The following is a 57398-nucleotide window of genomic DNA, read 5'->3' as shown; positions in this document are numbered from 1 at the left end:
GAACTGACGTCGACGAAATGGGTGGTGTGGGGAGACGGCCACACCCGCCCCGCCTGATCGTTCCCGTTCCGACGAAAGGAACCAGCGTGGATCGTGCGCTGCCCACCACCCCGCCGATCTTCGCGGACGTACAGGACGTGATCGACCGCCTGGCCGGCACCGGATATCTCGCCGACAAGGCCACCGCCACCGCGGTCTTCCTCGCCGACCGCCTCGGCAAGCCGCTGCTCGTCGAGGGGCCGGCAGGGGTCGGCAAGACCGAGCTGGCCAGGGCGGTCGCCCAGACCTCCGACGCGGAGCTGGTGCGGTTGCAGTGTTACGAAGGGGTCGACGAATCCCGCGCACTCTACGAGTGGAATCACGCCAAGCAGATTCTCCGGATCCAGTCGGCCGGGGCGAACGCCGCGGCGGGCGAGTCGTGGGATCGCACCAAGGAGGACGTCTTCTCCGAGGAGTTCCTGTTGTCGCGGCCGCTCCTGACCGCGATCCGCCGCGAGGATCCGACGGTGCTCCTCGTCGACGAGGTGGACAAGGCCGACGTCGAGATCGAGGGTCTGCTGCTCGAGGTACTCAGCGACTTCGCGGTCACGGTGCCCGAACTCGGCACGATCCGCGCGACCCGTAAGCCGTTCGCCGTACTCACCTCGAATGCGACCCGCGAGCTGTCGGAAGCGCTCAAACGCCGGTGCCTGTTCCTGCACCTGGACTTCCCGGATGCGGATCTCGAACGCCGGATCCTCGCCAGCCGGGTGCCCGAGCTCCCCGAGGCGCTCGCCGAGCAACTCGTCCGCACGGTGCGGGTACTGCGGGCCATGCAGCTCAAGAAGGTGCCGTCGGTGGCGGAGACCATCGACTGGGGCCGCACACTGCTCGCTCTCGGTCTCGACACCCTCGACGACAACGCCGTGCGCAGCACTCTCGGGGTGATCCTCAAACACCGGTCCGATCAGGATCGCGCCGCCGCCGAGCTCCGGTTGAACTGACATGACCGGAGCGCGCGTGCCCGGATCCGGGGTGCTGCCGACGCCCCACGGTCTGCCCGGCCACCTCGTCGGTTTCGTGGAAGCCCTGCGTCGTCGCGGGATCGCGGTCGGGCCGTCCGAGACGGTCGACGCCGGACGCGTGATGACGGTGCTCGACCTCCTCGACCGGGATGCCCTGCGGGAAGGGCTCGCGTGCACACTGCTCCGTCGTCCGACCCACCGCCCGACTTTCGACGCCCTGTTCGACCTGTGGTTTCCGCCCGCGATCGGACGCCGTGAGGCCGACGGGCCCGGTGTGGGCATTCCGCGCACCCCCGACGGCGAGATCGATTTCGAGGCGTTGCGCGACCTGATCGCGGAGTTGCTCTCGGACGAGTCCCCGCAGGCGCTCGAGGCGACCGAGATGCTCGTCGCCGCGATCGTGGAGGAACTCGGACAGTACGCATCGTCGAACGGTCCGTCCTTCTCGGCCTATCAGGCGCTGCGGGACGTCTCCCCGGACACCTTGCTGACGAGGATCCTCGAAGGATTGCTCGGCAACAGCACCCGGGAGGAACGCGACGACGCCGCCTACGAGAGCGAGGTCGCGCGTCGTACCGCCGCTCAGCGGATCGCGGACTTCCGGGCCATGGTCGAACGCGAGACCCGTCGGCGCACGGCGGAACAACTCGGGCGCGAGCGTGTCGAGAAGTACGGGGTGCCCAAGCTCGCCGAGGAAGTGGACTTCCTCCGGGCCTCCGACGCGGAACTCGTCGCGCTGCGCCGCACCGTCATGCCGCTCGCACGGCTGCTCGCCAGCCGTCTCGCGGCCCGCCGCCGACGTGCGCGGGCCGGCGCGATCGACCTGCGGCGCACGCTGCGCAGGTCCATGTCCACCGGCGGGGTGCCCATCGACCTGGTGAACCGCAAACCCCGGCCGGCGCGCCCCGAGCTCGTGGTGCTCTGCGACGTCTCCGGTTCCGTCGCCGGGTTCTCGCACTTCACGCTGCTGCTCGTGCACGCCCTGCGTGAGCAGTTCTCGCGAGTGCGGGTCTTCGCGTTCATCGACACCGCGGACGAGGTCACGCACTATTTCTCGGCGGGCGCGGATCTGGGCGAGGCGATGTCGAGGATGCTGCGGGAAGCCGAGTTGATCACCTACGACGGGCACTCCGACTACGGGAACGCGCTGGGCAGCTTCGCCGAGAACCACGCGCATGCCCTCACCGGCCGCAGTTCGTTGCTGATCCTCGGCGATGGGCGCACCAATTACCGCAATCCGAATCTCGAGGCCCTCGACCACCTCGTGTCCGTCGCGCGTCACGCGCACTGGCTCAACCCCGAGCCGAAGGGGCAGTGGGGGTCGGGTGATTCGGCAGCGCGGGTCTACAGCGAGCTCGTGACGATGCACGAATGCCGCTCGGCGCAGCAGCTGGCGGCGGTGGTGGCAGGTCTGCTCCCGGTATGACCCCGTAAGCTGGACAACCGTGCATCAGCCAACGGATCGGCACGCGACCCCCAGACGTCGTCTGGGGGTGATGGGTGGAACGTTCGACCCGATCCATCACGGACACCTCGTGGCGGCCAGCGAGGTCGCTGCGAGCTTCGACCTGGACGAAGTGATCTTCGTGCCCACCGGGCAGCCCTGGCAGAAGACCGGACGTGACGTCAGCCCTGCCGAGGATCGCTACCTGATGACGGTGATCGCGACCGCCTCGAACCCGCAGTTCTCGGTCAGCCGCGTCGACATCGATCGCCGCAAACCGACCTATACCGTCGACACGTTGCGGGACCTCAGCACGCAGTATCCGGATGCGGATCTGTACTTCATCACCGGTGCCGACGCCCTGGGATCCATCCTGTCCTGGCAGGACTGGCACACCCTGTTCGATCTCGCACGCTTCGTCGGGGTGTCGCGTCCCGGCTACGACCTGCACGCCGAACACCTCGCGCCGCATCTGGACGACCTGCCGGTCGAGGCGGTGAGTCTGGTCGAGATCCCCGCCCTGGCGATCTCCTCCACGGACTGTCGCAGGCGGGCCCGGGAGGGCCGCCCGGTCTGGTATCTGGTGCCCGACGGAGTCGTGCAGTACATCAGCAAGCGTCGGCTCTACCGCACCGATAGGCATCACGGCGTGGATTCCGCCGTACCGGTGCCCGACGAAAACGTTTCCACCCTCATCGAGAGAAAGAGCACGCAGTGAGCGCAACGGCAGAAGCCACGGAGATGGCCCGTATCGCGGCCCTGGCCGCCGACGAGAAACTCGCCACCGACGTCGTGGTGCTCGACGTGTCCGAGCAATTGGTGATCACCGACTGCTTCGTCATCGCGTCTGCACCCAACGAGCGTCAGGTCAACGCGATCGTCGACAACGTCGAGGAGAAGCTGCGTCTGGCGGGGCACAAGCCCGTCCGGCGCGAAGGCACCCGCGAGGGACGCTGGACCCTGCTCGACTACGTCGACGTGGTCGTGCACATCCAGCACGAGGACGAACGCAACTTCTACGCGCTCGACCGCTTGTGGAAGGACTGCCCCACGATCGAGGTGGAGGGCGTCGGCGGCCCCCGCTCGGCGCTGGATGCGGATACCGAAGGATCGGCCGTGACGTCCGGCGACTCCGCGGAGGACGTGTGAGCGACCCGGTGAGGGGGCGGGGGGAGCAGCAGGACGGTCCTCGGGTGCGGCAACTGGTGCTGCTGCGCCACGGGCAGACCGAGTACAACGCCACCCGGCGGATGCAGGGACAACTCGACACCGAACTGTCCGAACTGGGCCGGCGACAGGCGCGCGCCGTCGCCGAGGTGATCGCGCGGTTCGATCCGCTCGCGGTCGTCTCCTCCGATCTGCGACGTGCCTACGACACGGCGACGGTCCTCGGTGACCGAGCGGGCCTGTCGGTCGAGATCGACGCGCGGCTGCGCGAGACGCATCTCGGGGAGTGGCAGGGCCTGACCCACCTGGAGGTCGATGCGCTCGCGCCGGGTGCGCGCAGCGCGTGGCGTGCCGATGCGACCTGGGCGCCGCCCGGTGGTGAGAACCGGGTCGACGTCGCGCGGCGCAGCACGGCCGTCGTCGGCGAACTGCTCGACAAGCACGAGAACTGGGCGGACCGGCCCATCGTGCTGGTCGCGCACGGCGGTCTGATCGCCGCGCTCACCGCGGCACTGCTGGATCTGCCGGTGGAGCGGTGGCCCGTGCTCGGCGGGCTCGGGAACACCGGCTGGGTGCAGCTCAGCGGATACGGCGAGGTGCCGTCCTGGCGTCTCGACGTGTGGAACGCGTCGGCCACGGTGGCGCCCGATGACGTCCTCTGAGCAGCTGACCGCCGAGGACGGGCCGACTTCGCGACGGCCCGTCCTGCTGGTGATCGGCGACTCGTTGAGCTACTACGGACCGAAGGGGGGACTGCCCGCCGACCATCCGCGGATCTGGCCCAATCTGGTCGCCGCGGAACTCGGCTGGGACGTCGAGCTCGTCGCGCGCATCGGCTGGACCACGCGTGACGCCTGGTGGGCGATGACCCAGGATCCCCGGGTGTGGGCCGCGATCCCGCATGCGGGCGCGGTCGTGCTCGCGGTGGGCGGTATGGACACTCTGCCCTCGCCCCTGCCCACCGCTCTGCGGGAGGGACTGCGCTACATCCGCCCGCCCGCCCTGCGTCGCGCGGCGCGCACCGCCTACGGGTGGCTGCAGCCTCGGCTCTCGCCGCTCGGCCGCCCGGTCGCCCTGCCTCCGCGAGTGAGCGTCGAGTACCTCGAAACGATCAGGGACGCACTGGCATACATGCGGCCCGACCTTCCGGTCGTCGGGACCCTGCCGTCGGTGCACCGCAGCGAACAGTATCGATCGGTCCACCGCGGCCGGCTGCCGGCCGCGCGGGCGATCACCCGCTGGGCATCCGAGAAGTCGGTCCCTCTGGTCGATCTCGCGGACGCGGTACGGGAGAACGTCTTCTCCGACGACGCCAATCCCGACGGCATCCACTGGGGGTGGGACGGCCACCGCCGTGTCGCCGCTGCGGTGGGAGATGCGGTTCGCATGGTGCGCCGGGATGCGGAATCCCCGGTGGAGGGCCTACGGTAGGCGTCGTGCCCGTCGTCGTCGTCACAGATTCGTCGAGTTGCATCGATCCCGAACTGGTCGATCGGTACGACATCCGTGTCGTGCCGCTGCACATCATCGCCGCCGGACGCGACCTCCGCGAGGGGGTCGACGAGTTGCCGGAGGACCTGTCGACGGTGACCACCTCCGGGCCCTCACCCGCGGAGCTCACCGACGCGTACACCGAGGCCCTCGAGGCGAGTGGGGGAGACGGAGTGGTCGCCGTTCACCTCTCCCGCCTGCTGTCCGGCACGTGGGAGGCCGCACGGCACGCAGCGGAATCGCTCGGCGATCGCATCCGGCTGGTCGATTCACGCAACACCGCAATGGGTTTGGGGTTCGCTGTGCTCGAGGCGGTGCGCACCGCCCAGGCAGGAGCCGACCTGGCACAGGTCTTCGACCGAGCCGCGGAGGTCGCGGCGTCCGCGCGGACCCTGCTCGTCGTGGACCGTCTCGACCACCTGCGCCGGGGTGGGCGGATCGGGACGGCGACCGCGTTGCTCGGCACCGCGCTCGCGATGAAGCCCGTACTGCACATCTCCGAGGGCAAACTCGTCCTGCGTGAGAAGACACGCACGATGACCAAGGCGATGGCCAAGCTCGTCGACGGGGTGGTCGCGGAGGTCGGAGACCTCCCGCTCGTCGCGGTGCAGCACCGCGATGCACCGGACCGTGCGCGCAGCCTCGCCGAGCAGCTCACCTCCCGGTTACCCGAGGGCACCGAGGTGATCGTGTCCGAACTCGACGCGGTTCTCGGCGCGCATGTGGGCCCGGGTGCGGTCGGAGTCGTCGTGGCCTCGGCGGCCACCGGCCCCGGCGACCGGGAAGACTGAGCAGCTCTTACACGACGTCCGTCCCCAGGGGCGCGGTTCATCCACAGGCCGAGCCGGATCGCCGTCGGCGCAGCATTCCTCGGGTGTGGCTGTCGTTAGCCTCGCGCCATGGCCGACCACCGGGATCACTCACGTACGCGGCTCGGCGCCCTGACGCGCTCCCCGGCCGAGATGCCGGGCGATCCACCCTGGGCACACGTCGACAGCACGTGGACGGATCCGGAGCCTCACGACGACATCGAACGATCCGGTGTTCCGCGTGAGCGGTTCGTCGATCGGCTGGCCACCGCACGGTGGGACACCGGGCGACGGGGTACCGTCGCTCTCGCGCTGGTCGGAGTGTTCGCGGCCGTCCTCGCCCTCGTCGTCGTGTGGCGCGACCGTCCCGTCCCCGAGCCGGTTCCCCCGCTGCCCTCGGTCGAGGTCGTGGCCCCGGACGAACCGGCCGGGCAGAGACAGCAGGACGTATCGGAGACCGTGGTCAGCGTCGTCGGGGCGGTGGCCCGCCCGGGACTCGTGCGGCTCGAACCGGGGGCACGCGTCGCCGACGCCCTCGATGCTGCAGGCGGTGCGGCCGACGGTGCCGATCTCGTCGGCCTGAATCTCGCTCGCAGGGTGGCCGACGGCGACCAGATCGTCGTGGGAATCGTTCCACCCCAACCTGTTCCACCGTCGAGTGGCATCATGGGAGCGGGCGCGCCCGGCGGCGAGGCCGTCACCGCGGGTGGGCTGCTCGACCTCAACACCGCCGACGAGTCCGCTCTCGATGCGCTACCGGGAGTCGGGCCGGTGACGGCCGCGGCGATCGTGGCGTGGCGGACGGCGAACGGGCCGTTCACCGACGTCGAGCAGCTCGGGGAGGTCGACGGCATCGGACCCGCACGCCTGGCCCGGCTGCGCGAATCGGTGACCGTGTGAACCCCGCCGGAGACGCCTCGGCCACACCTGTTCTCGACGTGCGGCTGGTGGCGCCCGTCCTGGCCGTGTGGGCCGTGACCCTCCTCGGGTTGTACACGGGATGGCCGATCGTGACCGCGACGGTGTTCGCGGCGATCCTCTGCGGTGCACTCGCGACGTATCTCACCGCGACCGGTCGCATCCGGCGTCGCACCGTCGCGCGGGTGGTGCTCGCGGCCCTGGCGGTCGTCGCGGGATCGGGAGCCGCTGTCGGCGCTCGGATGTGGGCCGTCGATCGGCATCCGGTCGCTGCCGCGGCGGAGGAAGGATCGTGGGCCACCGTCGTTCTCGTCCCGTCCGACGATCCGCGCCGTATCCGGGCGGCGGCGTTCGACGGCACGGACCGCGTTCGCGTCCCGGCGCGTCTCGAGCATGTCACCGTCGCGGGTCTGTCGATGGACGCCGGGGGATCGGTGGTGGTGTTCGCCCCTGCGGAATCCTGGTCCGAACTCCTTCCGGGACAAGCGATCACGGCACGAGGGCGGTTGGCGACGCATACCGGTCCGGGCACCGAAGTGGCGCTGCTCCGTACGGAGAATCCGCCGGTCGCGGTCGGTCCGCCACCGGTCTGGCAGCGCTGGGCGGGTACGGTGCGAGAACGACTCGCCGAGGCCGCATCCGCGGTGCTTCCCCCGGATCGAGCCGGATTGCTGCCCGGGCTGGTGGTCGGAGACACCCGGGCGTCGACCGAGGACGTCCGCGAGGACTTCCGCGTGGCCGGTCTGGCGCATCTCACAGCCGTGTCGGGCGCCAACGTCAGCATCGTCCTGGGGGCCGTTCTGCTGCTCGTCCGTGCCGCGGGGCTCGGTCCCCGCGCCGGAACCGTTCTCGCCGCAACGGCTCTCATCGCCTTCGTCATCGTGGTCCGTCCGTCCGCGAGTGTGGTGCGTGCCGCCGCGATGGGTGCGATCGGGCTGCTGGCATTCGTGACGGGCCGAGAACGCCAGGCACTCCCCGCCCTGTGCGCGGCGGTGGGAGTACTGCTCGTGCTGATGCCGGATCTCGCCGTGGACGTGGGATTCGCGCTCTCGGTCTCCGCGACGGCCGGGTTGATCGTCGCCGCCCCACCTGTCGTGGCGCGTCTCGTCGAGTCCGGATGGCCGCGCCCCGTCGCCGAGGTCACCGCGATGTCGCTGGTCGCCTGCGCGGTCACGGCCCCGCTCGTCGCGGCGGTGAGCGGGGCGGTGAGCGTGGTGTCCGTCGTCGCCAACGTGCTCGTCGCGCCGGTGCTGGCCCCGTTGACGGTTCTCGGCTCGCTGGTCGCGGTGGCAGCCACCGTCCTTCCGTGGGCGGGAGAGGTGCTCGCTCGCGGAACCGACCCGATGCTGTGGTGGTTGATCACCGTCGCGGACCGGGCGGCGTCGTTGCCGTCGGCCGAACTGGAGGTGCCGGACGGGCCACGAGGTGCGCTGATCACGGCCGTGCTGGTCGCCGCGACGTGGTCGGTGATCCGGTATCGACGCGCGCGGGTCGTGGCGGTGGTGGTCGCGGTGGCCGTCGCGTCGGTCTGGCTGCCGGTGCGCCTCCTGCGACCCGCCTGGCCCGGCGCCGACTGGGTCTTCGTCGCGTGCGATGTCGGGCAGGGCGACGCACTGGTCCTCGCCGCCGGCAACGGGCGTGCGGTCGTCGTCGACACCGGCGCCGAGCCGGAACCGGTGGACCGGTGCCTGCGCCGGATGCGGATTCGCGAGGTCGCGCTGCTGGTGTTGTCGCATCCGCACGCCGACCACGTCGGTGGGGTCCGAGGCGTTCTCACGGGGCGTTCGGTCGGCGCAGTGGTGATCGGGGCCGGCGCGGCCTCACACGAGGCCGGTGCGGAAGCGCTGAGCCCGGCGACCGATGCCGGTGTCCCCGTCCGCGAGGTCGGTGCCGGGACCGTGCTGCGCGCGGACGAGCTGGAACTCGAGATACTCGGGCCCTCCGGACACACGGCCGGTCGCTCGGCGAACGACGCCTCGCTCGTGCTGGCGGCCGAGACGGCGGTGGGACGGATCCTGCTTCCCGGCGACGCGGAGGAATCCGCGCTCGACGCGCTCCTGCGCTCGGGCGCCGACCTGCGGGCAGAGGTGCTGAAGATGCCGCATCACGGATCCCGCACGACGCCGGAACATTTCCTGACCGCCGTGCGGCCGCGGGTCGCGGTGATCAGCGCCGGACGCGACAACATCTACGGCCACCCACATCCCGAGATCGTGTCCGTCCTGGACGAGATCGGAGCCAGGGTGCTGCGTACCGACCTGCACGGCGATGTCGCCGTGGTCCGGACCGGCTCCGGGGCGGCGGCGGTGGTGTCGGAGGTGCGTGGCACGATCGAACCGTGAGCGACGCGTCCCTGCATCTGGTCCTCGGTGAGGAAGAACTGCTCGTCGACCGCGCTGTGGCGCAGATCGTGTCCGACGTCCGAGCCCGGAGCGGGTCGCCGGCCGACCTTCCCGTGTCCCGGTTGCGCGCGGGCGACGCCGGCGTCCCCGAACTCGCCGAACTGTTGAGTCCGTCGCTGTTCGCAGAAGAACGCATCGTGATCCTCGAATCCACCGCGGACGCCGGAAAGGATGCGGCGGCACTGATTCTCGAGGTGGCGGCCGATCCGCCGCCGGGGGTGACCCTGGTCGTCCTGCACAGCGGCGGGGGCCGCACCAAGGCGATGGTGCCCGCGCTGCGCAAGTACGGAGCCGAGGAGCACGAGTGCGCGGCGCCGGCGAAAGCGGGCGAGAAGGCCGCCTGGGTGCGCACGTTCGTCCACAAGGAGTTCCAGGCTGCGGGCGTGCGAGTCTCCGGTGAGGTCGAGCAACTCGTCATCGAAGCTGTGGGATCGGATCTTCGCGAACTCGCCGCCGCGTGCAGTCAGCTCGCGGCCGACACCGGCGGCAAGATCGATGCCGCGGCGGTGCGGCGCTACTACTCGGGCAAGGCCGAGATCTCGGGCTTCGACGTGGCCGACAAGGTCATGGCCGGCGATACGGCCGGGGCGCTCGAAGCGCTGCGGTGGGCGATGCATCGCGGTGTCGCGCACGTCCTGCTCGCCGATGCCCTCGCCGACGCGGTCCACACGGTCGCGCGGGTGGGATCGGCCGGTCGCGGCGACCCGTTCGCTCTCGCCTCGTCGCTCGGGATGCCGCCCTGGAAAGTCAAGAAGGCGCAGGGGCAGGCACGCTCCTGGGCGCCGGCCTCCATCGGCACCGCGCTGACGATGGTCGCTGCGCTCAACGCGGACGTCAAGGGTGCTGCAGCCGATCCGGATTACGCACTCGAACATGCCGTGCGTGTGCTCTCGCAGTTACCGGGCTGACGTCGCACGGCCTCCGGCACGCCGCCGGGACGCGACGAAGGCCGCACCCCTGCGGGGTACGGCCTTCGGAAGCAGAGCCTGCGTCTACTACCTCGGAGCGATCAACTCAGAGCTTGTTGGCAAGCTTCGCCAGGGCAGACTTCTTGTTGGCTGCCTGGTTCGGGTGGATGACACCCTTGCTGGCTGCCTTGTCGAGCTGGCGGCTGGTGGCGACGAGGAGCTCGTTGACCTTGTCCTTGTCGCCGGCGGCCGCGGCCTCGCGGAAGGAACGGATCGCCGTGCGCAGCGACGACTTCACCGACTGATTCCGGAGTCGGTTGCGCTCGTTGGTGCGAATCCGCTTCACCTGGGACTTGATGTTGGCCACGCGTAAAATCCTGTCGTCTTGCTGGTAGCTGGTATGAAAGCTCTGGGTGCGTAAGGGCACCGACGAATAACAGTACCAAGAATCGGTCGCGAGCCCAAACCGGCGGGTGTGGACCCTCGTCCGCGGCCCGAGTGCAACCGTTTCGCTCCGAAGACCGCTCGGTCTCCGTATCGTGCCTGGGGGACAGCGCATTCCTCAGGCTCCGCCCGCGCGGAGCCGCGACGCGCAGAGGTGAATCATGGATCCCCACCGTGAAGCTCCTTCCGGCGAAACCGGTTCCGAGACGGATGTGACGCGCGAACACGGCGCCGTTCCCGCCCCGCCACCGCCGGACCGCGACGCCGAACGCGAGACCTCCCTCGAACGCAGCGAGCCCGGAGAGTTCTCCGACCTCCGGAAGTTCGCAGCCGAGGCGATCGGCACCTACGTGCTGGTGTTCTCCGCCGTGGGAACCGCGGTCTTCGCCGGCAACTATGTCGGCCAGCTCGGCGTCGCGCTGGCCTTCGGCCTGACCCTGCTGTTCCTGGTCTATACGATCGGCCCGATCTCGGGATGCCACGTCAATCCCGCCGTGACCCTCGGACGGCTCATCGTGGGCCACGTCACGCCGATACGCGCCGTCGGTTACTGGCTCGCGCAGATCGCCGGAGGCCTGCTCGCAGGTGTGACGATCTTCGCGGTCGCGTCCTCGCTGCCCGCCTACGACCGTGCCGCGGACGGACTCGGCGCGAACGGCTGGGGTGCACACAGCCCGTCGGCCGTGCGCGGCCCGCTCGGCGGCGTCCTCCAGAACGGATACGGCATCGGTGCAGCAATCGTCGTCGAGGTCCTGCTCACCGCGCTACTGGTGTTCGTCGTCCTCGCGACGACCGACCAGATCGCCGACGTCCTCATCGCGGGCATCGCGATCGGCTTCACGCTGGCGGTGATCCACCTGATCTCGATTCCGATCGACAACACGTCCGTCAACCCCGCCCGCAGCCTGGCCGTGGCCTTCTATCAGAACGGAGCGCTCGGTCAGCTGTGGTTGTTCATCGTCTTCCCGCTCCTGGGCGGTGTGCTGGGGGCGCTGGTCTACAGCTTCCTCTTCGGACGGCGGTACGGCCTCCGGCCCTCGTGACCCCTCGTCGCCGGGTCAGCTCCAGCCGAATTCGGCGCGCAGCCGGGCGGCGACCCGATCGAAGCGGTCGCGGGGAAGGATCGCGCCCTCGCGGCGGATGCCGTCCTCGGGGACGTCGAGCACCCGGTCGAGCCGCACCCAGCTCGGGCGGTTCTCCGCGTCCCACCGGCCCGAGCCGATCCCCAGCCAGTCGCGGTGGCCGTCCCGGTCGGTGTTCGACGAGAGCATGAGCCCGAGCAGCGTCGAATCGTCACGCCCCACGACGAGTACCGGACGGTCCTTGCCCTGGGTCGGGTCGTCCTCGTAGGCGACCCAGGTCCACACGATCTCGCCCGGATCGGCGCGACCGTCCAGGTCGGGGGAGTATTCGAGTCGGCGGGCGCGCTGCGCGGTGGGCGTCGTGCGCGACGCCACCGGCCGGCCGGGAGCCGGAGGTTTCGCCCCGGACGGGCGCGGCGCCGTGCGGTCCCGGCGGTCGTCCGCCGGGCGGTTCGCGGTAGTCGCCTGCCCGGCTCCGTTCAACGCCGCGCGCGCTTTGTCGAGAGCCCCGGACTGCTGCAACTGCTGGTAGATCTTCGGGCCCTGCTCGACGGCGAGACGCCCCAGCTGCCTGCCCAACTTCTTCCATGTACCGGCCACGGGAACCGAGCTTAACCGGATGAGGTGCGGGTGAAATCCCGCCCGCCGCCGCACTTGGATATTCTGCAGGGTGACCGCGGTCTGCGAGGCCGCTGCCAGTCCGAGTCAGGAGCACGACATCAGCACCTTCGCCGACACCACGTTCACGGACCCCCGGAAGATCCGGAACTTCTGCATCATCGCGCACATCGACCACGGCAAGTCGACGCTCGCGGACCGCATGCTGCAGCTGACCGGGGTGGTCGAGGAGCGGCAGATGCGCGCCCAGTATCTCGACCGCATGGACATCGAGCGCGAGCGCGGCATCACGATCAAGGCGCAGAACGTGCGCCTGCCGTGGCAACTCGACGGCGAAGACTACGTGATGCACCTGATCGACACGCCGGGTCACGTCGACTTCACCTACGAGGTGTCGCGAGCACTCGAGGCCTGCGAGGGTGCGGTGCTGCTCGTCGACGCCGCGCAGGGAATCGAGGCGCAGACCCTCGCGAACCTGTACCTCGCGCTCGACAAGGACCTCACGATCATCCCGGTCCTCAACAAGATCGATCTGCCCGCCGCCGATCCGGACCGCTACGCGAGCGAGATCGCCAACATCATCGGCTGCGAGCCGAGCGAGGTGCTGCGCGTGTCGGGCAAGACCGGTGTCGGTGTGGCCGAACTCCTCGACGAGGTCGTGCGGCAGATCCCGGCGCCCGTGGGCGAACCGGACGCTCCGGCCCGCGCGATGATCTTCGACTCGGTCTACGACACCTACCGCGGCGTCGTGACCTACGTGCGCGTCGTCGACGGCCGGATCGTGCCGCGCGAGAAGATCAAGATGATGTCCACGGGTGCGACCCACGAACTGCTCGAGGTAGGCATCGTCTCGCCCGAACCCAAGCCCACGGCCGGGCTCGGCGTGGGTGAGGTGGGCTATCTCATCACCGGTGTGAAGGACGTGCGTCAGTCGAAGGTGGGCGACACCGTGACGACGGCACGCGGCGGAGCGGAGGAACCGCTCACCGGCTACCGCGAGCCGCGCCCCATGGTGTACTCGGGCCTGTACCCGGTGGACGGCTCGGACTACCCGGTCCTGCGCGACGCCCTCGACAAGTTGCAGCTCAACGACGCCGCGCTCACCTACGAGCCGGAGACCTCGGTGGCGCTCGGCTTCGGCTTCCGCTGCGGCTTCCTGGGCCTGCTGCACATGGAGATCACCCGGGAACGGCTCGAACGCGAGTTCGGCCTCGACCTGATCTCCACCGCTCCCAACGTCGTCTACCGGGTGGTGCTCGAAGGCGGCCAGGAGCACATCGTCACCAATCCGTCCGATTGGCCGGAGGGCAAGGCGCGCGAGATCTACGAACCGATCGTCAAGTGCACCATCATCGCGCCCAGCGAGTTCATCGGTTCGATCATGGAGCTGTGCCAGTCGCGTCGCGGCGAGCTCGGGGGCATGGACTATCTGTCCGAGACCCGCGTCGAGCTGCGCTACACCCTCCCGATGGCCGAGATCATCTTCGACTTCTTCGACTCGCTGAAGTCGCGTACCCGCGGCTACGCGTCGATGGACTACGAGGAGGCCGGCGAGCAGGAGGCGGCGCTGGTCAAGGTCGACATCCTGCTGCAGGGCGAGGCGGTGGACGCGTTCAGCGCGATCGTCCACAAGGACGCCGCGGCCGCCTACGGCAACAAGATGACCACCAAGCTCAAGGAACTCATCCCGCGCCAGCAGTTCGAGGTCCCGGTGCAGGCCGCGATCGGCTCGAAGATCATCGCCCGCGAGAACATCCGGGCGATCCGCAAGGACGTGCTCGCCAAGTGCTACGGCGGTGACATCAGCCGTAAGCGCAAGCTGCTCGAGAAGCAGAAGGAGGGCAAGAAGCGGATGAAGACGATCGGCCGCGTGGACGTTCCGCAGGAAGCGTTCGTCGCCGCACTGTCGTCCGAGGCATCCTCGGACAAGCCCAAGAAGTAGCGACTCGCGCGCCGTCGTCCGGGAAAGGATGCAAGTGCCGGCCACCTGGCTCACCCGTGAACTCGACATCTCCGTTCCGATCGTGGGTGCGCCCATGGGGGGACGGGCCGGAGGGCGTCTCGCCGGGGAGGTGACCCGGGCCGGAGGGATCGGTCTCATCGGTGCGGCCCGCTACAACTCCGCGGAGTGGATCGACGGCGAGGTCCGTCTCGCCCGGGAGATCGGCGGCGGCCCGCTCGGGTTCGGGTTGATGACCTGGTCGCTCGCCGAGGACGACTCTCTGCTGACGGCCGTGCTGGCACACCGCCCGCAGGTGGTGGTGCTCTCGTTCGGTGACCCGGCCCCGTACGTCGACCGGGTGCACGAGGCGGGTGCGCTGGTGCTCTCACAGATCAACACGATCGACGACCTGCGGGTCGTCGAGGCGGCGGGTGTCGACGCCGTCGTTGCGCAGGGACACGAGGCGGGCGGTCACACCGGCCGGATCGGGACGCTGCCCCTCGTGCAGGAGGTGCTCGAGTCGACCTCCCTGCCCGTTCTGGCCGCGGGCGGGATCGCGTCCGGGCGGGGGCTGGCCGCGGTGCTCGCCGCCGGGGCGGAAGGTGCCTTCGTGGGCACCGCGCTGCTGGCCAGCCCGGAGACCGTGGGGCCCGAGTACGCCCGTACCCGCCTCGTGGAAGCCGCGAGTGCCGACACCGTCTACACCGACGTCTTCGACAAGGCGCGGCATCAGCCGTGGCCGGCCCGATGGGGTGGGCGCGCCCTGCGGAACTCGTTCACCGACGAGTGGCACGGGCGGGATGCCGACGAGGACACCCTCGCCCGTGCCTACACGGCGGACGACCCGGACATCGGTGTCGTCTACGCGGGTGAGGCGGCGGGCCTGGTGCGTGCCGAACGGCCCGCCGGCGAGATCGTCCGCGAGATGGCCGTCCAGGCCGAGGCACTGCTCGGCCGGTTCCGCTGAGGAGCCGGGGACCGGTTCACGGTCCGTGATGGGCCGGCTGGAATCCTCCCGCCGACGCGTCGCGTTCGGCCCGGATGACGTGCACGACCGCGTTGATGAGCGCGAGATGGGTGAAGGCCTGCGGGAAGTTCCCCAGATGCCGCCCGGTCTCGGGATCGATCTCCTCGGCGTACAGTTTCAGCGGGCTCGCGTAGTCCAGAAGACGCTGGCACAGCGCCGTGGCCCGCGCGACCTCGCCGATCTCGACGAGTGCGGAGACGAGCCAGAACGAGCAGATGGTGAACGAGCCCTCCCGGCCGGACAGTCCGTCGTCGGTGGTCTCGACGCGGTAGCGCAGCACCAGACCGTCCTCGGTCAGCTCGTCCGCGATCGCCAGCACCGTGGCCCGTACGCGGGGATCGTCCGCCGGCAGGAACCGCAGGAGCGGGATCAGCAGTGCCGAGGCGTCGAGTGAGGAATGCCCGTAGCGCTGGGTGAAGACACCGCGCTCGTCGACACCGTGCTCGAGAATGTCGGCCTTGATCTCGTCGGCGACGGCCGCCCACCGGCGCGCGTAGTCCGGACGCCCCTGCAGGGCCGCCAGCTTCGCGCCGCGATCGATGGCCACCCAGCACATGACCTTCGACGACACGAAATGCTGGGGTTCGCCACGTACCTCCCAGATGCCTCGATCGGGTTCACGCCAGTGCGTCACCGCCTCCTCCACCTGCCGGCGCAGCGTGTGCAGCAAGGTCTGGGGGAAATGGCCACGCGATTTCACGTGCAGATACACCGAATCGAGCAGTGTCCCCCAGATATCGTGCTGCCGCTGGTAGTACGCGTCGTTCCCGATCCGCACGGGCGTCGCTCCGTCGTGCCCGCTCAGATGATCGAGAGTCTGCTCGGGTAGCTCACGTTCCCCGCCGACCCCGTACATGACCTGCAGCGGATGTCTGACACCGTCGGCGCTGCGCGAGACGTCGAGGATGAACGAGAAGAAGTCGTCGGCCTCGCGATCGAACCCCAGGGTGTACAGACCCCACAGGGCGAAGGTGGAGTCGCGCACCCAGGCATAGCGGTAGTCCCAGTTCCGTTCACCGCCGGGAGTTTCCGGCAGCGAGGTGGTCGGCGCCGCCAGCAGCGCCCCGGTGGGGCTGTAGGTCAGTCCCTTGAGGGTGAGGGCGCTGCTCTGCAGATAGGTACGCCACGGGTGATCGGGGAAACGCCCGGTGGTGATCCACTCGCGCCAGTAGTCCTGGGTGGCGGTCATCTTGGCGACCGCCTCCTCGAAGGTGTGCGGCATGGGCCGGTCCGACCACGACAGCGCGACGAACGCCGTGTCGCCCTTGTTCAACCTCCGCCGAGCGCGGACCTCCCGGTCCTCGATCCCGAGGCGCAGGTCGGTCGTCATGCGCAACGCGGGATGCTGCTCCGGCGCGTTCCGGCAGTAGGCCGTGGCCTCCTCGTAGACCTTGCCGGTGTACCGCCACTCCGTCCGGCCCCGGTGGTAGTCGAAGGCGGGTTCGCAGCTCACGTAGAGGTCCACCGTGCCGTTCACGCACCGCACCGTCCGCAGCAGTATGTGCTCGGCCTTCCAGTCGGAGGGGGTGCGCCGATGGGTGGCGGAGCGTTCGTCGACGTCGTACCAGGGCGCCATGACCAGTGCATCGCGCACGATCATCCATCCGGTGTCCGTCTGCCAGGTGGTCTCGAGGACCAGGCCGCCCGGCAGATAGCGCCGCGCGGCGGGAACCGTGCGATCGTGCGGCGCCAGCCGGAAGTGCCCCGCACTGCGGTCGAGCAGCGCTCCGAACACGCTGGGCGAGTCCGGTCGCGGCACGCACATCCATTCGACGGTGCCGTCACGGGCGATCAGGCAGGTGCTCTCGCAGTCCGAGAGGAATGCGTAGTCGTCGATGGGCGGGAACGCACTCCGCCGGAGCGGATTGTTCGGCAGCGGCGATGACGGATGATCCATCTCTCCATGATCGCCTCGTCCCGGGCGGATCGCAGCGCGGTTCGCCGAGCCGTTAGGCTGGGACCGGTGGAGCGGGTTGCGTCGTGGTGGGACGGTTTCGAGCTGTGGCTCGCGGGCCTGTCCTTCGTGCCTCAGGTGACGCTGGTGCTGGTGGTGCTGTTGCCCCTGTGCGCCGGGATCGCGTGGTTGCTCGACCGGGCGATGGCCACCGCATTCGCGCTGGTAGGGCGGGGCGAGTCCGATGCCCCCGCCCAGAGTACGGAGGACTGCTGACATGCCGCGTTCGCGCGTGACCCTGGCGCTCGTCGCGCTGCTGCTCATCGTCGTCGTCGCCTGGATCCTCACCGTGTGACAGGGGGCGGTCCCGTCCGTCCCGTCCGGAGGGGAAGGCATGCACCTGCCGCCTCCCGATCTCGCGATTCAGTCCGCCCGGTGACCTCTGCTATTGTCTGGCGCGTGTCCGCGACCACATTGCCCCGAGCCCGCCATGAACTGGCGCTGATCGCTGTGGGTATGCCGTCGGTCGCCGATATCGACTGTTGTCGCTGAATCCTCCGACACCGCGGTCCCCCGCGACGACGCGTCGTCGTGCCCGGTACACCGCATTCTCGCGAACTCCGGTCCTGCATCCCCGCCACCGCTGGGCGTCCACACGGGCCGTGTTCGTCTCCATCCCTGACAGCCCCGCAGGAGGCTCGTGTCATGACATCACGTTCCCGATTTCTCGTCGCCGCACTCGCCGCGTCCGCCCTCACGGCCCTGACCGCGTGCGCGGGCGGCTCGAGCGACGTCGCCGGAGCGGACAACGCCGTCGACGGTTCCGGTGGCACCGTGAACCTGTATGCGTACGCCGTGCCGAAGGCCGGTTTCGATGCGCTCATCCCCGCCTTCCAGGCCACCGAGGCGGGCGAGGGCGTCGCATTCCTGCCCTCCTACGGCCCGTCCGGGGATCAGTCCCGCAAGGTGCGTGACGGGGCAGAGGCCGATTTCGTGAACTTCTCGGTCGAGCCCGACATCACCCGTCTCGTCGACGCCGGATTGGTGGACGAGGCGTGGAACGACAATGCCTACAACGGTATTCCGTTCGGATCGGTCGTCACGATGGTCGTTCGAGAGGGCAACCCGAAGAACATCCGTGACTGGGACGATCTGCTGCGCCCGGACGTCGAGGTGGTGACACCGAATCCGTTCAGCTCGGGCTCGGCGAAGTGGAACCTGCTCGCCCCCTATGCCGCCGAGAGCAACGGCGGTGCCGACCCGCAGGCCGGTATCGACTACATCACCGAACTCGTCACCGAACATGTGAAGGTGCAACCGAAATCGGGCCGGGAGGCCACCGAGACCTTCCTGCAGGGGACGGGCGACGTCCTGCTGAGTTACGAGAACGAGGCGTTGTTCGCCGAACGCAACGGTGAGGCGGTCGAGCACGTCACTCCTCCGGTGACCTTCAAGATCGAAAATCCCGCTGCGGTACTGAAGAACGCCGCCGATGTCGACGCCGCCCGGGCGTTCGAGGATTTCCTGTACACCCCCGAGGCGCAGCGCCTGTGGGCCGAGGCGGGTTTCCGGCCTGTCGATCCGGCGGTCGCCGAGGAATTCGCTGCGGAGTTCCCCGCGCCCGAGAAATTGTGGACCATCGACGATCTCGGCGGCTGGGAGACGGTCGACGCGGAGCTGTTCGCGGACGGTACCGGCACCATCGCGGTGATCTACGACAACGCCACGAAATAGGGCAGGAGCGTGACCATCTCGGAACACACCGCCGGAACGGGAGATTCGTCTCCCGCTCCGGGCCGCGGCGCCGGTACTCCACCCTCGCGCCGGCCCCGCCGCCGGCTGTTCTCCGGTGCCGTCGGGCCGCTCGGCATCGGTGTCGCCACCCTGTGGCTGAGTCTGATCGTCCTACTGCCCCTCGCGGCGCTGGCCGTGCATTCCGTGTCGGACGGCTTCGGCACCTTCTGGAGCGCGATCACGGCCCCCGCCGCGGTGGCGACCCTGCGTATCACCGTCGGGGTCTCGCTCGTGGTGGCCGCGATCAACGCCGTGATGGGCACTCTCATCGCCTGGGTCCTCGTTCGCGACGAGTTCCGGGGCAAGAAGTTCGTCAACGCCCTCATCGATCTGCCGTTCGCCTTGCCCACGATCGTCGCGAGCATCGTGCTGCTCTCGCTGTACGGTCCGCAGAGCCCGATCGGGCTGCAGCTCAACGCCACTCAACCGGGGTTGGTGGTTGCCCTCGCGTTCGTCACGTTGCCCTTCGTGGTACGTGCCGTCCAGCCGGTCCTCCTCGAGACCGATCGGGAGGTCGAGGAAGCCGCCGCCTCCCTCGGCGCGGGCAACTTCACGATCTTCCGCAGAGTGGTCCTGCCGGCCCTGGCTCCGGCGATTCTCAGCGGCACCGGTCTGGCCTTCGCCCGGGCGATCGGTGAATACGGTTCGATCGTTCTCATCGGAGGCAACATCCCCTACGAGACGCAGGTCGCCTCGCAGTACATCCAGCAGCAGATCGAGATCGACAGGCCGGCCAACGCCGCCGCCGTCTCCGTCGTGTTGCTGCTGATCGCCTTCCTCGTCCTGTTCGTGCTGCGCGCGGTGGCGAATCGGGGAGTGCGGAGACAGGAGGAGGACCGATGAGGACGTCCCGCGCCTCGCGGTGGACGCTGCGTTCGGTCGCACTGGCCTATCTGTTCGTGCTGCTGCTCGTTCCGATCGGGGTGATCCTCTACCGCACCTTCGAGAACGGGGTCATGGCGTTCGTCGAGTCCATCAGCACTCCCGCCGCCATCTCCGCGTTGAACCTGTCGCTGCTGATCGTCGCGATCGTCGTGCCCGTCAACGTCGTCTTCGGCATAGTGGTGGCGCTCGCGCTCGTGCGGGGCCGGTTCCCGGGACGCGGTCTGTTGCAGGCCGTCGTCGACCTTCCGTTCGCGGTGTCGCCGATCGTCGTCGGTGTCGCACTGATCATGCTCTGGGGGGCGAACGGCTGGTTCGGTGCGATCGAATCACTCGGCTTCAAGGTGATCTTCGGCCTTCCGGGCATGGTCCTCGCGACCGTATTCGTCACGCTTCCGTTCGTCGTACGGGAGGTCGAACCGGTGCTCCGCGAGATCGGGGAGGAGCAGGAACAGGCGGCGGCGACACTCGGCGCGAACAACTGGCAGACGTTCTGGCGCATCACCTTGCCGGCGATCCGCTGGGGGCTGACCTACGGCATCGTCCTGACCGTCGCGCGGGCACTGGGCGAGTTCGGCGCGGTGATCATGGTGTCCTCCGGTTTCCCCGGTGTCTCGCAGACCCTGACCCTGCTCGTCCACGCCCGGTACATCGACGACCACAACACCTTCGGCGCCTCCCGCGCCGCGACCCTGCTCATGGCCATCGCGGTGATCGTGCTGCTGCTGATGACCCTGCTCGACCGGAAGAGGAGCACCGAATGATCACCGTCACCGGGGCGCGCAAGAACTACGGAGATTTCGCCGCGCTCGACGACGTCGACCTCGAGATTCCCTCCGGGTCGCTCACCGCGCTGCTCGGGCCGTCCGGCTCGGGGAAATCGACGCTGCTGCGGTCGATCGCGGGACTCGAGAGCCTCGACGGGGGCGCCGTGCACATCGCCGGACAGGACGTCACCGACGTCTCCCCGCAGAAACGCGACATCGGCTTCGTCTTCCAGCACTACGCGGCGTTCAAGCACATGACCGTGCGCGAGAACGTGGCCTTCGGCCTGAAGATCCGCAAGCGGCCCAAATCCGAGATCGACAAGCGGGTCGACGAACTCCTCGAGATCGTCGGTCTCGCCGGTTTCCGGGGCCGCTATCCGGCGCAGCTGTCCGGTGGTCAGCGACAGCGAATGGCTCTCGCGCGGGCCCTGGCCGTCGATCCCCGGGTCCTGCTGCTCGACGAACCCTTCGGCGCCCTCGACGCGAAAGTACGATCCGATCTGCGTACCTGGCTGCGTCGCCTGCACGACGAGGTTCACGTCACCACCGTCCTCGTCACGCACGACCAGGAGGAAGCCCTCGACGTCGCGGACCGGATCGCGGTGATGAACGAGGGCCGTATCGAACAGGTGGGGACCCCGGAGGAGCTCTACGACCACCCCGCGAACCCCTTCGTGATGTCCTTCCTCGGCACGGTCTCCAAACTCGGTGACATACTCGTGCGACCGCACGACATCCGTCTCACCCGACCCGACGATCCCGCGGCCGGGACCGGCACGGCAGGAGCTGTCCCGGCCACGGTCGAGCGAGTGGTACGTCTGGGCTTCGAGGTTCGGATCGAGTTGCGCGACGAGCACGGCGAGCATTTCACCACCCAGATGACACGAGGCGAAGCGCAGCATCTGGAACTGTCCGCCGGGGACCGGGTGTACGCGCACGCGGCGGGCGCGGTCCCGGCGGGCCTGGCGTCCGACCGGCTCTAGGCTCCGGTCAGGTGGTGGCCGTGGGAGCGCGCCCGGCAGATCATCACCGGGCAACTGCTGTGGTGCATCAATCCCTGGCTGGTGGAACCGAGCACCGCGGCGGCTGCGGCGCTGCGTCCGTGGCTGCCGACGACGACGAGCTGAGCGGTGGGTGATTCGTCGATCAGATGGATGTCGGGCCTGCCGTGCTCGATCCGTTGTGAGACCTCGACGTCGGGGTAACGCTCCGCGAAGCGACCCAGCCGATCGGTCATATGGGCCTTCATACGGTCGATATAGGCCGTCCAGTCGGTGAACCGCGACGCTTCGCCGTAGGTGAAGGTCGATTCCTCACTCCAGGTGTGGATCGCGACCAGCGGCGCGCCGAGTGCGGCCGCCACGGCGTAGGCGTGCTCGACGGCCGCGATACTGAGGTCGGTACCGTCCATCCCGACGAGGATCGGCCGGTCGTCCGGAGGGTGGAATCCGTCGAGGCTCCGCCAGGTCACCACCGGGCACACGGCGTGATTGGAGACGGAGACGACATCGGAGTGCTGCACCATCGACTCCCACTCGGTCGTCGTGGTGTGCCCGAGGACGATCATGCGTGCCGACGCCGACAGGTCGATCAGCAATCGGTCCGGTTCGCCGTCGCTGCTGATCGGCTCGATGCCGATGTCGTCGGCGACCTCCCGGACGGCGGATGTCGCGGCCGCGAGCATCGCGCCGGACTCTTCGGCCCCCTGCTCACGCTCACGTTCGCGGTCCCGCTCGTGCTCGTGCCGGTGTTCGCGCCTGAGCTCGTGCACGTGGACCAGCCGGAGCGGTTCGCCGATCCGCTGTGCGAGACAACCGGCCCAGCGGGCCGCGTTCAAGGCACTGTCGGAGCCGTCGATGCCGACCACGATGCCGTTTCCGGAAGGTGTGTCCATATTCGCTCCTCCCTACCTCCACTCAGTGTGGTCTGAACCACACTCTCTTGTCATGCGGCTCGCGATCTTCGCCGGAGGGCGGGAGGGAGGAGTCAGTCGCCGACCGCGTCCTTGCCCCGTTGGACGATCTTCGGATCGGCCGGGAAGACGATCTGAGGGTCCTTGCCCTCGTAGTCGAACCGGTTCAGGAAATAGCGCATCGCGTTGATGCGTGCCCGCTTCTTGTCGTTCGATTTGATCGTCATCCAGGGCGCGTACTCGGTATCCGTGCGCCGGAACATCTCCTCCTTGGCCTCGGTGTACAGATCCCATTTGTCGAGGGATTCGAGATCCATCTCCGAGAGCTTCCACCGCCGAACCGGATCGAGCTGCCGGATCGCGAAACGTGTGCGTTGTTCGTTCCGTGTCACCGAGAACCAGAATTTGGTGAGGGAGATGCCGGCCTCGACGACGAGCTGCTCGAACAAGGGTGTGTCCGTCATGAAACGCTCGTACTCGTCGTCGGTGCAGAAGCCCATGACCCGTTCGACGCCGGCGCGGTTGTACCAGGAGCGGTCGAACATCACGAGTTCACCGGCGGTGGGGAAGTGCTGGATGTAACGCTGCATGTACCACTGGCCCTGCTCGCGGTCGGAGGGCTTGCTCAGCGCGACGGTCCGCGCGTGCCGGACGTTGATGTACTCCTGGAATCGCTTGATGGTGCCGCCCTTACCGGCTGCGTCGCGCCCCTCGAACACGATGATGTGCTTGGAACCGTTGTCCTTCGCCCACGACTGGAACTTGAGCAGTTCGATCTGCAGCAGATACTTCTCGACCTCGTAGGTCGCCCGGTCCATCCGCGCGTCGTACGGATAGTTCTCCCGCCAGGTATCGACGGCGCGGCCCTCGATGTCGATCAGATCGGGGTCCTCCCCGTGGTCGTCGCGAACCGAATAGCCCTCCGTACGGAGCCGGTCGATGTAGCGGCGGAGTTCGTTCTGCACGAGGTGTCCTCCCGGATCACGGATGTCGAGCGACGGTTGTGGTTCCGTTCTAGCGGAGGAAGGTGAACGCGCGCAGTCCCGAGCCCGCGACCGAGGTGACGATGTGACCTTCGTCAGGCCACACGCAGTACATGTACCCGGTGCACGGCATCGGTGTAACGCTCGGCGATCACCCGGGCGACGGCGCGGTGGGACGTGAGAGTCGCTGCGATCCGTACGTGCGGCGCGGATTCGGCAATCGCGCACGCACGATCCCACAGCAACCCCGGCGCGAGAATCCACGGGGCAAGGACCAGGGTGCGCGCACCGCTGTGTGACAGTGACCCGAGTGCCGAGGTCACCGACGGATCCGCGGAGGTGGCGAAGCACGCCGAGGTTTTCGTCCAGGCCGTGCCGGCGACGATGCGGGGGACGAGGAGACCGGTGGTCCTGTTCGCCTCCGGGCGCCGCGACCCCACCGCGCACACCGCGATCCCCACGGACGGATCATCCACCGACACACCGGTATCCGTGATCAGTTCGCGCGCCGCGTCGACCAGCAGGTCGTCGTCGCCCAGGATGCGCGAGCACAGCACCTCGAGAGACGGATGGCGGAAACGTGCCTCGCGCAGCAGGGCGGGGAGGTCGACGCGCGCATGGAAAGCGCTCCCGAGGAGCAGGGGGATCACCGCGACCTGCCGATGTCCGTCCGCCGCAATCGCATCGAGCACCTGGCCGACCGAAGGGGTGTTCAGATCCAGGAAGGCCAGCCGGATGTCGAGCCCCGGATGCTCGGCGCGCAGGGTGTCGAGTACGGCAGCCACGGCCCGCGCGGACCGCGGGTCGCGACTGCCGTGCGCGACGGCGACGAGGGGCGTCATGCCGGGACGCGGTTCCCGAGTTCGATCTCGGCGAGTCCGTCGCCCACCAGGCCGGCGGCGAGCGTGTTGCCACCCGCCGGATCGATCAGCAGGAAGCTGCCGCTGCGACGGTTGACCCGATAGTCGTCCGCGGCGATCGGCTCGGCCACCCGCACCGTGATGCGCGCGATCTCGTTGAGTTCGATGCTCGCCGGGTCGGGGACGGACGAGAGGTTCTGTTCGTCGAACCGCTCCACGATCGTCCCGACGATGGCCTGGGTGGTCCGGGTGCCGTGCTTGAGCAGAAGCCGGGCGCCGGGACGCAGCGGCTTCTCGGCCAGCCAGCACACGGTGGCCTCGAATTCGGACAGCGGTTCCGGAGCCTCCTGAGGGGCTGCGATGACGTCGCCGCGGGAGACGTCGACGTCGTCGGCGAGTACGAGGGTCACCGACCGGCCGGCATGCGCGACGTCGAACGAGCCGTCGGCACTGTCGATGCGCTCGACGGTCGTGCGGACACCGGACGGCAGCACGACGACCTCGTCGCCGGGGCGCACGGAGCCCGCCGCGATCTGGCCCGCATAGCCGCGGTAGTCGGGAAACTCTGCCGTGCGGGGACGGATGACGTACTGCACCGGGAAGCGCAGTCCCGTCTCGTGCCGACCGTGCACATCCGCGTCGACGGGCACGGACTCGAGATACTCGATGAGAGTGGGACCGTCGTAATAGGGAGTGTTCTCGCTGCGCACGGCCACGTTGTCGCCGTGCAGGGCGGAGACCGGAATCTCCTGCACGTCCTCGGGTGCCCAGCCGAGCGAACCGGTGAGCTCACCGAATTCTGCCGAGATCCGTGCGAACACCGCCGCCGGATCCTCGACGAGATCGATCTTGTTGACGGCGAGGACCAGCTTCGGCACACCGAGCAGGGCCAGCACCGCGGCGTGCTTGCGGGTCTGGGAGACCACGCCCTTGCGGGCGTCGACCAGCAGGACGACGAGCTGGGCGGTGGACGCGCCCGAGACGGTGTTGCGGGTGTACTGCACGTGTCCCGGGGTGTCCGCCAGGACGAAGCTCCGCTTCGGCGTCGCGAAGTAGCGGTAGGCCACGTCGATGGTGATGCCCTGCTCCCGCTCGGCGCGCAGGCCGTCGACGAGCAGGGACAGGTCGGGGGTATCGAGGCCACGATCGACCGATGCCCGGGTGACGGCGTCGATCTGGTCGGCGAGCACGGACTTGGTGTCGTACAGCAGTCGTCCCACCAGGGTGGACTTGCCGTCGTCGACCGAACCGGCGGTGGCCAGGCGCAGAAGCTGCGTGTCGCTCTGCACGCTCCGCTCGTGAACGTCGCTCATGATCAGAAGTAGCCCTCTCGTTTGCGGTCTTCCATGGCCGCTTCGGACACTCGGTCGTCACCGCGGGTCGCGCCGCGCTCGGTCAGTCGTGAGGCCGCGACCTCGGCGAGGATCTCCTCGTTCGTGGCGGCCGTGGACAGGATCGCGCCGGTGGTCGAACCGTCGCCGACGGTGCGGTACCGCACCGGACGGACCTCGAGTTCTTCGCCTTCGGCCGGTCCGCCCCACACGCCCGACGTCATCCACATGCCGTCACGGCGGTAGACGGGACGCTCGTGCGTGTAGTAGATGCTCGCCAGCTCCACGTCCTCGCGTGCGATGTACCGCCAGATGTCGAGTTCGGTGAAGTTGCTGAGCGGGAAGACGCGCACGTGCTCACCGGGTGCGTGCCGCCCGTTGTACAGATTCCACAGCTCGGGGCGCTGGCGCTTGGGATCCCACTGGCCGAAGGCGTTGCGCAGGGAGAAGATCCGCTCCTTGGCGCGGGAGCGCTCCTCGTCGCGGCGCCCGCCACCGAAGACGGCGTCGAACCGGTTCTCCGAGATCGCGTCGAGCAGGGGAACCGTCTGCAGCGGATTGCGGATGCCGTCGGGACGCTCGGTGAGCCGTCCGTCGGCGAGATAGTCCTCGACGCTCGCGACGTGCAGGCGCAGGTTGTACTTCGAGACCACGAGGTCGCGGAACTCGAGAACCTCGGGGAGGTTGTGGCCGGTGTCGACGTGCAGCAACGCGAAGGGCAACGGTGCCGGCCAGAAGGCCTTGATCGCCAGGTGCAGCAGGACGGTGGAGTCCTTGCCTCCGGAGAACAGGATCACGGGTCGTTCGAACTCGCCCGCGACCTCGCGGAAGACGTGGATCGCCTCGGACTCGAGCGCGTCCAGTGTGTCGAACCTGTTGCCGTCCAGGATCTTCCGGGATCCGGTGGGATTCGTGTCGGTGAGTGTCATGAGGCGTGCAACCCGCATTCGGTCTTGGCTCGGCCGGCCCAGCGTCCGCTACGCGGATCGGACCCGGGAAGTGGTTTGATGGTGCACGGGGCGCACCCGATCGACGGGTAGCCCTCGTCGACGAGGGGATTGACGAGGATCCCGTGCTCGTCGATGTAGTTCTGCATGTCCTCGTCGGACCATGCCGCGATCGGATTGATCTTCACCAGTCCGAACGCCTCGTCGAAGGAGACGAGCGGAGCGTTCGCACGTGTGGGTGCCTCGACCCGCCGGATTCCCGTCACCCAGGCCCGGTAACCCTGCAGGCTCTCCTTCAGTGGCACCACCTTGCGCAAGCGGCAGCATTCGTTCGGATCACGGGCGAACAGATCCTTGCCGAGCAGGTCGTCCTGCTCGGCGACGGAGTGCCGGGCCTGCGCGGTGACGATGTTCACGCCGTAGACCTGCGCCACCGCGTCGCGCGTGCCGAGAGTCTCGGCGAAGTGGTAACCGGTGTCGAGGAACAGCACGTCCACGCCGGGACGCTGCTGCGCGGCGAGGTGCACCAGGACCCCGTCCTGCATGTTCGACGCGACGATGTAGCCGCTGCGTCCGTGTTCGGTGGGCGCACCGAACGTCTCGTCCGTCCACCGCAGGAGTTCCTGCGCCGACGCCCCCTCGAGGTCTGCCGCCCCCTGCGCGGCAATACTCCGGAGTTCGTCGATGTTCGGGTCGATGCTCATCGTTTCCGTCCCCGCTCGTTCGTCGTGTCCACCATTGCTGCAGTGCCCGTCATCGCAGTTCGGCCTCCTCGGCCCGCAGGACCCATTCGCCGAAGCGCTCGCCCTCCTTGCGTTCCTCGAGGAAAGTGCGCACGACCCGCTCGATGTAGTCGCCGAGCTCGGCGCTGGTGACCTTGTGCTGGCGGAGCTTGCGTCCGAATCGCGCGTCGAAGCCCAGCGCTCCACCCAGATGTACCTGGAATCCCTCGACCTGGTTGCCGTCACCGTCGTCGACGAGCTGGCCCTTGAAGCCGATGTCGGCGATCTGGGAGCGCGCGCACGAGTTGGGGCAGCCGTTGATATTGATCGTCACCGGGACGTCGAGCTGCGCGTTGATGTCGGCGAGCCGCTCCTCGAGTTCGGGCACGAGGGCCTGCGAACGCTTGCGCGTCTCGACGAAGGACAGCTTGCAGAACTCGATTCCCGTGCACGCCATGAGGTTCTTGCGCCACGGCGACGGCGAGGCGGGCAGACCCAGCGCCTCGAGTTCGGTGACGAGCTGTTCGACCTTGTCGTCGGCCACGTCGAGCACGATCAGCTTCTGGTACGGGGTGAACCGGATCCGGTCGGACCCCGCCCGCTCGGCGGCGTCGGCGACCTTCGACAGGATCGTGCCCGAGACACGACCGGCGATCGGCGCGACACCCACGGCGTTGAGGCCGTTGCGCAGCTTCTGGACACCGACGTGATCGATCGGACGCTCCGGGGCGGCCGGAGCCGGGCCGTCGATCAGCGGACGCTTCAGGTACTCGGTCTCGAGCACCTCGCGGAACTTCTCGATCCCCCAGTCCTTGACGAGGAACTTCAGACGTGCCTTGGACCGCAGCCGGCGGTAGCCGTAGTCGCGGAAGATCGCGACGACGCCCTCCCACACATCGGCGACCTCCTTCAGCGGCACCCACGCGCCGACCCGCTGCGCGAGCATCGGGTTGGTGGACAGGCCGCCACCGACCCACAGGTCGAAGCCGGGGCCGTGCTCGGGGTGCTCGACGCCGACGAAGGCGACGTCGTTGATCTCGTGCACGACGTCCTGCTGGCCGGAGATCGCGGTCTTGAACTTGCGCGGCAGGTTCGAGTACTGCGGATCGCCGATGTAGCGGCGGACGATCTCGTCGATCGCCGGTGTGCCGTCGATGATCTCGTCGAGGGACTCACCGGCGAGCGGCGAACCGAGCACGACGCGGGGGCAGTCGCCGCAGGCCTCGGTGGTCTTCAGTCCCACCGATTCGAGACGCCGCCAGATCTCCGGCACGTTCTCGACCTCGATCCAGTGGTACTGGACGTTCTCGCGGTCGGACAGGTCGGCGGTGTCGCGGGCGAACTCGGTGGAGATACCGGCGATCGTGCGCAGCTGGGCCAGATCCAGGGCGCCGGCGTCGCAACGGACCCGCATCATGAAGTACTTCGCCTCGAGCAGGTCGATGTTCTCGTCGCCGGTGTAGGTGCCGTCGTAACCCTGCTCGCGCTGGGTGTACAGACCCCACCAGCGGAACCGGCCGCGCAGATCGCCCTTGTCGATTCCGTCGAAACCGGTGTGGGCGTAGATGTCTTCGATGCGGCGACGGACGTTGAGCGGATCGTCGTCCTTCTTCGTCTGCTCGTTGGCGTTGAGCGGCTCGCGATAGCCGAGTGCCCACTGTCCTTCGGCGCGTCGCTTCGCGGGCCTGGTGGCGCGGCGGGCAGGCGCGGCCGACTCGTCGGCGGAAGTGACGTCGGTGGTCGACGACATGCAGGGTCTCCTGATGTTCGGGGGACCGGATCGACGAGCGCAGGAGGGGGCTGGGCCTCGTGCACGCATGCTTCGACCCGGCGGGATCTGGGATGTGCCGGGGAGTGCCGACCAGGATCAGTCGGCGCAGAGACAAGCGGCGCAAGGCAGACAACAGGACGCGCAGACACGCTTGAAGTCGACGTGGCGTCGTGCCACCAGTCGCACTCCCTGTCCTGTCATGGGGCCAATTGTGCCACGTCACCGGGGCAATTCCGAATTGTGACCGACATTTCCACCCGAATCCCGGGAAATGTCGAGGTAGGGGGCTCGCGCGGAAAGACCGCTCGCGTGTCTCTGGAAGACTGGACGACGTGAACAACGCGGAAACCGGTCGTCGCACCGGAGTGGAAGTCGCCGTCACCGGCAGCGCGGCGGGGCTCGAACTTCCCGATTCGGCGCTCGCCGGAGTGGGGACGCGGCCGTTCGGTGTGTACGTGCACGTCCCGTTCTGCGCGACCCGCTGCGGCTACTGCGACTTCAACACCTACACGGCAGGAGAGCTCGGCAGCGCGGCGTCCGCCGAGTCCTGGCTCGAGGGACTGCGCCGCGAACTCGCGGCAGGAGCGCGGTTGCTGTCCGAGGGGGGCCGGACCGCACCGGCCGCGGACACCGTCTTCGTCGGCGGTGGCACCCCGTCGTTGCTCGGGGCGGACGGTCTTGCTCAGGTGCTCGAGACGATCCGCGACTCGTTCGGCCTGGTACCGGGAGCCGAGGTGACGACCGAATCGAATCCCGAATCCACCTCGCCGCAGTTCTTCGCCGGGATCAGGGAGGCGGGCTACACGCGGGTCTCGCTCGGGATGCAGTCGGCGGCCCGGCACGTGCTGGCGGTGCTCGACCGCACCCACACTCCCGGCCGGCCGGTGGCGGCGGCGGAGGAGGCACGGGCGGCCGGTTTCGACCACGTCAATCTGGATTTGATCTACGGCACCCCGGGCGAGCGCGACGCCGACCTCGACGCCTCTCTCGACGCCGTGCTCGAGGCGGGTGTCGACCACGTCTCGGCGTATGCACTGATCGTCGAGGACGGCACCGCTCTGGCCCGCCGCGTCCGTCGCGGAGAACTGCCCGCACCGGACGACGATGTGCTCGCCGCGCGCTACGAGCGGATCGATGCGCGGCTCTCCGCTGCCGGACTGACCTGGTACGAGGTGTCCAACTGGGCCAGGGCCGACGATCCTTCGGCCCGGTGCGCCCACAATCTCGGTTACTGGGACGGGGGCGACTGGTGGGGTGCCGGCCCCGGGGCGCACAGCCACGTCGGCGGGGTCCGCTGGTGGAACGTCAAGCATCCGGCCCGGTACTCCGCGTCCCTCGCCGACGGCGTGCTGCCCGTGGCCGGCAGCGAGCACCTCACTGCGGAGGACCGGCACACCGAACTGGTGATGCTCACCACCCGATTGCGGACCGGGCTTCCCTTGTCGGCGTTGGGGGACGGCGAACGGGAGGCGGCGCGAACCGTCGTGGCCGACGGCCTCGCGCGGGAGACGGACGGGCACCTCGTGCTCACGGATCGGGGACGTCTGCTCGCGGACGCGGTGGTCCGCACCATCCTGCTCGGCGCCGACGACTAGCTACGGCTGCGGGTACTCCGGCGGCGAGCGATCCGGCAGCGCGGGCCGGGCGAGCGCGTCGGCGCTGTCGGCAGCGGCCGTTCCGGGGACGAGCGCGTCGTACTCGAAGACCCGCACGTGTATCACCGGCCGGTTCCGCAGGGCGGACTGCAGCGCGCGGTGGAGTCCGTCCTCGAGATACAGCACGCCCTGCCACTGGACGGCGTGCGGGAACAGATCGCCGTAGAAGGTCGAATCCTCCGACAGCAACCGGTCGAGTTCGAGGACCTTGGTGGTCGTGACGATCTCGTCGAGACGCACCTGCCGGGGAGGAATCCTCGACCAGTCGCGCAGAGACAGTCCGTGATCGGGATACGGCTTGCCGTCCCGGACGCCCTTGAAGATCATGCGACCACACTACGGCGATCGTGCACGGTGCGCCGGAGGGGTACCGGGGTGTCGGCCGCGTGCCCGGCACCTGCACCGTCGTCGCCCGATTAGACTGGAAAGGCACGGCCCCGAGCGGTGTGGTCTGGTCCTGCATGCAGCGGAAACGGAGGTGGCGGGTTGTCGAGTACCGAGGAGCGAAGATTTCAGGTCTTGCGCGCCATCGTGGCGGACTATGTGTCCACCAAGGAACCGATCGGTTCCAAGACACTCGTCGACAGGCACAATCTCGGTGTATCGAGCGCCACGGTCCGCAACGACATGGCAGTGCTCGAGGCGGAGGGATACATCACCCAGACCCACACGAGTTCCGGGCGTGTTCCCACCGACAAGGGATATCGCCAGTTCGTGGACCGGATCGCGGAGGTCAAGCCGCTCTCGTCGGCCGAGCGTCGCGCGATCCTGCAGTTCCTCGAATCCGGCGTCGACCTCGACGACGTCCTGCGGCGCGCGGTGCGGCTGCTCGCGCAGCTCACCCGTCAGGTGGCGGTCGTGCAGTATCCGACGCTGTCGGCGTCGTCCGTGCGGCATCTCGAAGTGGTGGGGCTGACGCCGGCGCGGCTGCTGCTCGTGCTCATCACCGATTCGGGCCGTGTGGATCAGCGCATCGTCGAACTCGGCGACGTGATCGACGAGGACGGTCTGGCCAGACTGCGTGAGCTGCTCGGCGGCGCGCTCGCCGGCAAACGGCTCGCGGCCGCGTCCGTCGCCGTCACCGAACTCGCCGACAACGCACCGGAAGATCTGCGCGACGCGCTGATCCGGTGCACCACGGTTCTCGTGGAGACACTCGTCGAGCACCCGGAGGAGCGTCTCGTCCTCGGGGGCACCGCCAATCTCACCCGCAACGCCGCGGACTTCGACGGCCACGGGATGGTGCCGGGATCGTTGCGTACGGTCCTCGAAGCGCTCGAAGAGCAGGTGGTGGTACTCAAACTGCTCGCGACCAGTCAGGAGGCGGGCCGGGTCACCGTCCGTATCGGTGAGGAGACCCAGTTCGAGGAGATGCGCACCACCTCCGTCGTGTCCACCGGCTACGGCGCCGCGGGTACGGTCTTCGGTGGTCTGGGAGTGCTCGGCCCCACCCGGATGGACTATCCGGGAACCATCGCATCGGTCGCGACCGTTGCGAGATATATCGGTGAGGTGCTCGGCGAACGCTGAGCACCGTGCATTTTTTCTGTGTAGAGCGAAGTAAGGACGAGAACACAACGTGGCACGGGACTACTACGGGACGCTCGGCGTGTCCAAGAACGCGACCGACCAGGAGATCAAACGGGCGTACCGGAAGTTGGCGCGCGAGCATCACCCGGACGTCAACCCCGACGAATCGGCACAGAAGCGCTTCCAGGAGATCTCCGCCGCCTACGAGGTGCTGTCCGATCCGGAGAAGCGCAGGATCGTCGATCTCGGCGGTGATCCGCTCGAGCCCGGTGGCGGCGGCGCAGGCGGGTTCGGCGGTGCCGGATTCGGTGGCGGTCTCGGTGATGTCTTCGAGGCGTTCTTCGGTGGGGGAGCCGGTGGTTCGCGAGGCCCGCGCGGCCGGGTCCAGCCCGGTGCCGACTCGCTGCTCCGCACGCGCCTGACCCTGGACGAATGCGCCCGTGGCGTGACCAAGACGGTCACCGTCGACACCGCCGTCCTGTGCGACTCGTGCACCGGCTCCGGTACCCACGGCGATTCGAAGCCCGTGCGATGCGAGACCTGCGGCGGCTCCGGTGAGGTGCAGTCCGTGCAGCGTTCCTTCCTCGGCCAGGTCATGACCTCCCGTCCGTGCCCCACCTGTCGCGGCGTCGGCGAGACGATCCCGGACCCGTGCCGCAAGTGCGGCGGTGACGGCCGTGTGCGCGCCCGCCGGGAGATCACCGTCAAGGTGCCCGCCGGGGTGGGCAACGGCATGCGCATCCGCCTCGCGGCCCAGGGCGAGGTGGGCCCCGGTGGCGGACCGGCCGGTGACCTCTACGTCGAGGTGATCGAAGAACCCCATGAGGTCTTCGTGCGCGACGGCGACGATCTGCACTGCACGATCCGCATCCCCATGGTCGACGCGGCGCTCGGCACCACCGTCACCGTCGACACGATCCTCGACGGACCCACCGAGATCACCGTCGATGCCGGCACACAGCCGGGTTCGATCGCGGTCCTGCGCGGTCACGGCATGCCGAAGCTGCGCTCGGGCACTCGCGGCGACCTGCACGCCCACCTCGACGTCGTGGTGCCGACCCGTCTCGACAACAAGCAGACGAAGCTGCTCGAGGATCTGCGCCGGCACAGCGACCGGGAGCGGGTGGAGGTCGTGACCTCCGGCTCGCAGAACTCCGGTGGCCTGTTCTCGCGCCTGCGCGACGCGTTCAGCGCCCGCTAGGTCCGCCGGTGGCCGCGACGCTGTTCTATCTCGACCCGCTGCCCGCCGAGGGGCGGACGGCCGTGCTCGACGGCAAGGAGGGCAGGCACGCCGCAACGGTGCGCCGCATCGCCGTCGGTGAGCGGCTCGTCCTGTCCGACGGGGCCGGTGCCGTCGCCGACGTCGAGGTCACCGCGGTGGCGAAGGACCGGCTCGACGCCCTCGTGCTGGGCCGCCGCGTCGTGGACCCACCGCGCCCGACCGTGACGGTCGTGCAGGCGCTGCCGAAGTCCGATCGGTCCGAACTCGCGGTCGAACTGGCCACCGAGGCCGGGGCGGACGAGTTCGTGCCGTGGCAGTCGGCGCGCTGCGTCGCGCGGTGGGATGCGAAGGCCGACAAGGGTGTCGCCAAGTGGCAGGCGGTCGCGACGGCTGCCGCGAAACAGTCGCGGCGCGCGTACATCCCGTCGGTGTCCGCGCTGCACCGCACGCCCGAGGTCGTCGCTCGTGTCCGGGAGGCGGTCGCACGGGGCGACGTCGTCGTGGTGCTCCACGAGTCCGCGACGACACCCTTCGCCGACGTGCCCGTCCACGATGCTGATTCGCTGACCCTGGTCGTCGGCCCCGAAGGAGGGCTCGACGACGCGGAGGTGCGCGCACTCGTGGAGGCGGGCGCGGTTGCGGTCTGCCTCGGTCCCACCGTCCTGCGCACGTCGACGGCGGCGGCCGTGGCGCTCGGAGCGATCGGCGTGCTCACCGACCGGTGGCGCGCCCGGCCGCTGCACTGAGGGCCGCCGGATGTTCCGCACACGACTCGCCTACGGTCTCGAGCCCCAGCAGTTCGGACACCTCTATCTGCCCGCCGCCGAGGCCGTGACGGCCCCGGTGCCTGTCGTGATGATCGTGCACGGCGGTTCCTGGCACGGCCGGTACCACCTCAATCTCGGCACCGCCCTCGCCGTCGAACTCGCCCGCCGGGGACTGGTGGCGTGGAACATCGAATACCGCCGGCTCGAGGCCGGTGGTGCGTGGCCCGAGATGTCCGCCGATCTCCGGGCGGCCTTCGAGGCGATCTTCACTCTCGTCGTACCGCACGCCCACAGTGCCGGTATCGAGGTCGACCCCGCACGTGTGCGGCTCGTCGGCCATTCGGCGGGTGGCCAGCTGGCGGTCTGGCTCGCCGGTGAGAACACGTCGGTGCGACCGGAGTTCGTGGTGTCGCAGGCCGGTGCGCTCGACCTCGTCACGGCCGGTGAGCACGGACGTCGGGTCCCGCAGTTCGAGGCCCTGTTCGGTGTCCCCTTCGACGAGGCGCCCGAACTCTACCGGTCGGCGTCGCCGGCACACCGGGTACCGACCGGGATTCCGGTCGCGGTGCTCCACGGCACGGCGGACGTGCAGGTTCCGGTGAGCGTGGCTCATCGCTACGCCGAGGGGGCCCGTGCCGTCGGTGACCCCGTCGTGCTGGAGTTGTTCGAGGGCGAGGACCATGTCGCCTTCCTGGACCGGACGACCCGGTCGTGGGAGCGTTCGCTCGAACTTCTGACGGCGCCCTCAGCCGGGGATACGGACGGTCTCGGGCGACGGTCCGTGGACCCTGCGGGGCAGTAGCAGCGAGACCGTCACAGCGCCTCCGATCAGCACGACGCCGGCGACCAGGCTCGCGGACGAGATCGCCTGTGCGAAGGCCGTCGACGATGCGTCGAGCAGTGGACCGGCGTACGACGCCACGATCGGATTCTTCGCGAGTTCCTCCGCGACGATCGCCGCCCCACCCACCGAGTCGCCCGCCGCTTCGACGGCGGTCGCGGCCTGATCGGCCATCGGTCCGGTCAGACCGGCCAACGGCAATCCGTCGAGGAAACCGGCGATCTCGCGATGGTAGGTGGTCGCGAGGACCGAGCCGAGCACGGCGATACCCAGCGACCCGCCGAATTCCACTGCGGTGTCGTTCAATCCGCCCGCGGCTCCGAGATCGGACCCGGGGAATCCGCCCATGATCAGGTCGGTGGACGGTGGGGTCGCGAGCCCGATTCCCAGACCCAGCAGCAGCAACGAGACCAGGAAGGGCAGGTAACCGGAGCCGACGTCCAGCACCGCGAGAGCGAGCACTCCTGCCGCGGCGGCGAGCATGCCGCTCCCGACGAGGACCCGCGCCCCGAGCCTGGGCGCGAGCCGGCCGCTGAGGGCGGCCCCGACCGAGACGGTCGCTGCGAGGGGGAGCAGGCGCAGGCCGGTCTCGAGCGGACCGTAGCCGAGGACGAACTGGAACTGCTGTGCGACGAAGTAGATGGCCCCGAAGGCGACGAGGAACAGCAGGAGTACCGCCACGCACGCGCCACCGACGGTTCGGTCCGCAACACGACGCAGGTTCAGGAGCGGCCGGGGATGGCGCAGTTCCCACAGCACGAAGACCCCGGCGGCGGCCACGGAGCCGACCGTGATCGCGATCGCCCCGGTGCCCCAGCCGGCATGCGAACCCTCGATGATCGCGTAGACGATGCCGCCGAGCGCGATGACCGACAGTGCGCCGCCGATCCAATCGATGCGGGTGAGGTCGTCGGCCCTGGATGCCGGGACGAGGATCATCGCGGCCACTGCAGCCAGCGCGGCGATGGGCACGTTGATGAGGAAGGTCGACCCCCACGAGTGCGACTCGAGGAGCCATCCGGCGAGCAGTGGGCCGAGCGCGATCGCGAGACCGGAGGTGGCGGCCCAGGCGGAGATCGCGCGAGTGCGCTCGTGTGCGGGGAACATCGCGACGAGCAACGACAGGGTCGCGGGCATGATGACGGCGGCACCCGTTCCCATCACGATTCGTGCGACGACCACCTCGACCGCGCTGTCCGCGAGGGAGCCGTAGACCGCGCCACCGGCGAAGGCCGCGAGACCGACCAGCAGCGCACGCCGACGGCCGTAGCGGTCACCGAGTACACCGAACAGCAGCATCAGCGCGGCATAGGGGACGGTGTATCCGTCGATGACCCACTGCATGTCGGTGCTGGTGAGTTGCAGATCGCGCAGCATGCCCGGGGCCGCGACGATCAGCGAGGTGTTCGCCATGACGACGATGAGCAGGCTCAGGCACAGCACCGCAAGTCCCGCCCACCGCAGCCGGTAGGGTTCCTCCGCCGGGGTCCCGTTCGTCCGGGTGACGGCTGTGGTCATCGGCTCTCCTCGAAGTGCGACGCGGGGTGATGCGGACCGGGCGACGCACCCGGAACTGCACAGTGATGTGCAAGCTATGCGGGTACACACCCGTGTGCAACTAAAATGAAACACAGATCACATTCGGCGGAAGAGGGCGAGAACGTGGAGAACCCGGTCACCCGACCGCGAACCCGATTCAACGCGAACCGTGTGCGGATACTCGACGCGGCGATGCTGTGCTTCGCCGCCGATCCCGACGCGAGCATGGACGACGTGGCCAAAGCCGCAGGTGTCGTCCGTCGCACGGTGTACGCGCACTTCCCCAACCGGGAATCCCTCGTCGAGGGAATCGCCGACGACGCCGCGACCGCACTGGCCGACGTCCTCGAGCAGCCCGAACCGGAGGATCCCGCGGTGGCGCTCGCGGTCGAGGCGCTGCGGACCTGGCCCGTCGGCGACCGCTATCGCGTGTTGCTCTCGTTCGCGCGCAAGGAGATGGGGGAGCAGCGCATCGCCGACCTGGTCTCGCCGGTGCGCTCGCGCATCCTCGCCCTCGTCGAACGCGGCCGCGCGCGGGGGCAGTTCTCCGACTATCTCCCGGTGCCCGTGCTGGTCGGGATGATGGAGGGGTTGACCATGGCCACGCTCGAGCAGGCCAATCTGGGCCTGGTGGACGATTCGGGCGACACCATCGCCCTGGGCAATCTCGTCCTCGCCGGCGTCTCGCCCGACCGCGCTCCCGGCGTCCTCGCCGCGGCGCGGCAGTGGCTCGAGGAGGCGTCGTCGCGCGACGGGAACGCCGAACCCCGGTGAAGGCCGCCGTTGCAGGAGGGGGGCGGTCGCTCCGGCGCTAGACTGGGACGAACACGACGACCGTCGTGCGGGAGCCGAACCGAAAGCAGGACGTACCGTCCACGTGAGTGAACCAGACCGACCCAACGAGCCCGCCGAACTCGAACCGACCCAGGTCAGGTCGAGTCTCGACCTCCCTTCGGAGGCCGCAGCGCCCCTGCTCGGGGCCACGGACGAGAATCTGATCGCCCTCGAGGCCCTCCTGGCCGCGGACATCCACGTACGGGGCAACACCGTCACACTGACCGGCGCCCCCGCCGACGTCGCCCTCGCCGAACGGGCGCTCGCCGAACTCGTCACCCTCGTTCGTCGCGGACAGCCTCTGGGGCCGGACGCCGTGCGCCGCACGGTGGGCATGCTCACCCAGGGACTCTCCGAATCGCCCGCGGACGTGCTCAGCCTCGACATCCTGTCCCGGCGCGGCAAGACGATCCGGCCCAAAACCCTGAACCAGAAGCGCTACGTCGACGCCATCGACGCGCACACCATCGTGTTCGGTGTCGGTCCGGCCGGCACCGGCAAGACCTACCTCGCCATGGCGAAGGCGGTCCAGGCGCTGCAGACCAAGCAGGTCAACCGCATCATCCTCACGCGTCCGGCCGTCGAAGCCGGCGAGCGTCTCGGATTCCTGCCGGGCACCCTGCACGAGAAGATCGACCCCTATCTGCGTCCCCTGCACGACGCACTGCACGACATGATGGATCCCGAAGCCATCCCGAAGCTCATGCAGGCCGGGGTCATCGAGGTCGCCCCCCTCGCATACATGCGCGGCCGCACCCTCAACGACGCGTTCATCATCCTCGACGAGGCACAGAACACCACCGCCGAGCAGATGAAGATGTTCCTCACCCGTCTGGGCTTCGGCTCCAAGATCGTGGTGACCGGCGACATCACCCAGATCGACCTCCCCGGCGGTGCCCGCTCGGGTCTGGCCGCCGCCACCGAGATCCTCGACGGCATCGACGACATCCACATCGCTCGGCTCGACAGCAGCGACGTCGTGCGGCACCGCCTCGTGTCCGACATCGTCGACGCATACAGCCGGTTCGAGGCTTCCCGCGACGGGGACGGCGCCGCCGGCAACCGCGCGCAGCGCCGCGCCGCGCACCGGGTGCAGCGCCGATGAGCAACCGTCTCGACCAACCGAATACCGTCGTGCAGAAGGAACTCCAGTCATGAGTATCGAGATCTCGAACGAATCGGGAATGGACGTCTCGGAGGAGGACCTCCTCGACGTCGCACGATTCGTGATCGCCCGGATGGACGTGCATCCGGCCGCCGAGTTGTCGATGGTGCTCGTGGACCTCGACACCATGGCCGACCTGCACGTGCGGTGGATGGATCTGCCCGGCCCCACCGACGTGATGTCGTTCCCCATGGACGAACTCGAGCCGGGCGGACGACCGGACGCCCCGGAGCCGGGACCGTCGATGCTCGGCGACATCGTGCTCTGCCCGCAGTTCGCCGCCGATCAGGCGGCCAAGGCCGGACACTCGGTCGCGCACGAACTCGCCCTGCTCACGGTGCACGGGATGCTCCATCTTCTCGGGTACGACCACGCCGAACCGGACGAAGAGAAGGAGATGTTCGGGCTGCAGAACCAGCTCCTCGCCGAGTGGTACGAGGAGCTCCGTCGCGCCGAACACGAAGCGCGCCTCGCCGCTCGCGACCGGAACCTGCTGGGCAAGGCCGGTTTCGTCGACACTCCCGAATCATGAACGGCGGCAGAACGAACGGTCACGCCTGTTCCGGGCGCACCGAGGAAGGGACAACCGCGTGAGTACAGTGCCCCTCGTCGTCCTCGCAGTCGTCCTGGTGGTGCTCGGCGGATTGTTCGCCGCCCTGGACTCGGCGCTCAACACGGTCTCCGCGGCCCGGGCCGAGGAATTGGCGAAGGAGGGGCGTGCCAGCGCGCGGCGGCTCCTCGGTCTCCTCGAGGACCGGCCCCGATACGTCAACCTGAGCGTCCTGCTGCGCATCCTCTGCGAGATCACCGCCACCGTGGTGCTCGTCGGGGCCCTGCTCGCGGTCCTCGACAGGACCTGGGCGCTCGTGGTCGGCGCCGCGGTGATGGTGATCGTCGACTACGTCGTGATCGGCGTGGGCCCCAGGACCCTCGGCCGCCAGCACGCCTATCCCATCGCGCTCGCGGCCACCGGCCCGCTCCGGGTCCTCGGTGTCCTGCTCGGCCCCGTCAGCCGCATCCTCATCGTCGTCGGCAACGCCGTCACGCCCGGTCGCGGCTTCCGTAACGGTCCGTTCGCCAACGAGATCGAGCTGCGCGAGCTGGTGGACCTGGCGCAGGAGAGCGGCGTCGTCGCCGACGACGAGCGCCGGATGATCCAGTCCGTCTTCGATTTCGGTGACACCACCGCCCGCGAGGTCATGGTGCCGCGTCCCGAGATGGTGTGGATCGAGGAGACCAAGACCGCCGGCCAGGCCACCTCGCTCGCGGTGCGCAGCGGTCACTCGCGGATCCCGGTGATCGGCGAGAACGTCGACGACATCCGCGGCGTCGTCTATCTCAAGGACCTCGTCAAGCAGACCTACTACCACCGCGACGGTGGTCGCAGCGTCTCCGTCGCCGACGTCATGCGTCCGGCGGTGTTCGTGCCGGATTCGAAGCGTCTCGGCGATCTGCTCGCCGACATGCAGCGCGATCGCAACCACATGGCGGTCCTCGTCGACGAATACGGTGGCATCGCCGGCCTCGTGACCATCGAGGACGTCATCGAGGAGATCGTCGGTGAGATCGCCGACGAATACGACACCGGGGAGATCCCCGACGTCGAGGAACTCGGCGACGACATCTACCGTGTCTCCGCACGACTGCCCGTCGAGGATCTCGGTGAGCTCTTCGGCATCGACATCGAGGACGACGAGGTCGACACGGTCGGCGGACTCCTCGGCTACGAACTCGGCCGCGTTCCGTTGCCCGGATCGGAAGTGCAGACCCACGGATTGCTGCTCCGCGGCGAGGGCGGGCCGGACGTCCGGGGACGGGTGCGGGTGAGCACCGTCTTCGTGCAGCGGGTCGATTCCGACGAGCACACCGACATCGACACTGCCACAACCGAGGAGCATGCATGACCGACCCCGACTTCCGTTCCGGCTTCATCTGTTTCGTCGGACGGCCCAACACGGGGAAGTCGACGCTGACGAACGCACTCGTCGGCAGCAAGATCGCCATCACCTCGTCACGTCCGCAGACCACCCGCCACACCATCCGTGGCATCGTCCACCGCGACAACGCCCAGCTCATCCTGGTGGACACCCCCGGGCTGCACCGCCCGCGTACTCTGCTCGGGCAGCGTCTCAACGACCTGGTGCAGGACACCTACTCCGAGGTCGACGCGATCGGCATGTGTTTCCCCGCCGACGAGAAGATCGGACCCGGGGACCGCTGGATCCTCGACCAGGTGCGGCACGTCGCACCGAAGACGCCGATCGTCGGCATCGTCACCAAGATCGACAAGGTGGGCAAGCAGCAGGTCGCCGCCCAGCTGCTCGCCGTGTCGAAGCTGCTCGGGGACGACTGCGAGGTCGTGCCCGTCTCGGCCACCTCGGGTGAACAGGTCGAGGTTCTCGTCGACGTCCTCGCATCCCACATGGAGCCGGGGCCGGCCTTCTATCCGGACGGTGAGCTCACCGACGAACCGGAGGAGACGCTCATGGCCGAGCTCATCCGCGAGGCCGCGCTCGAGGGGCTCGGTGACGAGCTGCCGCACTCGCTCGCCGTGGTGATCGAGGAGGTCACCGAACGCGAAGGGCGTACGGAGAAGCAGGGGGCGATGCTCGACGTGCACGCCCTGCTCTACGTCGAACGGCCGAGCCAGAAGGGCATCGTCATCGGCAAAGGCGGTGCGCGACTGCGCGAGGTGGGCACCGCGGCTCGCACCCAGATCGAGAAACTGCTGGGGGTGAAGATCTACCTCGATCTGCACGTCAAGGTCGCCAAGGACTGGCAGCGCGATCCCAAACAGCTCGGACGTCTGGGATTCTGACGCTGTCCGGATCCGGGCCGTGGTCGTTCAGACGCGAGTGACGGCCGGGCGCGTGGCCCACCTCGGGAGCAGGCCGTCCGCCGTCACCACGGTCCCGAAATTCTGGGCGACCACCGCGACCGATGCGGCGTGCGCGGCCGGACTGTACGAGGCGGCGCAGTCTTCGACGAGAGAGACCCAGTACTCGTGGAAGAGGGCACTGCGCAGGCTCGATTCGACGCAGATCTCCGTCGCGACGCCCGTGAACAACAGCGATTCGATCCCGCGTGAGCGCAGGACCCGATCGAGGTCGGTGCCGACGAAGGCGCTGAAGCGGTGTTTGACGATCACCGGTTCACCCGGCGCCGGCCGGACACCGTAGAACTCGGCGCCCACGGTCCCGGGCCGGCAGGTCAGCCCGGTCCGGGCGGTTCCGGGCCCGTCGCCGACCCGCCCCAGCCATTGGGGCGAGTCGGTGGTCTCGTCGTGTTCCGTGCGGACCCAGACGACGGGCACACCCGCGTGGCGGGCACCGGCGATCAGTTCCGCGAGGCGCGGCGTCATCGTCACCGCGGCAGAGACGTCGAAGCCGCACCCGGCGAGAGCGCCGTCCGGCGAGCAGAAGTCGTTTTGCATGTCGATCACCACCAGCGCGCACCGCTGCGGGTCGTAGCGGAATCCCGACTCGTTCATGCGAGGGTCCTCTCGTCGAAGTTGGTTGTTCGTTGCGTGTGTGGTCGTCACCAGAGCACCACAGCGGCGACGGCGGCGACGAGCAATCCGCTCACCACCGGGATCGCGAGGCGGCGCACGAGATCTCCGACCGGAACGCGGCAGAATCCCGCGACCACGATCAGCGACGACCAGATGACGAGGGTGCCGCCTCCGGTCCAGGTCGCGGCGTTCTGAGCGAGGGCGGCGAGCGTCGCGGTGTCCATGCCGACCTGCGGAGCGAGGGAGGCAGCGATGCCGCCGGTGAGCGGCAGTCCCGCCCAGCCGGATCCGTCGAGGCCGATGAGCATCCCGATCACCACCATGCTCAGCGCCGCGAAGAGTCCGTTGTCGGGGGTGTACTCCTGGACCCGCTCGACGGCGTCGAAGAGGAACGCCGGTCCGGTGTCCGACTCGAGTCCGAGGATCGACCCGGAGTAGTCGGGGATGCCGAGATAGACGAATCCGGCCACGGGCAGGATGATTCCCATGGCCTTGAACGCGTAGACGAGTCCGTCCACGAAGTGCGTGGCGCAGTGTTCGAGCGCGTCGGACCGCTGCGTCGTCAGGGTCACCGCGGCCATGAGGAGAAGTGCGCTGCCGCCCACCAGTGACGCTCCTGCTCCGTCCGACCACGGAACCAGATCGGTGAAACGCCCCAGCATCATGTAGACGAGCACGAGTCCGAATGTCGCCGGAACGCCGATCGCCCAGGCTCGAGCGGCTGCCGGGCGGGTGAGAACGGGTGTGCTCGTCCGGGGAAGGACGGCGTCGACGCTCGGCACCGCGACGGTGTCGCTGCTCGGGACCGCGACGGTGTCGCTGATCGGCACCGTGCCGACCGGTGACGGACGATTTCGCTCGCCGGCCGGGAGATCCACGGCAGCGCCCGGCGTGAGACCACCGGCCCCCGAACCGCCGTCCGGTGTCTCGGAATCCCGGTTGCGGCGCGCGATCTCGCGTCGGACGGTGAGGAACCACGCGAGCGTGGCCGCGGTCAGCCCGACGATCAGGGACAGCACCAGCGCGCGGTCGGCGATGTCGTCGGCCGGCACACCGGCGCCGCTCGCCGAGATGGACGGGGCCAGACCGATGACGTAATCGGAAGCGAGCGCCATGCCCTGCCCCGAGATGGCGAGGGCGAGCGCAGCGCCGAGCGGCGGCAGTCCCGCCTTGATCGCCGCCGGAAGCAGCACCGCGCCGATCAGCGCGAGCGCCGGTGTCGGCCAGAAGAACAACGACAACAGGTAGGTGACGACGAACAGCACGATGTAGGCGATGCGGCCGTCGATCATCCATCGTCCGAACGGGCGCACCATGAGTTCGTCGGCACCGATGGAACGCATCGCGGCGAGCATCGATGTCACAGCTGCGATGACCACGAAGATCTCGAACAGGGCGCCACCCGCGGTCAAGGTCGCACGGAAGACCGACATGACGGCGGAGGCGATGTTGCCGTCGTAGGCCAGCGCGGTGGCGAAGGTTGCGAGGACCGCCGGGATCAGGACGTTCTTACGCAATGCCATGGCGACGATCAGGACGAGCAGGCCGAGCAGGAACACGATGTGCGCGACGGTCACGAGCAGCTCCTCGACGAGAGAACGTGCAGCGGGCGGCGACCGTGGACGGATCGATCGGCGCCGCAACATCGATGGGGCGGCGCAACCGTCGTGGGCCGGAACACGTTCGATCTTGAAGTCCCGTGCAGGCACCGGCAATGGGCCGATCAGCCAATCGTGCACGGCATCGCCTGTGCACAGTGCACTGTTCGTGACCGAGATGTTTCGTGGTGTACTCGACGTGAATGTGCGGTCACGCCCCGATCGCGGTCGCAGGGGTCCGCGAGCGGCTCAGGGCTGTTCCGCGGCCGCGGCGTGCAGAAGCAGCAGAACGGATTCCGACAGATTCGTCTCGGTCCCCGTGGACAGGCGGCGCAGCTGCAACCCGGTGATGGTGGCGACGATCGTCGGCGCGAGGGCTTCGGGGTGCCGGACACCGAGCGCGGAGAGGACGGAGGCGGCCAGCGCGTCGTAGGCGTTCCAGCAGCGCTCGGCCACCCGGCGGAGCGCGACGTCGCGTCCTGCCTGCACGTACAGGTCGAAAGGGGCGATGCGCTCGGCGGTGAAGGTCAGATCACGCGCGATCCGCTCGGTGAGCTCCGCGGCTTCGGACAGCGACAAGGCAGGGGAGCGATAGTGCTCGGCCAGCTCGTGCAGCCGCTCGGTCTCCTCGTCGACGAAGGATTCGAGGGCGGCGCGCAGCAGATCGGCCTGGGTGGGGAAGTGGTACGTGATCGACCCCAGCGAGACCCCGGCGCGCGCTGCGATCCGCCGGTTCGTCACACCCGCCACACCGTCGGTGCCGACGAGATGCAAGGTGGCGTGGACGATCCGCGAGCGTGCGTCGTCCGGCGTGGTCACCACCATTGCTCCGGGCTGTGATCCTGCCACCTCGACACCGACTCCAGCTGGGAGGCAAGGGAGACGAGCAGAGGCTCGGAGTTCTCCGGGCCGAGCAGCTGAGCGCCAACCGGAAGCGCGCCGTCGACGAATCCGGCGGGCACGGCGACCGCCGGCCAGCCCAGCACGTTCCACGGCCATGCGTAAGGACAGGCGCCGGTGATGACCTTGTCGGTCGCCCACCCGCCGATACCGTCGATCGCGGTCACCGGCAGCGGAGGTGTGGCGGTGGTGGGGGCGAGCACGACATCGACACGATCGAAGATCCGGCCCACCCTGCGCTGCAAGCCCGGTTCGGCCGCACGCGCCGCGCGCAACGGAAGACCGTGCAGCAGACGGCCGGTGCGCGCATTGGCCCGGGTGCGGATGTCGGCGAGAGCCGGATCGGGCAGGCGATGCAGCCACTCCTCGATCCCGGCCATCGACCGCGGAAGGAAGCTCAGCCCGAAGAGGATTCCGTAGTCCGGATCGGCGAGGGTCACCTCGTGGCCGAGATCGCGCAGCACGGTGGCGAGCGCGGCGAGACGGGTGCGGACCCGGAGATCCAGACGGGTGGGCGTCGCGGTGAACGGAATCCTCAGCGACAGTGCGATGTTCAGTTTTCCCGGATCGCGTCCGACAGCGTCCGAGACGGTGAGGGGGGCGCATCGGTGCCGGTCGCCGGGATGATTCCCGGACACGACGTCGAGGAGCAGGGCCGCATCGGCGACCGTGCGGGCGAGCGGGCCGTGGGTGGTCAATCCGTTGAACGCCTCGGCGTCGGGCCACATCGAGATGCGGCCGCGTTGAGGTTTGATGCCGACGAGATTGGACCACGAGGCGGGGATGCGGACCGATCCGGCGCCGTCGGATCCCAGTGCCGCGGGAACGAGTCCGGCGGCGACGGCCGCGGCGCTACCACCCGACGAACCGCCGGGAGTGTGTTCGCGCGACCAGGCACTGCGGGTGTGTCCGAAGGCGTCGCCACCGGTGAGGGGCCACTGCCCGAGTTCCGGGGAGTGCGTCTTGCCGACGATCACCGCTCCGGCGGCACGGAGGCGGCACACCACCTCGGCGTCGGTGTCCTTCACCGCGAAGGTGCCGGCGCACCCGAACATCGTCGTCTCGCCCACGATGTCGGTGTCGTCCTTGACCGCGATCGGAATACCGAGAAGCGGTCGCCGCTCGCCGTTCGCCCGGCGGCGGTCTGCCTCGCGTGCCTCCTCGAGCGCAGCGGTGTGGCGCACGACCCGGAAGGCGTTCAGGTGAGGTTGCGACTTGTCGATCCTGTCGAGGCTCGCCTGCACGAGCGCCGCGGAGGTGGTCTCACCCCGATCGAGCGCAGCCAGCGCTGTCCGCAGATCGGGCAGGGCGGTTCGAGCGTCCATTCGTCCCCCGTTCGTTCGAACGAACAGTAACCTGTTCTCGTTCGGTGTGTCGAGGTCCCCGGGGAGTCGTCCGGTGTCGGCTCGGCGTGACAGACTCGGGGAGTGAGGCTTTATCGGGACAACGCGGTGGTGCTGCGCCAGCACAAGCTCGGCGAAGCCGACCGCATCGTCACCCTGCTGACCCGCCGGCACGGTCTCGTGAGGGCCGTGGCCAAGGGCGTGCGCCGGACGCGATCGAAATTCGGCGCCCGGCTCGAGCCGTTCGCGCACATCGACGTCCAGCTCCACCCGGGCCGCAATCTCGACGTCATCACCCAGGTGCAGACCATCGACGCCTTCGCGGTGGGCATCGTCGACGATTACTCCCGATACACCACTGCCTGCGCGGTCCTCGAAACCGCCGAGCGGCTCGCGGGCGAAGAACGCGCCCCCGTCCCGCGCCTGCACGCGCTGACCGTCGGCGCCCTTCGCGCCGTCTGCGACCGGACCAGGCCACCCGAGCTCGTCCTCGACGCCTATCTCCTCCGGGCCATGGCCTACGCGGGGTGGGCGCCGGCGATCACCCGCTGCGCGCGGTGCGATCGTCCCGGTCCGCACACGGCCTTCCATGTCGCGGCCGGTGGCGCGGTATGCGTCCATTGCCGTCCTCCGGGCGCAGCGACCCCGGCGCCGGGGGTGTTCGCGCTGCTCGACGCGCTCAACCACGGACGGTGGGCCGACACCGAGACAGCCGACGCGGCGGTGCGGCGGCAGGCCAGCGGCCTGGTCGCGGCGCACCTGCAGTGGCATCTCGAACGGCAACTGCGCTCGCTGCCTCTCGTCGAGCGGGGGAGCGCCCCCTCCGCCCGGGAAGCCCCGGCACACCGGGTGGGCGAGGTCCCGACCCGCGTCGATGACGCGCTCGGGGGTGTCGGGCAGGATGGGAGCCGTGATTCGACGACGCTCCACGCCCCCCTCGCCTGATCGCGTGATCCGACCGCCCGATCCGCATCCTTCCGGTGCGCGGCCGCCGGTGCTGCAGCCCGAGTTGATTCCCCGGCACGTGGCTCTGGTCATGGACGGCAACGGCCGCTGGGCGCAGGAGCGGGGCCTGCCGCGCACCGCGGGGCACGAGCGCGGCGAGGCCGTCCTCATGGACACCGTGTGCGGATGCATCGAGATGGGCGTCACGTGGCTCTCGGCCTATGCCTTCTCCACCGAGAACTGGAAGCGCAGCCCCGAAGAGGTGCGTTTCCTCATGGGCTTCAACCGCGACGTGATCCGCCGTCGCCGTGACGAGATGCACGAGATGGGTGTGCGGGTCCGCTGGGCCGGCCGCCGGCCCCGCTTGTGGCGCAGCGTGATCAAGGAACTCGAGATCGCCGAGGAGCTGACGAAGGACAACGACGTCATGACCCTCACGATGTGCGTGAACTACGGTGGTCGCGCCGAGATCGCCGACGCGGCACGGGAGATCGCACGTCGTGTCGCGGCGGGCGAGCTCGATCCCGAGCGTGTCACCGAGGCCACCCTCGCGCGCTATCTCGACGAGCCCGAGATGCCCGACGTCGACCTGTTCCTCCGGCCGTCGGGGGAGCAGCGCACCTCGAACTTCCTGCTGTGGCAGTCCGCCTACGCCGAACTCGTCTTCCAGGACAAGATGTTCCCCGACTTCGACCGGCGCGATCTGTGGGCCGCGTGCGTGGAGTACGCCTCGCGCGACCGGCGGTTCGGAGGTGTGAAGTGACCTCGTTGCGAGAACGCATCGCCACCGCCCTGACGCCCTACGTCGACGTCCGTACCTCCCTGGCCACCGCCGACGGTTCGTTCGGATTCGACTACGGGGCGGTGCCCTTCGCGCTGCAGGTCGTCACGCTCACCGAGGGCCTCGACGTGGTCTCGATCACGGGCGTGCTCGCGTGGGATCTTCCCCTCGACGAGACCGTGCGCACCCGCATCGCCGCAGCCGCCGACGCCCTCCAGTTCGGGTCGGTGCACCTCATCGAACGCGACGCCGACACCGACGTCGTGGTGCGGTACTCGTTCCCGGCGACAGGTCTGGACGACACCGCGCTGACCACCATGCTGTTGCTCGTACTCGACGGCGCCGCCGAAGCGCGCGGTTCCGTCACCACCCCTGATATCGAGGAGAATTCGTGACCACGACCGACATCGACGTCGAGACCACCATCGACGAGGAGGTGGCCGACGACGGGTCGTTCGCCGTCGCGATCCCCACGGAGGACGACGATGCCCTGCGCGCGGCCGTCGTCGAGACGCTGTCGCAGATCCTCGAGGAAGCCCCCGAGCCCGACGAGGACGGCGAGATCCCGATCTGGATCGACGACGTGCTCACCTACGCCACGGTGGACGCCGAAGGCGGCTTCGTGCTGCTCACCACCTACCTCGTGGAGGACGTCACGGGCCGGACCCGGGCAGCGGAGGTTCTCGGCGACCTGCAGGTCGAGTTCTCGGAGGTGAAGTTCGTCCTCGACAAGGACCGGGTCACCGCGGAACTGCGGGTCGCGGCGTCGCCGCTCGTGCCGATCCATCTCGTGCGGGCCGTCGCCGCCTTGGTCCCGGTCGTCGAGCAGGCGCGCGTGCTGGCGCAGCGTCTCGGGGGCGAAGCGTCGGTCTTCGACGGTGAGGACGACGCCGACGAGGAGAACCTGCTCGTCGACGGCTGCGGATGCGGCGACTGCAGCTGCGGCTGAGCGGAGGTCTCAGGCGCGCGCGAGCGCGCACTCGCGGCAGCTGCCGAAGATCTCGACGGTGTGGCTGACGTCGACGAAACCGTTCGACTCCGCCACCTCGTGCGACCAGCGTTCGACCTCCGGGCCGTCCACCTCGACCGTGAAGCCGCAGTGGCGGCACACGAGATGGTGGTGATGCCCGGAGGAGCAGCGGCGGAAGAGCGACTCGCCGCTGTCCGTGCGGAGCACGTCCACGCTGCCGGCCTCGGCGAGCGACTGCAGTGTGCGGTAGACGGTGGTCAGGCCGATGCCTTCGCCGCGCTTGCGCAGCTCGTCGTGCAGGTCCTGGGCGGACCGGAATTCCTCGGTGTTGTCGAGCAGGTCGACGATGGCGCTGCGTTGCCGGGTCGAGCGCACCCCCACGAGAGGCTTGCGGGTGGAGGTCACTGCGATTGTCCTTCCTGGGCGTGAGCGACGGCGTCGACGACGATGCGGGCGAGGTGGTCGTCGGCCAGGTGATAGAGCACTTCGCGTCCCGAACGTTCGCCGCGGACCACGCCGGCGGTCTTGAGTACGCGCAGATGCTGGCTGATGAGCGGTTGGGTGACGCCGAGCGCGCCGACGAGTTCGTGGACGCAGCGCGCCGATTCCCGTAGCTCCAGCACGATCGAGATGCGGACGGGGGCGGAAAGAGCGCGCAGCAGTTCCCCGGCCGCGATCAGGGTCTCGGGGGAGAGGGCCGGCCGGGACGACGGGTCGCCGGCCACGGCCCGCCGGCGTTCCCGCGCGTCCGTGTTGCAGTCGCGTGGATCGGCGTCGACACTCACGGGGCTCCTCGGGGCGCGGGGTGGGCCGGTGGACGGTGCCGCCCACCGGAGGCTTATTGCAAATCGATTCCATTTTGATATGCACGGTTGTGCATGTCAACCGGCACGAATTCGAGCACCCGGCGCGGAGCGATAGGCTTACTCATCGACGCATGCTGCGAAAACCCCGCATCGAAGATGGAGAAACCGAGTGGCACCCAAATCCAAGATCGATACCGTCGCCAACCTCGCGAAGCGCCGAGGTCTGGTCTATCCCTGCGGTGAGATCTACGGCGGCACCAGGTCGGCCTGGGATTACGGGCCGCTCGGTGTGGAGCTCAAGGACAACATCAAGAAGCAGTGGTGGCGCAATATGGTCACCAGCCGCGACGACGTCGTCGGTCTCGACTCCTCGGTGATCCTCCCGCGTCAGGTCTGGGTCGCCTCCGGTCACGTCGGCGTGTTCAACGACCCGCTCGTCGAGTGCCTGCACTGTCACAAGCGTCACCGGCAGGACCACCTGCAGGAGGCGTACGCCGAGAAGCACAAGCTCGACGACCCCGACGCCGTGCCGATGTCCGAGATCGTGTGCCCGGACTGCGGCACCAAGGGCGAGTGGACCGAGCCCCGCGACTTCAACATGATGCTCAAGACCTATCTCGGTCCCATCGAGAGCGAGGAAGGCCTGCACTACCTCCGCCCGGAGACCGCGCAGGGCATCTTCGTGAACTTCGCCAACGTGCTCACCACCTCGCGTAAGAAGCCGCCCTTCGGCATCGGCCAGATCGGCAAGAGCTTCCGCAACGAGATCACGCCCGGCAACTTCATCTTCCGCACTCGCGAGTTCGAGCAGATGGAGATGGAGTTCTTCGTCAAGCCCGGCGAGGACGAGCAGTGGCACCAGTACTGGATCGACTACCGCCTGAACTGGTACACCGATCTGGGCATCAACAAGGACAACCTGCGCCTGTACGAGCACCCGCAGGAGAAGCTGTCGCACTACTCCAAGCGCACCGTCGACATCGAGTACCGCTTCCACTTCCAGGGCAGCGAATGGGGTGAGCTCGAGGGCGTCGCGAACCGCACCGACTTCGACCTCTCGACGCACTCGAAGCACTCCGGCACCGACCTGAGCTTCTTCGACCAGGCCACCAACGAGCGCTACACCCCGTACGTCATCGAACCGGCGGCCGGCCTGACCCGCTCGCTCATGGCCTTCCTCGTCGACGCCTACACCGAGGACGAGGCACCCAACGCCAAGGGCGGTGTCGACAAGCGCACCGTGCTGCGTCTCGACCGGCGACTCGCGCCCGTCAAGGCGGCCGTGCTGCCGCTCAGCCGCAACGCCGACCTGAGCCCGAAGGCCAAGGATCTCGCCGCGAAGCTGCGCCAGAACTGGAACATCGAGTTCGACGACGCCGGCGCCATCGGCCGCCGCTACCGCCGTCAGGACGAGATCGGCACGCCGTTCTGCATCACGGTCGACTTCGACACCCTCGACGACCAGGCCGTCACGATCCGTGAGCGCGACACCATGGCGCAGGAGCGCGTGAGCCTCGACCAGGTCGAGGGCTACCTCGCGCAGCGCCTGCTCGGCTGCTGACAGACACGTCCGGCAACGCGCCCTCCGGTCCCGGCGGATCGGAGGGCGCGTTCGCCTTCCCGGGTCAGGCCCCGGAACGACGATCGATGTACTCGAAGTACCCGCGACCGGTGATCCCGGCGCCCCGCCACGTCGCCGTGTAGGCGAAACCGGTGACGAATCCGGTGCCGAGGCCGAAGGTGAACGGAGTGTCCATCACCGCCTCGAGGTCCAGCCAGGGGCGACCGCGGGAGTCCTTCACCAGGAAACGGGTCCGCTGCGGGACCGGCATCGGGATGCCGTAGGGCGTCGGCTCGGGTTCGTCGCGCACCTCGAGTACCTCGAAGTCCACCCTGCGGAATCGTGTGCCGTAGCCCGCGCGGGTGCGCAGGATCGCGGTCGTCATCAACGGTGCACCGCCGATCGCATACCGGCTGAGCAGAATCTGCGTGTCGGCGTCGAGATCGACGATCTGATAGACGAAGTAGTCGAGCGGCGCCTTCGCCGCAGGCGGCAGGGCAGTGGTGCGCACCAGATACGGACTCGGCATCGCGCCGTACTCGAACGAACACAGACCCGAGGCGGTGACGCTCGTGCCCTCGTGCGTGAACGTGCCCTCGTAGTCGGTGAGCAGACCGAAGTGTTTGTAGAGGGGGTTGCGGAAGAACCACGACACCGTGCCGGTGTTGGTCAGCTTCAGCGCGACATCCACATCACCGACTCGCCCCACCAGTTCGTAACAGGGATAACGCCCCGTCAACGTGAGGTCGTCACCGAACTTCACGAGCGAACCGTCGGGGGACGAGACGAATGTGTCTCCCACCGCATAGTTCCCGAAGTGAGCGGGATGGGAGGCAGCCGTGCCCGCGACGACCGAGGCGTTACGGCGCGGCGGCGCGACGAGCGCGTCGTCGTTGTCGAAGGCCAGCGATCCCGTCGACCCGATGAGCGACATCATCGAGAAGAACCGGTGCGGCTCCGGCAGATCCGGGATCATGACGCCGTAGTGGACCCAGCCGAACCGGCGCGAGTCGACGTGGGGACGCAGGATGTCGGGCTCGGAGAACGGCTTGCCGTCGGACGACTCGGCGGAATCGAACAGGCGGATCGCCGTTCCCAGCCCCGCGCGCATCGCGCGTGCTGCACCAGGATGCACGGCCGCGGTCCTAGAAGCGTCCGCCGCTGGAGCCTCCGAAGCCGCCACCCCCGAAGCTGCCGCCACCGAAACCTCCGCCGAAACCGCCCCCGCCGCGCCCGCTGTTGAGCACGCTGTTGATGAGGATTCCGCCGAGCACGGCGCCGGCGATGTTGCCGCCCGACGAACCGCCGCGGGGCGGACGCTGCTGGTAGTCCCAGCGCTGCACGTCGTTCTGGGCGCTGCGCAGGGCCTGCACCGCCAGCGACGCCGCGGAGCGGGCGTACTGGATGGCTGCGGCCGGATCCGAGTCGGCGGCCTGCTGCGCGGCCTGCAGGTGCCGCTGCGCCTCGGACAGCCGCGTGCGGGCCTGCGCACCGACGACGCCCCGGCGCGTGCCGATGAAGTCGGCCGCGGCCGTGACCTGAGCTTGCGCCGCCGCCAGGTCCTGGTCGAGACGGCGACGCATCTCCGCGGCCTGCTGCTGCGCCTGCCTGGTCCGTGCCCGCAGTTCGTCGAGGCGCGCGTCGGCCTCGACGACCCGCGTGAAGCTGCCCAGCGGGTCGGTGTGCTGCTCGGCCCGCGCGTGTTCGAGGGCTTCCTGCACGGCCTTCAGCGCCTCGACGAGTTCGGGCCCACCCGCTTCGACGAGTTGCTTCGCATCCGCCACGCCCTGCTCGGCGTCCTCCATCGCGTCGGGAAGTGTCGCGATCGCGCGCCGGATGTCCTCGGCGGCGTGGTCGAGCGAGTCGAGCAGCGTCGCTGCGTGACCCAGGGCCCGCTCCGCTTCGCGGATGGCCCGCACGGCGTCGCCCTGTTCGCCGACCGGCCGGGCCACGGCGGTGCGGCCCTGATCGATCGCGTTCTCCGCGAACGCGATCTCCTCTCGGGCCAGCGAGACGTTGTCGGCGACCGGCGTCAGAGCACCGGCGGGAAACTCCGAATGCAGCCCACCCAGAATCCGCTCGGCCTCCGGGATCCGCGCCTGCAGTGCGATTGCACGCTGCGTGAGAGCGTCCAGCCGCGCCGGAGCGTCGAGCAGGAGATTGCGCATCGTGTCGAAGGCCTCGACCTGGGAGTCGAGTTCGCGGTCGGCCTGCCCGCACGAGGAGATCAGCTGCACGAGCATGTCGCGCTGCTGCTCCGGCGTCTCGGGAATGTCGTCGTCGAGCCGCTGACGGATCTCGAACGCACCCGCCAGCGCGGACTGTGCCTGCCGGTAGGCCCGGTCGAAGGGGGCCACCGCGGCATCCCCGAACTCACCCCGTGCGAGTTCGAGGGCCTCGGAGCTGGAACGGACCGCGTTGTCTGTCTCGACCAGCAGGGTCTGCGCGTACTGCTCGAGACCTTCGATCGGCAGAGCCCGCAACGCGGAGGTGTCGGCGGGGTCGATCCGGGCCGCCTGTGCCGCTCCGGATTCCGCCCGCTTCTTCTTCGATCGACGGTTGTAGGCGTACAGGCCGGCACCGCCGGCCGCGATCACGCCCCCGCCGACGAGCAGTGTCGTCACCGGCGCGCTCGACGGTGCGAGGGCGTTGTTCAGGCCCTCGGCGGCGCCCACCGCGGCACCCGTCCAGTCTCTGTTCCGCAATGCGGGTTCGATGTCGGACGAACTGATCCGGTCGCGCTCGCTCCGGGAGATCTCGGATCCCGTCGGAGTCCACAACGCGTACTCGCGGTCCGTCGTCGCGATCGCCAGCAAGGCCGTATTCCGACCGAAGTTGCTCGCCTGCGCGGTGGCCTGCGCCCAGCTGTCGTAATTGCGTCCGTCGAAGCTCGGCACATAGGTCACCCACAGCTGCAGACCACGCTCGTCGTACAGCGTGTTCGTGGCCTCCTGGATACGCGCGATGTCGGCCTGGTCGAGCACTCCCGCCGAGTCGGTGATCGGCTGGGCGAGCCGGGAGGGGGGCTCGGCGGAGGCCGCCACCGGGAAGAGCAGCCACGCGGCCACTGCCAGCAGGGCGGGGACGAAGGCGAGCACAGAACGTGCGGGGCGCGGAGACCGTGCGGCCGATACGTGTGGCATGGGATCGAATCTAGTGGCTGCGAGGCGCGAGCGGGGTCGGCGCGTCGTCCGGTCGACCTCCGTGCGGTCGCTGGCAGAATCAGGGGGTGAGCACTGCATCCCGCCGCACCGGCACCGCATCCACCGGGGACGACCTCGGCGTGGGCGCGCGCATCGCGCGCTGGTTCAGGCGCCTGCTGGTCGGCATCCTGCTCGCCGCCGTCCTCGTCGTCGCCGGAACGGCCGTGCGGGTCTGGCAGGTCGCGCGGATCGACGACCGGACGCCCGCCGACGCGATCGTCGTGCTCGGTGCCGCCCAGTACTCCGGTACGCCGTCGTCGGTGTTCGAGGCCCGCCTCGAACAGGCGCTCAAGCTCTACGAAGCAGGAACATCCCCGCGGATCGTCACGGTGGGCGGCAAGCAGGAAGGCGACCTGTACACCGAAGCTGCGGCGGGAAAGAACTATCTCGTTTCGCGCGGAGTTCCGGAGGACGCGATCGTCGCCGTCGAGGAAGGCTCGGACACGCTGCTCAGCGTCGAGGCGGTCAGCCGGGAGATGTCCGACAGGGGACTGTCGTCGGTCGTGCTGGTCAGCGACCCGTGGCATTCGCTGCGCACCCGCACCATGGCGCGCGATGCGGGTCTCGACGCGTGGACCGCACCCACCCGGCAGGGTCCGGCGGTGTTCACCCGCGAATCGCAGTTCCACGGGATCGCCCGCGAGACCGGCGCGCTGATCTGGTATCAGATCACCCATTTCTCCGCGGATTTCCCGTACACGGCGGAGCAGTGAGGCCGAACGTAGGGTCTCCGGGACGGAAGGCAGTGTGATGCAGGGGTACAGCGAACACGATCTCGAACGGCGCGTGGCCGAGCCGCGGAAGACCTCGGCCCTCGCGGGGTCGGAGGGCGCGGCGTCCGAACGTACCGCCTTCGCCCGCGACCGTGCCCGCGTGCAGCACTGCGCCGCCCTGCGACGACTCGCCGACAAGACCCAGGTGGTGGGCCCCCGCGACGGTGACACCCCGCGGACCCGTCTGACGCACTCGATGGAGGTCGCGCAGATCGGGCGCAGCATCGCCGAAGGGCTCGGTGCCGACCCCGACCTCGTCGACCTCGCCGGCCTCGCCCACGACATCGGGCATCCGCCCTACGGGCACAACGGCGAGCGTGCGCTCGACGCGGTCGCGGAGTCCTGCGGCGGATTCGAAGGCAACGCGCAGAACCTGCGGATCCTCACGTGCCTCGAACCGAAGGTCCTCTATCCCGACGGAACCAGCGCCGGACTGAACCTCACCCGCGCCTCGCTCGACGCGACGCTCAAGTACCCGTGGACGCGCCCACGCCCGGGAGCGAAGTTCGGCGCGTACGACGACGACGCCGAGGTCCTCGCCTGGGTACGCGAGGGAGCTCCCGATCGGCGCCAGTGTCTCGAAGCGCAGATCATGGACTGGTCCGACGACGTCGCCTATTCGGTGCACGATCTCGAGGACGGGGTCATCGACGGGCGGATCGACCTGCGGGTGCTCGGCGACCCCGACGAGGTCGCAGGGCTGATCGAAGTGGGCATGCGCGAATTCTCGGGTCTCGACCCGGCCGAGCTGGCCGAGGCGGCCAAGCGGTTGTCGACCATGCCGGTGGTCCTCGACGTCGGGACCTTCGACGGCACCCTCGCCTGCTCGGTTGCGCTCAAGAAGCTGACGAGCGAACTCGTAGGCCGATTCGCCACCGCGGCGATCCTCGGGACCCGCGACGCGACCGAGGGCCGGCCCGTCACACGCTACGAGGCGGACCTGGTGGTCCCCCCGGTCGTGGCGTCCGAGGTCGCGCTGCTCAAGACGATGGCATTGCAGTTCGTCATGTCCGACCGTGCCCACCGTGCACGCCAGGAGTCGCAACGCGAGCGCATCCACCGCGTCGCCGAATGGCTGCTGCGCACCGCGCCGGTGGGACTCGACCCGTTCTTCGTGGCGGCATGGGAGGCGGCGCCCGACGATGCCGCGAAGGTGCGAGTGGTCGTCGATCAGATCGCCTCGTGCACCGAATCGCGTCTCGAGCGGATCGATCGCGACAGCCTCGCCGCGCAGGCGAGCTGGGGCTGACGAAGACGCGTTCTCCGGGACGGATGCTCGTGGTCGACATCGGGCATCCGTCCACAGGACCGCGCAAACCTGCGGTTCGGCAGGCCCTGGCACGAGGAGACAGTGTCCGCACGCCGCAGCGCTGCGGAACCTGTTCGGCCATCCCGTACAGACCATGATGTCGGCAGGTCGGCGCCGCGGCTTAGACTCGTCACCGTGGCCGGCCGTATTTCAGACAGAGACATCGCGGCCATTCGCGACCGCGTGCGCATCGAGGACATCGTCGGCGAGTACGTCGCGCTCAAGCGCGGTGGCGCCGACTCGCTCAAGGGCCTGTGCCCCTTCCACGACGAGAAGTCCCCCTCCTTCCACGTGCGTCCCAATCACGGGCACTTCCACTGCTTCGGCTGCGGCGAGGGTGGCGACGTCTACTCCTTCCTGCAGAAGATCGAACACGTCAGCTTCATCGAAGCCGTCGAGCAGCTCGCCGAGCGCGTCGGATACACACTCAACTACGAGGGCGGGGGCCCGTCCGTCCAGCGCGACCGGGGCACCCGTGCCCGGCTGGTCGCGGCGAACGCGGCCGCCCAGCAGTTCTACGCCGAACAACTGCGCACGCCCGATGCGCAGGCCGCCCGCGACTATCTGACCGAACGCAACTTCGACCAGGCGGCCGCAGAGACGTTCGGCTGCGGTTATGCGCCCGCGGGCTGGGACGCGCTCACCAAGCATCTCCTCGGCCGCGGCTTCGAATTCTCCGAACTCGAGGCCGCCGGACTGTCACGTCAGGGACGTCGTGGACCGATCGACCGGTTCCACCGCCGCCTGCTGTGGCCCATCCGCAATCTCGCGGGCGACGTCATCGGTTTCGGTGCCCGGCGCCTGTACGACGACGACCAGATCACCGCGAAGTACATGAACACACCGGAAACGGTGCTGTACAAGAAATCTCAGGTGCTGTTCGGCCTCGATCTCGCCAAACGCGAAATCGCCCGGTCCCATCAGGCCGTGATCGTCGAGGGGTATACCGACGTCATGGCCATGCACCTCGCCGGGGTCAAGACGGCGGTCGCTGCGTGCGGTACGGCCTTCGGCGACGAGCATCTT

58 protein-coding genes (2 of these 58 cut by a window edge) are annotated in these 57398 nt (G+C 68.9%); 38 read left to right on the top strand and 20 right to left on the bottom strand.

The genetic code is table 11. From position 1 onward, the window contains the following. The 11 genes from MOM01_RS19305 to holA form a co-directional block, all read left to right on the top strand. Positions 1-57 carry the end of a glutamate-5-semialdehyde dehydrogenase gene (locus MOM01_RS19305; RefSeq protein ID WP_241387050.1) on the top strand. The gene continues 1227 nt to the left of window position 1, outside the view, so 57 of the gene's 1284 nt are visible here — the last part of the coding sequence; its start codon lies off the left edge, out of view; it ends in the stop codon at positions 55-57. A 29-nt stretch (positions 58-86) separates the two neighbouring features. Further along, complete coding sequence (locus tag MOM01_RS19300) at positions 87-983, top strand: AAA family ATPase (RefSeq protein ID WP_241387049.1); 897 nt, start codon at positions 87-89, stop codon at positions 981-983. 1 nt (position 984) lies between these two features. Further along, entirely contained in the window at positions 985-2430 is a 1446-nt protein-coding gene (locus tag MOM01_RS19295; protein WP_241387048.1) for a vWA domain-containing protein, read from the top strand. 70 nt (positions 2431-2500) lie between these two features. Continuing rightward, entirely contained in the window at positions 2501-3166 is a 666-nt protein-coding gene (nadD, locus tag MOM01_RS19290; protein ID WP_241387047.1) for a nicotinate-nucleotide adenylyltransferase, read from the top strand. Further along, complete coding sequence (gene rsfS, locus MOM01_RS19285) at positions 3163-3597, top strand: ribosome silencing factor (protein ID WP_241387046.1); 435 nt, start codon at positions 3163-3165, stop codon at positions 3595-3597. The genes nadD and rsfS overlap by 4 nt, the downstream gene beginning before the upstream one ends. After that, positions 3594-4277: a histidine phosphatase family protein gene (locus tag MOM01_RS19280; RefSeq protein WP_308197012.1), complete on the top strand. Its 684-nt coding sequence runs from the start codon at positions 3594-3596 to the stop codon at positions 4275-4277. Before rsfS ends, MOM01_RS19280 begins: the two co-directional genes overlap by 4 nt. Beyond that, positions 4264-5046: a diglucosylglycerate octanoyltransferase gene (gene octT / locus MOM01_RS19275; RefSeq protein WP_241387045.1), complete on the top strand. Its 783-nt coding sequence runs from the start codon at positions 4264-4266 to the stop codon at positions 5044-5046. The genes MOM01_RS19280 and octT overlap by 14 nt, the downstream gene beginning before the upstream one ends. A 5-nt stretch (positions 5047-5051) precedes the next feature. Then, positions 5052-5897, top strand: a complete 846-nt coding sequence (locus tag MOM01_RS19270; protein ID WP_241387044.1) for a DegV family protein — start codon at positions 5052-5054, stop codon at positions 5895-5897. 108 nt (positions 5898-6005) lie between these two features. Beyond that, positions 6006-6815, top strand: a complete 810-nt coding sequence (locus tag MOM01_RS19265; protein WP_241387043.1) for a ComEA family DNA-binding protein — start codon at positions 6006-6008, stop codon at positions 6813-6815. Beyond that, complete coding sequence (locus tag MOM01_RS19260) at positions 6812-9175, top strand: DNA internalization-related competence protein ComEC/Rec2 (protein WP_241387042.1); 2364 nt, start codon at positions 6812-6814, stop codon at positions 9173-9175. The genes MOM01_RS19265 and MOM01_RS19260 overlap by 4 nt, the downstream gene beginning before the upstream one ends. Then, on the top strand, positions 9172-10143 hold the full coding sequence (holA, locus tag MOM01_RS19255) for a DNA polymerase III subunit delta (protein WP_241387041.1): 972 nt from the start codon (positions 9172-9174) through the stop codon (positions 10141-10143). Before MOM01_RS19260 ends, holA begins: the two co-directional genes overlap by 4 nt. A gap of 106 nt (positions 10144-10249) precedes the next feature. Here holA and rpsT read toward each other — a convergent pair whose 3' ends face one another. Then, on the bottom strand, positions 10250-10510 hold the full coding sequence (gene rpsT, locus MOM01_RS19250; protein ID WP_006554505.1) for a 30S ribosomal protein S20: 261 nt from the start codon (positions 10508-10510) through the stop codon (positions 10250-10252). A 238-nt stretch (positions 10511-10748) separates the two neighbouring features. Here rpsT and MOM01_RS19245 point away from each other — a divergent pair, with 238 nt between their 5' ends. Further along, positions 10749-11630 carry an aquaporin gene (locus MOM01_RS19245; protein ID WP_241387040.1) on the top strand — a complete coding sequence of 294 codons (882 nt, stop codon included), beginning with the start codon at positions 10749-10751 and terminating at the stop codon, positions 11628-11630. A gap of 15 nt (positions 11631-11645) precedes the next feature. On the opposite strand, the gene MOM01_RS19240 is transcribed toward MOM01_RS19245, so the two are convergent. Further along, positions 11646-12269 (bottom strand): type II toxin-antitoxin system PemK/MazF family toxin, encoded by a 624-nt coding sequence (locus MOM01_RS19240; RefSeq protein ID WP_241387039.1) that lies wholly within the window; start codon positions 12267-12269, stop codon positions 11646-11648. Between the two features lie 70 nt (positions 12270-12339). On the opposite strand from MOM01_RS19240, the gene lepA reads away from it, so the two are divergent. Continuing rightward, entirely contained in the window at positions 12340-14229 is a 1890-nt protein-coding gene (gene lepA, locus MOM01_RS19235; protein WP_308197011.1) for a translation elongation factor 4, read from the top strand. Positions 14230-14263: 34 nt separating this feature from the next. After that, positions 14264-15196 carry an NAD(P)H-dependent flavin oxidoreductase gene (locus tag MOM01_RS19230; protein ID WP_241387038.1) on the top strand — a complete coding sequence of 311 codons (933 nt, stop codon included), beginning with the start codon at positions 14264-14266 and terminating at the stop codon, positions 15194-15196. Between the two features lie 16 nt (positions 15197-15212). Here the strand turns inward: MOM01_RS19230 and MOM01_RS19225 are convergent, their stop codons facing one another. Further along, positions 15213-17153: a glycoside hydrolase family 15 protein gene (locus MOM01_RS19225; protein ID WP_241387037.1), complete on the bottom strand. Its 1941-nt coding sequence runs from the start codon at positions 17151-17153 to the stop codon at positions 15213-15215. A gap of 66 nt (positions 17154-17219) precedes the next feature. Here MOM01_RS19225 and MOM01_RS19220 point away from each other — a divergent pair, with 66 nt between their 5' ends. The 6 genes from MOM01_RS19220 to MOM01_RS19200 all read left to right on the top strand — a co-directional run bounded on the left by MOM01_RS19220 (position 17220) and on the right by MOM01_RS19200 (position 21576). Beyond that, positions 17220-17426 carry a hypothetical protein gene (locus MOM01_RS19220; RefSeq protein WP_241387036.1) on the top strand — a complete coding sequence of 69 codons (207 nt, stop codon included), beginning with the start codon at positions 17220-17222 and terminating at the stop codon, positions 17424-17426. Positions 17427-17501: 75 nt separating this feature from the next. Beyond that, positions 17502-17702 carry an Ms4533A family Cys-rich leader peptide gene (locus MOM01_RS23460; protein ID WP_374112334.1) on the top strand — a complete coding sequence of 67 codons (201 nt, stop codon included), beginning with the start codon at positions 17502-17504 and terminating at the stop codon, positions 17700-17702. Positions 17703-17855: 153 nt separating this feature from the next. Then, positions 17856-18884 (top strand): sulfate ABC transporter substrate-binding protein, encoded by a 1029-nt coding sequence (locus MOM01_RS19215; RefSeq protein WP_241387035.1) that lies wholly within the window; start codon positions 17856-17858, stop codon positions 18882-18884. Positions 18885-18989: 105 nt separating this feature from the next. Then, positions 18990-19787 carry a sulfate ABC transporter permease subunit CysT gene (gene cysT, locus MOM01_RS19210; RefSeq protein WP_241387109.1) on the top strand — a complete coding sequence of 266 codons (798 nt, stop codon included), beginning with the start codon at positions 18990-18992 and terminating at the stop codon, positions 19785-19787. Then, positions 19784-20590 carry a sulfate ABC transporter permease subunit CysW gene (gene cysW, locus MOM01_RS19205; RefSeq protein WP_241387034.1) on the top strand — a complete coding sequence of 269 codons (807 nt, stop codon included), beginning with the start codon at positions 19784-19786 and terminating at the stop codon, positions 20588-20590. The genes cysT and cysW overlap by 4 nt, the downstream gene beginning before the upstream one ends. After that, positions 20587-21576: a sulfate/molybdate ABC transporter ATP-binding protein gene (locus MOM01_RS19200; RefSeq protein WP_241387033.1), complete on the top strand. Its 990-nt coding sequence runs from the start codon at positions 20587-20589 to the stop codon at positions 21574-21576. Before cysW ends, MOM01_RS19200 begins: the two co-directional genes overlap by 4 nt. On the opposite strand, the gene MOM01_RS19195 is transcribed toward MOM01_RS19200, so the two are convergent. From MOM01_RS19195 to MOM01_RS19165, 7 genes are all read right to left on the bottom strand, one after another. Beyond that, a complete protein-coding gene (locus MOM01_RS19195) occupies positions 21573-22487 on the bottom strand; it encodes a universal stress protein (RefSeq protein ID WP_241387032.1) in 915 nt (304 codons plus the stop codon). The two genes, MOM01_RS19200 and MOM01_RS19195, sit on opposite strands and share 4 nt — an antisense overlap. A gap of 92 nt (positions 22488-22579) precedes the next feature. Further along, positions 22580-23470, bottom strand: a complete 891-nt coding sequence (gene ppk2 / locus MOM01_RS19190) for a polyphosphate kinase 2 (protein WP_241387031.1) — start codon at positions 23468-23470, stop codon at positions 22580-22582. A 113-nt stretch (positions 23471-23583) separates the two neighbouring features. Beyond that, positions 23584-24330 carry a sirohydrochlorin chelatase gene (locus tag MOM01_RS19185; protein ID WP_241387030.1) on the bottom strand — a complete coding sequence of 249 codons (747 nt, stop codon included), beginning with the start codon at positions 24328-24330 and terminating at the stop codon, positions 23584-23586. Continuing rightward, positions 24327-25661 carry a sulfate adenylyltransferase subunit 1 gene (locus MOM01_RS19180; protein ID WP_241387029.1) on the bottom strand — a complete coding sequence of 445 codons (1335 nt, stop codon included), beginning with the start codon at positions 25659-25661 and terminating at the stop codon, positions 24327-24329. Before MOM01_RS19180 ends, MOM01_RS19185 begins: the two co-directional genes overlap by 4 nt. A 2-nt stretch (positions 25662-25663) precedes the next feature. Beyond that, on the bottom strand, positions 25664-26608 hold the full coding sequence (gene cysD / locus MOM01_RS19175) for a sulfate adenylyltransferase subunit CysD (protein WP_241387028.1): 945 nt from the start codon (positions 26606-26608) through the stop codon (positions 25664-25666). After that, positions 26605-27330, bottom strand: a complete 726-nt coding sequence (locus MOM01_RS19170; protein WP_241387027.1) for a phosphoadenylyl-sulfate reductase — start codon at positions 27328-27330, stop codon at positions 26605-26607. Before MOM01_RS19170 ends, cysD begins: the two co-directional genes overlap by 4 nt. Positions 27331-27379: 49 nt before the next feature. Beyond that, positions 27380-29098 carry a nitrite/sulfite reductase gene (locus tag MOM01_RS19165; RefSeq protein ID WP_241387026.1) on the bottom strand — a complete coding sequence of 573 codons (1719 nt, stop codon included), beginning with the start codon at positions 29096-29098 and terminating at the stop codon, positions 27380-27382. A 353-nt stretch (positions 29099-29451) separates the two neighbouring features. On the opposite strand from MOM01_RS19165, the gene hemW reads away from it, so the two are divergent. After that, entirely contained in the window at positions 29452-30714 is a 1263-nt protein-coding gene (gene hemW, locus MOM01_RS19160; RefSeq protein WP_374112332.1) for a radical SAM family heme chaperone HemW, read from the top strand. Here the strand turns inward: hemW and MOM01_RS19155 are convergent, their stop codons facing one another. Beyond that, entirely contained in the window at positions 30715-31101 is a 387-nt protein-coding gene (locus tag MOM01_RS19155) for a type II toxin-antitoxin system VapB family antitoxin (protein WP_241387025.1), read from the bottom strand. Positions 31102-31260: 159 nt separating this feature from the next. Between MOM01_RS19155 and hrcA the strand changes: the two genes are divergently transcribed. The 4 genes from hrcA to MOM01_RS19135 are packed head-to-tail and all read left to right on the top strand — an operon-like array spanning position 31261 to position 35095. Then, positions 31261-32304, top strand: coding sequence for a heat-inducible transcriptional repressor HrcA (gene hrcA, locus MOM01_RS19150; RefSeq protein WP_241387024.1), 1044 nt, complete (start codon positions 31261-31263; stop codon positions 32302-32304). Between the two features lie 49 nt (positions 32305-32353). Continuing rightward, positions 32354-33505 (top strand): molecular chaperone DnaJ, encoded by a 1152-nt coding sequence (dnaJ, locus tag MOM01_RS19145; RefSeq protein WP_241387023.1) that lies wholly within the window; start codon positions 32354-32356, stop codon positions 33503-33505. Between the two features lie 8 nt (positions 33506-33513). Continuing rightward, positions 33514-34272, top strand: coding sequence for a 16S rRNA (uracil(1498)-N(3))-methyltransferase (locus MOM01_RS19140; RefSeq protein WP_241387022.1), 759 nt, complete (start codon positions 33514-33516; stop codon positions 34270-34272). 10 nt (positions 34273-34282) lie between these two features. Next, entirely contained in the window at positions 34283-35095 is an 813-nt protein-coding gene (locus tag MOM01_RS19135; protein WP_241387021.1) for an alpha/beta hydrolase family protein, read from the top strand. Here MOM01_RS19135 and MOM01_RS19130 read toward each other — a convergent pair. After that, entirely contained in the window at positions 35039-36652 is a 1614-nt protein-coding gene (locus MOM01_RS19130; RefSeq protein ID WP_241387020.1) for an MFS transporter, read from the bottom strand. The genes MOM01_RS19135 and MOM01_RS19130 overlap by 57 nt on opposite strands. Positions 36653-36757: 105 nt before the next feature. Between MOM01_RS19130 and MOM01_RS19125 the strand changes: the two genes are divergently transcribed. From MOM01_RS19125 to era, 5 genes are all read left to right on the top strand, one after another. Further along, complete coding sequence (locus MOM01_RS19125; protein WP_241387019.1) at positions 36758-37447, top strand: TetR/AcrR family transcriptional regulator; 690 nt, start codon at positions 36758-36760, stop codon at positions 37445-37447. Positions 37448-37550: 103 nt separating this feature from the next. After that, entirely contained in the window at positions 37551-38612 is a 1062-nt protein-coding gene (locus MOM01_RS19120) for a PhoH family protein (protein ID WP_241387018.1), read from the top strand. A gap of 49 nt (positions 38613-38661) precedes the next feature. Then, positions 38662-39204 (top strand): rRNA maturation RNase YbeY, encoded by a 543-nt coding sequence (ybeY, locus tag MOM01_RS19115; protein WP_241387017.1) that lies wholly within the window; start codon positions 38662-38664, stop codon positions 39202-39204. Between the two features lie 58 nt (positions 39205-39262). Then, the gene (locus MOM01_RS19110; RefSeq protein ID WP_241387016.1) at positions 39263-40576 is read left to right on the top strand and encodes a hemolysin family protein; all 1314 of its coding nucleotides are present in this window, start codon (positions 39263-39265) and stop codon (positions 40574-40576) included. Beyond that, positions 40573-41490: a GTPase Era gene (era, locus tag MOM01_RS19105; protein ID WP_241387015.1), complete on the top strand. Its 918-nt coding sequence runs from the start codon at positions 40573-40575 to the stop codon at positions 41488-41490. Before MOM01_RS19110 ends, era begins: the two co-directional genes overlap by 4 nt. A gap of 27 nt (positions 41491-41517) precedes the next feature. Here the strand turns inward: era and MOM01_RS19100 are convergent, their stop codons facing one another. From MOM01_RS19100 to MOM01_RS19085, 4 genes are all read right to left on the bottom strand, one after another. Further along, positions 41518-42162, bottom strand: a complete 645-nt coding sequence (locus MOM01_RS19100) for a cysteine hydrolase family protein (RefSeq protein WP_241387014.1) — start codon at positions 42160-42162, stop codon at positions 41518-41520. A gap of 47 nt (positions 42163-42209) precedes the next feature. After that, positions 42210-43760: a permease gene (locus MOM01_RS19095; protein WP_241387013.1), complete on the bottom strand. Its 1551-nt coding sequence runs from the start codon at positions 43758-43760 to the stop codon at positions 42210-42212. Between the two features lie 270 nt (positions 43761-44030). Next, the gene (locus MOM01_RS19090) at positions 44031-44606 is read right to left on the bottom strand and encodes a TetR/AcrR family transcriptional regulator (protein WP_241387107.1); all 576 of its coding nucleotides are present in this window, start codon (positions 44604-44606) and stop codon (positions 44031-44033) included. Continuing rightward, positions 44597-46006: an amidase gene (locus MOM01_RS19085; protein ID WP_241387012.1), complete on the bottom strand. Its 1410-nt coding sequence runs from the start codon at positions 46004-46006 to the stop codon at positions 44597-44599. The genes MOM01_RS19090 and MOM01_RS19085 overlap by 10 nt, the downstream gene beginning before the upstream one ends. Positions 46007-46108: 102 nt before the next feature. Here MOM01_RS19085 and recO point away from each other — a divergent pair, with 102 nt between their 5' ends. From recO to MOM01_RS19065, 4 genes are read left to right on the top strand one after another with little or no spacing between them, the layout of a single operon-like run. Then, complete coding sequence (gene recO / locus MOM01_RS19080; protein ID WP_241387011.1) at positions 46109-46969, top strand: DNA repair protein RecO; 861 nt, start codon at positions 46109-46111, stop codon at positions 46967-46969. Next, positions 46926-47732 carry an isoprenyl transferase gene (locus MOM01_RS19075; RefSeq protein WP_277609974.1) on the top strand — a complete coding sequence of 269 codons (807 nt, stop codon included), beginning with the start codon at positions 46926-46928 and terminating at the stop codon, positions 47730-47732. The genes recO and MOM01_RS19075 overlap by 44 nt, the downstream gene beginning before the upstream one ends. Then, on the top strand, positions 47729-48145 hold the full coding sequence (locus tag MOM01_RS19070; RefSeq protein ID WP_241387009.1) for a hypothetical protein: 417 nt from the start codon (positions 47729-47731) through the stop codon (positions 48143-48145). The genes MOM01_RS19075 and MOM01_RS19070 overlap by 4 nt, the downstream gene beginning before the upstream one ends. Beyond that, positions 48142-48699: a T3SS (YopN, CesT) and YbjN peptide-binding chaperone 1 gene (locus MOM01_RS19065; RefSeq protein WP_241387008.1), complete on the top strand. Its 558-nt coding sequence runs from the start codon at positions 48142-48144 to the stop codon at positions 48697-48699. Before MOM01_RS19070 ends, MOM01_RS19065 begins: the two co-directional genes overlap by 4 nt. Before the next feature lie 9 nt (positions 48700-48708). Here MOM01_RS19065 and MOM01_RS19060 read toward each other — a convergent pair whose 3' ends face one another. After that, positions 48709-49125 carry a Fur family transcriptional regulator gene (locus tag MOM01_RS19060; protein ID WP_241387007.1) on the bottom strand — a complete coding sequence of 139 codons (417 nt, stop codon included), beginning with the start codon at positions 49123-49125 and terminating at the stop codon, positions 48709-48711. Continuing rightward, on the bottom strand, positions 49122-49445 hold the full coding sequence (locus tag MOM01_RS19055; protein ID WP_241387106.1) for an ArsR/SmtB family transcription factor: 324 nt from the start codon (positions 49443-49445) through the stop codon (positions 49122-49124). Before MOM01_RS19055 ends, MOM01_RS19060 begins: the two co-directional genes overlap by 4 nt. Before the next feature lie 250 nt (positions 49446-49695). Between MOM01_RS19055 and MOM01_RS19050 the strand changes: the two genes are divergently transcribed. Beyond that, positions 49696-51087: a glycine--tRNA ligase gene (locus MOM01_RS19050; protein WP_241387006.1), complete on the top strand. Its 1392-nt coding sequence runs from the start codon at positions 49696-49698 to the stop codon at positions 51085-51087. A 64-nt stretch (positions 51088-51151) separates the two neighbouring features. Here MOM01_RS19050 and MOM01_RS19045 read toward each other — a convergent pair whose 3' ends face one another. Further along, positions 51152-52222, bottom strand: coding sequence for a DUF6670 family protein (locus MOM01_RS19045; RefSeq protein ID WP_241387005.1), 1071 nt, complete (start codon positions 52220-52222; stop codon positions 51152-51154). Positions 52223-52232: 10 nt separating this feature from the next. Continuing rightward, positions 52233-54230, bottom strand: a complete 1998-nt coding sequence (locus MOM01_RS23200; RefSeq protein WP_277609973.1) for a TPM domain-containing protein — start codon at positions 54228-54230, stop codon at positions 52233-52235. Positions 54231-54370: 140 nt separating this feature from the next. Between MOM01_RS23200 and MOM01_RS19030 the strand changes: the two genes are divergently transcribed. The 3 genes from MOM01_RS19030 to dnaG form a co-directional block, all read left to right on the top strand. Further along, the gene (locus MOM01_RS19030) at positions 54371-55003 is read left to right on the top strand and encodes a YdcF family protein (RefSeq protein WP_241387105.1); all 633 of its coding nucleotides are present in this window, start codon (positions 54371-54373) and stop codon (positions 55001-55003) included. A 37-nt stretch (positions 55004-55040) separates the two neighbouring features. After that, on the top strand, positions 55041-56312 hold the full coding sequence (locus MOM01_RS19025) for a deoxyguanosinetriphosphate triphosphohydrolase (protein ID WP_241387004.1): 1272 nt from the start codon (positions 55041-55043) through the stop codon (positions 56310-56312). A gap of 195 nt (positions 56313-56507) precedes the next feature. Continuing rightward, positions 56508-57398, top strand: the 5' portion of a protein-coding gene (gene dnaG, locus MOM01_RS19020) for a DNA primase (RefSeq protein ID WP_241387003.1). It continues 999 nt past the right edge of the window; 891 of the gene's 1890 nt are visible here — the first part of the coding sequence; it begins with the start codon at positions 56508-56510; its stop codon lies beyond the right edge, outside the window.

This window comes from Rhodococcus sp. CH91, assembly GCF_022554085.1.
GTDB lineage: Bacteria > Actinomycetota > Actinomycetes > Mycobacteriales > Mycobacteriaceae > Rhodococcus.
The sequence above is the reverse complement of the archived record's forward strand: the minus strand, read 5'-3'. Positions and strand labels throughout refer to the sequence as shown.

Coding starts and splice junctions, on each gene's coding strand:
- MOM01_RS19075 (WP_277609974.1), top strand. CDS start 46,926: ATGGGAGCCGTGATTCGACGACGCTCCACGCCCCCCTCGCCTGATCGC.
- MOM01_RS19170 (WP_241387027.1), bottom strand. CDS start 27,330: ATGAGCATCGACCCGAACATCGACGAACTCCGGAGTATTGCCGCGCAG.
- MOM01_RS19125 (WP_241387019.1), top strand. CDS start 36,758: ATGAAACACAGATCACATTCGGCGGAAGAGGGCGAGAACGTGGAGAAC.
- MOM01_RS19100 (WP_241387014.1), bottom strand. CDS start 42,162: ATGAACGAGTCGGGATTCCGCTACGACCCGCAGCGGTGCGCGCTGGTG.
- MOM01_RS19155 (WP_241387025.1), bottom strand. CDS start 31,101: ATGATCTTCAAGGGCGTCCGGGACGGCAAGCCGTATCCCGATCACGGA.
- MOM01_RS19245 (WP_241387040.1), top strand. CDS start 10,749: ATGGATCCCCACCGTGAAGCTCCTTCCGGCGAAACCGGTTCCGAGACG.
- MOM01_RS19195 (WP_241387032.1), bottom strand. CDS start 22,487: ATGGACACACCTTCCGGAAACGGCATCGTGGTCGGCATCGACGGCTCC.
- MOM01_RS19180 (WP_241387029.1), bottom strand. CDS start 25,661: ATGAGCGACGTTCACGAGCGGAGCGTGCAGAGCGACACGCAGCTTCTG.
- MOM01_RS19130 (WP_241387020.1), bottom strand. CDS start 36,652: ATGACCACAGCCGTCACCCGGACGAACGGGACCCCGGCGGAGGAACCC.
- MOM01_RS19295 (WP_241387048.1), top strand. CDS start 985: ATGACCGGAGCGCGCGTGCCCGGATCCGGGGTGCTGCCGACGCCCCAC.
- MOM01_RS19165 (WP_241387026.1), bottom strand. CDS start 29,098: ATGTCGTCGACCACCGACGTCACTTCCGCCGACGAGTCGGCCGCGCCT.
- MOM01_RS19200 (WP_241387033.1), top strand. CDS start 20,587: ATGATCACCGTCACCGGGGCGCGCAAGAACTACGGAGATTTCGCCGCG.
- ybeY (WP_241387017.1), top strand. CDS start 38,662: ATGAGTATCGAGATCTCGAACGAATCGGGAATGGACGTCTCGGAGGAG.
- MOM01_RS19135 (WP_241387021.1), top strand. CDS start 34,283: ATGTTCCGCACACGACTCGCCTACGGTCTCGAGCCCCAGCAGTTCGGA.
- MOM01_RS19265 (WP_241387043.1), top strand. CDS start 6,006: ATGGCCGACCACCGGGATCACTCACGTACGCGGCTCGGCGCCCTGACG.
- MOM01_RS19215 (WP_241387035.1), top strand. CDS start 17,856: ATGACATCACGTTCCCGATTTCTCGTCGCCGCACTCGCCGCGTCCGCC.
- octT (WP_241387045.1), top strand. CDS start 4,264: ATGACGTCCTCTGAGCAGCTGACCGCCGAGGACGGGCCGACTTCGCGA.
- MOM01_RS19185 (WP_241387030.1), bottom strand. CDS start 24,330: ATGACGCCCCTCGTCGCCGTCGCGCACGGCAGTCGCGACCCGCGGTCC.
- nadD (WP_241387047.1), top strand. CDS start 2,501: ATGGGTGGAACGTTCGACCCGATCCATCACGGACACCTCGTGGCGGCC.
- MOM01_RS19225 (WP_241387037.1), bottom strand. CDS start 17,153: ATGGATCATCCGTCATCGCCGCTGCCGAACAATCCGCTCCGGCGGAGT.
- cysD (WP_241387028.1), bottom strand. CDS start 26,608: ATGACACTCACCGACACGAATCCCACCGGATCCCGGAAGATCCTGGAC.
- MOM01_RS19025 (WP_241387004.1), top strand. CDS start 55,041: ATGCAGGGGTACAGCGAACACGATCTCGAACGGCGCGTGGCCGAGCCG.
- cysW (WP_241387034.1), top strand. CDS start 19,784: ATGAGGACGTCCCGCGCCTCGCGGTGGACGCTGCGTTCGGTCGCACTG.
- MOM01_RS19085 (WP_241387012.1), bottom strand. CDS start 46,006: ATGGACGCTCGAACCGCCCTGCCCGATCTGCGGACAGCGCTGGCTGCG.
- era (WP_241387015.1), top strand. CDS start 40,573: ATGACCGACCCCGACTTCCGTTCCGGCTTCATCTGTTTCGTCGGACGG.
- MOM01_RS19090 (WP_241387107.1), bottom strand. CDS start 44,606: ATGGTGGTGACCACGCCGGACGACGCACGCTCGCGGATCGTCCACGCC.
- MOM01_RS23200 (WP_277609973.1), bottom strand. CDS start 54,230: ATGCCACACGTATCGGCCGCACGGTCTCCGCGCCCCGCACGTTCTGTG.